At 68.7% G+C, this 57,671-nt stretch carries 48 protein-coding genes and 1 pseudogene (1 of these 49 running past the window's edge); 31 read left to right on the top strand and 18 right to left on the bottom strand.

Annotation, left to right across the window (positions count from 1 at the left end; translation table 11 throughout):
• Nucleotides 1-69: 69 nt before the first annotated feature.
• Nucleotides 70-360: pseudogene (locus RF637_RS07355) on the top strand (IS3 family transposase); the annotation flags it as partial.
• A 726-nt stretch (nucleotides 361-1,086) separates the two neighbouring features.
• Nucleotides 1,087-5,532, top strand: coding sequence for an AAA family ATPase (locus RF637_RS07360; protein WP_368844544.1), 4,446 nt, complete (start codon nucleotides 1,087-1,089; stop codon nucleotides 5,530-5,532).
• Here RF637_RS07360 and RF637_RS07365 read toward each other — a convergent pair.
• Nucleotides 5,509-6,659, bottom strand: a protein-coding gene (locus RF637_RS07365) for an IS3-like element ISPfr10 family transposase (RefSeq protein ID WP_097776160.1) whose coding sequence is annotated in 2 segments (ribosomal slippage) — nucleotides 5,509-6,389 and nucleotides 6,389-6,659 — 1,152 coding nt in all. Because the reading frame shifts where the segments join, the coding sequence is not laid out codon by codon here. The two genes, RF637_RS07360 and RF637_RS07365, sit on opposite strands and share 24 nt — an antisense overlap.
• Nucleotides 6,660-7,244: 585 nt before the next feature.
• A complete protein-coding gene (locus RF637_RS07370; RefSeq protein ID WP_081477487.1) occupies nucleotides 7,245-7,388 on the bottom strand; it encodes an MYXO-CTERM sorting domain-containing protein in 144 nt (47 codons plus the stop codon).
• A 695-nt stretch (nucleotides 7,389-8,083) separates the two neighbouring features.
• On the opposite strand from RF637_RS07370, the gene RF637_RS07375 reads away from it, so the two are divergent.
• On the top strand, nucleotides 8,084-8,788 hold the full coding sequence (locus tag RF637_RS07375) for a hypothetical protein (protein ID WP_270257521.1): 705 nt from the start codon (nucleotides 8,084-8,086) through the stop codon (nucleotides 8,786-8,788).
• A gap of 390 nt (nucleotides 8,789-9,178) precedes the next feature.
• Here the strand turns inward: RF637_RS07375 and RF637_RS07380 are convergent, their stop codons facing one another.
• Entirely contained in the window at nucleotides 9,179-9,946 is a 768-nt protein-coding gene (locus RF637_RS07380) for a hypothetical protein (RefSeq protein ID WP_270257519.1), read from the bottom strand.
• A 281-nt stretch (nucleotides 9,947-10,227) separates the two neighbouring features.
• On the opposite strand from RF637_RS07380, the gene RF637_RS07385 reads away from it, so the two are divergent.
• The 3 genes from RF637_RS07385 to RF637_RS07395 are packed head-to-tail and all read left to right on the top strand — an operon-like array spanning nucleotide 10,228 to nucleotide 11,873.
• Nucleotides 10,228-10,701: a hypothetical protein gene (locus tag RF637_RS07385; protein ID WP_270450863.1), complete on the top strand. Its 474-nt coding sequence runs from the start codon at nucleotides 10,228-10,230 to the stop codon at nucleotides 10,699-10,701.
• Between the two features lie 27 nt (nucleotides 10,702-10,728).
• The gene (locus tag RF637_RS07390; RefSeq protein WP_368844501.1) at nucleotides 10,729-11,001 is read left to right on the top strand and encodes a hypothetical protein; all 273 of its coding nucleotides are present in this window, start codon (nucleotides 10,729-10,731) and stop codon (nucleotides 10,999-11,001) included.
• Nucleotides 10,998-11,873, top strand: coding sequence for a MalY/PatB family protein (locus tag RF637_RS07395; protein WP_368844502.1), 876 nt, complete (start codon nucleotides 10,998-11,000; stop codon nucleotides 11,871-11,873). The genes RF637_RS07390 and RF637_RS07395 overlap by 4 nt, the downstream gene beginning before the upstream one ends.
• Nucleotides 11,874-11,967: 94 nt before the next feature.
• Here the strand turns inward: RF637_RS07395 and RF637_RS07400 are convergent, their stop codons facing one another.
• Genes RF637_RS07400 through RF637_RS07425 form a run of 6 tightly spaced genes read right to left on the bottom strand, consistent with a single transcriptional unit; the run spans nucleotide 11,968 to nucleotide 17,776 of the window.
• Nucleotides 11,968-12,345 carry a monovalent cation/H(+) antiporter subunit G gene (locus RF637_RS07400; protein ID WP_270240125.1) on the bottom strand — a complete coding sequence of 126 codons (378 nt, stop codon included), beginning with the start codon at nucleotides 12,343-12,345 and terminating at the stop codon, nucleotides 11,968-11,970.
• The gene (locus RF637_RS07405; RefSeq protein WP_035961140.1) at nucleotides 12,342-12,599 is read right to left on the bottom strand and encodes a monovalent cation/H+ antiporter complex subunit F; all 258 of its coding nucleotides are present in this window, start codon (nucleotides 12,597-12,599) and stop codon (nucleotides 12,342-12,344) included. Before RF637_RS07405 ends, RF637_RS07400 begins: the two co-directional genes overlap by 4 nt.
• Nucleotides 12,596-12,982: a Na+/H+ antiporter subunit E gene (locus RF637_RS07410; protein ID WP_270257513.1), complete on the bottom strand. Its 387-nt coding sequence runs from the start codon at nucleotides 12,980-12,982 to the stop codon at nucleotides 12,596-12,598. Before RF637_RS07410 ends, RF637_RS07405 begins: the two co-directional genes overlap by 4 nt.
• A complete protein-coding gene (locus RF637_RS07415) occupies nucleotides 12,979-14,502 on the bottom strand; it encodes a monovalent cation/H+ antiporter subunit D family protein (protein WP_368844503.1) in 1,524 nt (507 codons plus the stop codon). The genes RF637_RS07410 and RF637_RS07415 overlap by 4 nt, the downstream gene beginning before the upstream one ends.
• The gene (locus RF637_RS07420; protein WP_270450866.1) at nucleotides 14,499-14,828 is read right to left on the bottom strand and encodes a cation:proton antiporter subunit C; all 330 of its coding nucleotides are present in this window, start codon (nucleotides 14,826-14,828) and stop codon (nucleotides 14,499-14,501) included. Before RF637_RS07420 ends, RF637_RS07415 begins: the two co-directional genes overlap by 4 nt.
• Nucleotides 14,825-17,776, bottom strand: a complete 2,952-nt coding sequence (locus RF637_RS07425; RefSeq protein ID WP_368844504.1) for a DUF4040 family protein — start codon at nucleotides 17,774-17,776, stop codon at nucleotides 14,825-14,827. The genes RF637_RS07420 and RF637_RS07425 overlap by 4 nt, the downstream gene beginning before the upstream one ends.
• 347 nt (nucleotides 17,777-18,123) lie before the next feature.
• Between RF637_RS07425 and RF637_RS07430 the strand changes: the two genes are divergently transcribed.
• The gene (locus tag RF637_RS07430) at nucleotides 18,124-19,152 is read left to right on the top strand and encodes an LLM class flavin-dependent oxidoreductase (protein WP_098055229.1); all 1,029 of its coding nucleotides are present in this window, start codon (nucleotides 18,124-18,126) and stop codon (nucleotides 19,150-19,152) included.
• A 13-nt stretch (nucleotides 19,153-19,165) separates the two neighbouring features.
• On the top strand, nucleotides 19,166-20,170 hold the full coding sequence (locus tag RF637_RS07435) for a GTP-binding protein (RefSeq protein ID WP_368835187.1): 1,005 nt from the start codon (nucleotides 19,166-19,168) through the stop codon (nucleotides 20,168-20,170).
• An 8-nt stretch (nucleotides 20,171-20,178) separates the two neighbouring features.
• Here RF637_RS07435 and RF637_RS07440 read toward each other — a convergent pair whose 3' ends face one another.
• Nucleotides 20,179-20,868, bottom strand: coding sequence for a TrkA family potassium uptake protein (locus tag RF637_RS07440; RefSeq protein WP_368844505.1), 690 nt, complete (start codon nucleotides 20,866-20,868; stop codon nucleotides 20,179-20,181).
• A 67-nt stretch (nucleotides 20,869-20,935) separates the two neighbouring features.
• Nucleotides 20,936-22,375 carry a TrkH family potassium uptake protein gene (locus RF637_RS07445; protein ID WP_368844506.1) on the bottom strand — a complete coding sequence of 480 codons (1,440 nt, stop codon included), beginning with the start codon at nucleotides 22,373-22,375 and terminating at the stop codon, nucleotides 20,936-20,938.
• A 149-nt stretch (nucleotides 22,376-22,524) separates the two neighbouring features.
• Here RF637_RS07445 and gcvH point away from each other — a divergent pair, with 149 nt between their 5' ends.
• From gcvH to RF637_RS07470, 5 genes are all read left to right on the top strand, one after another.
• Complete coding sequence (gene gcvH / locus RF637_RS07450; RefSeq protein ID WP_064845761.1) at nucleotides 22,525-22,911, top strand: glycine cleavage system protein GcvH; 387 nt, start codon at nucleotides 22,525-22,527, stop codon at nucleotides 22,909-22,911.
• A 34-nt stretch (nucleotides 22,912-22,945) separates the two neighbouring features.
• Nucleotides 22,946-23,389 carry an FHA domain-containing protein gene (locus RF637_RS07455; protein ID WP_368835189.1) on the top strand — a complete coding sequence of 148 codons (444 nt, stop codon included), beginning with the start codon at nucleotides 22,946-22,948 and terminating at the stop codon, nucleotides 23,387-23,389.
• Nucleotides 23,390-23,397: 8 nt separating this feature from the next.
• Nucleotides 23,398-24,153 carry a MerR family transcriptional regulator gene (locus RF637_RS07460; RefSeq protein ID WP_064845759.1) on the top strand — a complete coding sequence of 252 codons (756 nt, stop codon included), beginning with the start codon at nucleotides 23,398-23,400 and terminating at the stop codon, nucleotides 24,151-24,153.
• Nucleotides 24,150-24,662, top strand: coding sequence for a bifunctional nuclease family protein (locus RF637_RS07465; RefSeq protein WP_144996895.1), 513 nt, complete (start codon nucleotides 24,150-24,152; stop codon nucleotides 24,660-24,662). The genes RF637_RS07460 and RF637_RS07465 overlap by 4 nt, the downstream gene beginning before the upstream one ends.
• Before the next feature lie 237 nt (nucleotides 24,663-24,899).
• Complete coding sequence (locus RF637_RS07470) at nucleotides 24,900-25,442, top strand: MerR family transcriptional regulator (RefSeq protein ID WP_064845778.1); 543 nt, start codon at nucleotides 24,900-24,902, stop codon at nucleotides 25,440-25,442.
• Nucleotides 25,443-25,477: 35 nt separating this feature from the next.
• Here the strand turns inward: RF637_RS07470 and RF637_RS07475 are convergent, their stop codons facing one another.
• The gene (locus RF637_RS07475; protein ID WP_085105896.1) at nucleotides 25,478-26,317 is read right to left on the bottom strand and encodes a ParA family protein; all 840 of its coding nucleotides are present in this window, start codon (nucleotides 26,315-26,317) and stop codon (nucleotides 25,478-25,480) included.
• 280 nt (nucleotides 26,318-26,597) lie between these two features.
• Here RF637_RS07475 and RF637_RS07480 point away from each other — a divergent pair, with 280 nt between their 5' ends.
• Together RF637_RS07480 and RF637_RS07485 are read left to right on the top strand one after the other, a co-directional pair.
• Nucleotides 26,598-30,047, top strand: coding sequence for a pyruvate carboxylase (locus RF637_RS07480; protein ID WP_368844507.1), 3,450 nt, complete (start codon nucleotides 26,598-26,600; stop codon nucleotides 30,045-30,047).
• Between the two features lie 59 nt (nucleotides 30,048-30,106).
• On the top strand, nucleotides 30,107-31,534 hold the full coding sequence (locus tag RF637_RS07485) for a mycothione reductase (RefSeq protein ID WP_368844508.1): 1,428 nt from the start codon (nucleotides 30,107-30,109) through the stop codon (nucleotides 31,532-31,534).
• Between the two features lie 70 nt (nucleotides 31,535-31,604).
• On the opposite strand, the gene RF637_RS07490 is transcribed toward RF637_RS07485, so the two are convergent.
• From RF637_RS07490 to RF637_RS07500, 3 genes are all read right to left on the bottom strand, one after another.
• Nucleotides 31,605-33,413, bottom strand: coding sequence for a long-chain fatty acid--CoA ligase (locus RF637_RS07490; RefSeq protein WP_167318604.1), 1,809 nt, complete (start codon nucleotides 33,411-33,413; stop codon nucleotides 31,605-31,607).
• A gap of 167 nt (nucleotides 33,414-33,580) precedes the next feature.
• On the bottom strand, nucleotides 33,581-33,994 hold the full coding sequence (locus tag RF637_RS07495) for a hypothetical protein (protein ID WP_368844509.1): 414 nt from the start codon (nucleotides 33,992-33,994) through the stop codon (nucleotides 33,581-33,583).
• Nucleotides 33,991-34,782, bottom strand: a complete 792-nt coding sequence (locus tag RF637_RS07500) for a carboxylesterase (protein WP_085105900.1) — start codon at nucleotides 34,780-34,782, stop codon at nucleotides 33,991-33,993. Before RF637_RS07500 ends, RF637_RS07495 begins: the two co-directional genes overlap by 4 nt.
• A gap of 151 nt (nucleotides 34,783-34,933) precedes the next feature.
• Here RF637_RS07500 and RF637_RS07505 point away from each other — a divergent pair, with 151 nt between their 5' ends.
• Both RF637_RS07505 and RF637_RS07510 read left to right on the top strand, forming a co-directional pair.
• Nucleotides 34,934-35,779 carry a lysophospholipid acyltransferase family protein gene (locus tag RF637_RS07505; protein WP_312796837.1) on the top strand — a complete coding sequence of 282 codons (846 nt, stop codon included), beginning with the start codon at nucleotides 34,934-34,936 and terminating at the stop codon, nucleotides 35,777-35,779.
• A 9-nt stretch (nucleotides 35,780-35,788) separates the two neighbouring features.
• Nucleotides 35,789-37,183, top strand: coding sequence for a class II 3-deoxy-7-phosphoheptulonate synthase (locus RF637_RS07510; RefSeq protein WP_064845750.1), 1,395 nt, complete (start codon nucleotides 35,789-35,791; stop codon nucleotides 37,181-37,183).
• A 151-nt stretch (nucleotides 37,184-37,334) separates the two neighbouring features.
• On the opposite strand, the gene RF637_RS07515 is transcribed toward RF637_RS07510, so the two are convergent.
• Nucleotides 37,335-39,263: a protein kinase gene (locus RF637_RS07515; protein ID WP_368844510.1), complete on the bottom strand. Its 1,929-nt coding sequence runs from the start codon at nucleotides 39,261-39,263 to the stop codon at nucleotides 37,335-37,337.
• A 4-nt stretch (nucleotides 39,264-39,267) separates the two neighbouring features.
• Nucleotides 39,268-40,389, bottom strand: a complete 1,122-nt coding sequence (locus RF637_RS07520) for a LysM peptidoglycan-binding domain-containing protein (RefSeq protein ID WP_144932345.1) — start codon at nucleotides 40,387-40,389, stop codon at nucleotides 39,268-39,270.
• A 142-nt stretch (nucleotides 40,390-40,531) separates the two neighbouring features.
• Here RF637_RS07520 and RF637_RS07525 point away from each other — a divergent pair, with 142 nt between their 5' ends.
• Nucleotides 40,532-40,918: an Rv2175c family DNA-binding protein gene (locus RF637_RS07525; protein ID WP_144932347.1), complete on the top strand. Its 387-nt coding sequence runs from the start codon at nucleotides 40,532-40,534 to the stop codon at nucleotides 40,916-40,918.
• 20 nt (nucleotides 40,919-40,938) lie between these two features.
• Here RF637_RS07525 and RF637_RS07530 read toward each other — a convergent pair whose 3' ends face one another.
• Nucleotides 40,939-42,048: a polyprenyl synthetase family protein gene (locus RF637_RS07530; protein ID WP_368844511.1), complete on the bottom strand. Its 1,110-nt coding sequence runs from the start codon at nucleotides 42,046-42,048 to the stop codon at nucleotides 40,939-40,941.
• A gap of 351 nt (nucleotides 42,049-42,399) precedes the next feature.
• Between RF637_RS07530 and dinB the strand changes: the two genes are divergently transcribed.
• From dinB to murC, 13 genes are all read left to right on the top strand, one after another.
• Nucleotides 42,400-43,638 carry a DNA polymerase IV gene (dinB, locus tag RF637_RS07535; RefSeq protein WP_035961203.1) on the top strand — a complete coding sequence of 413 codons (1,239 nt, stop codon included), beginning with the start codon at nucleotides 42,400-42,402 and terminating at the stop codon, nucleotides 43,636-43,638.
• Between the two features lie 53 nt (nucleotides 43,639-43,691).
• Nucleotides 43,692-44,093 carry a DUF3040 domain-containing protein gene (locus RF637_RS07540; RefSeq protein WP_368844512.1) on the top strand — a complete coding sequence of 134 codons (402 nt, stop codon included), beginning with the start codon at nucleotides 43,692-43,694 and terminating at the stop codon, nucleotides 44,091-44,093.
• Nucleotides 44,094-44,358: 265 nt separating this feature from the next.
• Nucleotides 44,359-44,790: a division/cell wall cluster transcriptional repressor MraZ gene (gene mraZ, locus RF637_RS07545; RefSeq protein WP_035961210.1), complete on the top strand. Its 432-nt coding sequence runs from the start codon at nucleotides 44,359-44,361 to the stop codon at nucleotides 44,788-44,790.
• A gap of 244 nt (nucleotides 44,791-45,034) precedes the next feature.
• On the top strand, nucleotides 45,035-46,018 hold the full coding sequence (gene rsmH, locus RF637_RS07550) for a 16S rRNA (cytosine(1402)-N(4))-methyltransferase RsmH (RefSeq protein ID WP_368844513.1): 984 nt from the start codon (nucleotides 45,035-45,037) through the stop codon (nucleotides 46,016-46,018).
• Nucleotides 46,015-46,635, top strand: coding sequence for a hypothetical protein (locus RF637_RS07555; RefSeq protein WP_064845742.1), 621 nt, complete (start codon nucleotides 46,015-46,017; stop codon nucleotides 46,633-46,635). Before rsmH ends, RF637_RS07555 begins: the two co-directional genes overlap by 4 nt.
• An 84-nt stretch (nucleotides 46,636-46,719) precedes the next feature.
• Nucleotides 46,720-48,573, top strand: coding sequence for a peptidoglycan D,D-transpeptidase FtsI family protein (locus RF637_RS07560; RefSeq protein WP_368835201.1), 1,854 nt, complete (start codon nucleotides 46,720-46,722; stop codon nucleotides 48,571-48,573).
• Between the two features lie 97 nt (nucleotides 48,574-48,670).
• Nucleotides 48,671-50,359: a UDP-N-acetylmuramoyl-L-alanyl-D-glutamate--2,6-diaminopimelate ligase gene (locus RF637_RS07565; protein WP_144932354.1), complete on the top strand. Its 1,689-nt coding sequence runs from the start codon at nucleotides 48,671-48,673 to the stop codon at nucleotides 50,357-50,359.
• Nucleotides 50,356-51,834 carry a UDP-N-acetylmuramoyl-tripeptide--D-alanyl-D-alanine ligase gene (gene murF / locus RF637_RS07570; protein ID WP_368844514.1) on the top strand — a complete coding sequence of 493 codons (1,479 nt, stop codon included), beginning with the start codon at nucleotides 50,356-50,358 and terminating at the stop codon, nucleotides 51,832-51,834. Before RF637_RS07565 ends, murF begins: the two co-directional genes overlap by 4 nt.
• Nucleotides 51,835-51,838: 4 nt before the next feature.
• The gene (gene mraY, locus RF637_RS07575) at nucleotides 51,839-52,972 is read left to right on the top strand and encodes a phospho-N-acetylmuramoyl-pentapeptide-transferase (protein WP_167318596.1); all 1,134 of its coding nucleotides are present in this window, start codon (nucleotides 51,839-51,841) and stop codon (nucleotides 52,970-52,972) included.
• 94 nt (nucleotides 52,973-53,066) lie between these two features.
• On the top strand, nucleotides 53,067-54,617 hold the full coding sequence (gene murD, locus RF637_RS07580) for a UDP-N-acetylmuramoyl-L-alanine--D-glutamate ligase (protein WP_167318595.1): 1,551 nt from the start codon (nucleotides 53,067-53,069) through the stop codon (nucleotides 54,615-54,617).
• Complete coding sequence (ftsW, locus tag RF637_RS07585; protein ID WP_144932362.1) at nucleotides 54,617-55,975, top strand: putative lipid II flippase FtsW; 1,359 nt, start codon at nucleotides 54,617-54,619, stop codon at nucleotides 55,973-55,975. The genes murD and ftsW overlap by 1 nt, the downstream gene beginning before the upstream one ends.
• Nucleotides 55,972-57,105, top strand: coding sequence for an undecaprenyldiphospho-muramoylpentapeptide beta-N-acetylglucosaminyltransferase (gene murG / locus RF637_RS07590; protein ID WP_052160655.1), 1,134 nt, complete (start codon nucleotides 55,972-55,974; stop codon nucleotides 57,103-57,105). The genes ftsW and murG overlap by 4 nt, the downstream gene beginning before the upstream one ends.
• 39 nt (nucleotides 57,106-57,144) lie before the next feature.
• Nucleotides 57,145-57,671 carry the start of a UDP-N-acetylmuramate--L-alanine ligase gene (murC, locus tag RF637_RS07595; RefSeq protein WP_035961239.1) on the top strand. The gene runs 880 nt beyond the window's last position, so 527 of the gene's 1,407 nt are visible here — the first part of the coding sequence; the start codon lies at nucleotides 57,145-57,147; the stop codon falls past the right edge of the window.

Here is a 57,671-nt window from a genome sequence, read left to right on the forward strand (position 1 = left end):
CCGAGGCACTGAACGAGCAGCTAAAGTCTCTCCAAGAAGCCGGTGTTGCAACGACCAGTTGAATCCGGTCAGTTCAGGTCACGGAAGTTCGTGCACGCTCTGAACCGTCATCACCTCGTGGGCTCGATGGGGAAAGTCGGCGCTGCTGGCGACAACGCCGCGATGGAGTCCTTCTTCTCGCTGCTGCAGAAGAACGTCCTGGACCGCAAGCGCTGGCGGACCCGAGAAGAGCTCCGAATCGCGATCATCACCTGGATCGAGCGGACCTACCACCGCCGTCGCCGACAGGCCCGCCTCGGTCGATTGACCCCTATCGAATACGAGACCATCATGAACCCGGCCGTGAGCCTCGCGGCCTGACACCCCAACTGTCACCTGTTCGTGCGGCAGCCCCCGACGGCTGCCCGCCCAATAGATAAGACCTTCTCTAGGTGGGTCACTGATACGCCGCGGATCGCCTCGATCATCAGCTGTCGTGTGCGATCTAGTCGCGCAGGCTCGGTTGGTGCGGACGAGGAGATCGCACGCCACCGGTCTCTTGGCGCGTGTCGCCCGAGAGCGATGGAGAGGATGCGAGAGAATGAGTGCGTGTCGGACGGACAGTAGGTGACCTGGTCACCGGTAGGGGGTTTTCACCAGGTGATGTCACCGAATCTCCTCGTGACTCTTTGTCACCACGGCAGAGGTTGGCGCTGCTGGTTCCGCACGGAGCACTGAGGTATGGCTAGGGCGAAGAGCGCTTCCACTCGAAGCGGTTCCACTGGGACAGAACGAGTACGCGCGTCACGTGACGGTGACCGATTCCACTACACCTGGGCTGCAGCCCGCCTGCTAAAGCTCCTGAGCCCCGCGACCGATCTCCAGCAGGTATCAATCGAGGGACTCGGCTCCGCTCCTTCGGAAGCCGAGCCAGACGGTGCTGAGGTCATAGACCTTGTTGAGTTCTATGGACCTCCAGACGAAGACTTCACGTCCCTGGAAGTGCGTCAGTTCAAGCACTCGACCCTGCACCCAAACGAGAATGTCACCCTTGGCGAGGTTCGCAAGATCCTCAGCAAGTTTGCTCAGCTCGATGACACATTGCGAATGCAGTACCCGCAGGCCACGATTCGCTTCTCAATAGTCACGAACAAGCCGATTTCCTCTGACGCTGTCAATGCTGTGCGCGACTTGGCTAGTGGTCAGCCGACTGCCGTGGGGTCGTCAGCCGCCAAGCTGACGAATGCAGCGAATCTCAGCGCCGATGATGCGGCGTCTCTATGCTCACGGCTCGACCTCCGAGGCCGTGAGCCCGGGGTTACCGTTCTCCGACGCGGGCTTGACCGAGAAGTCGGCGGACTCACCGCTGACACCGACCTCCGTGTGTCCGCGTCTCTTGTTGACCTTGTCGCCTCAAGAGCGAGCACCGAGTCCAGTGGCCCAATCCGGAAGGCAGATGTTCTCACTGCTTTCGGTTGTCGGGAGGACGAGCTTGCCCCGGCGCCGTGCCAGCTTGAGACTGCACCGTTCTTTGTGCGAGACGCATATGTAGAACTCGCGGATCGGGTTCTTGGATCTTCCGGTTCGATAGTCGTAACGGCCGAGGGCGGAGCCGGGAAGAGCACGTTCGCTCGGGCGCTACCGGACCTTTTACGAGGTCGAGCCGACGTCATCATCTACGATTGCTTCGGCAATGGGTCCTACCGCAGACCAGACCGTCCGCGGCACCGTCACCGCGACGGACTAGTTCAGCTTGCTACTGAAATCGCAGGAATAGGGCTTGGTCTCCCGATAGTTCACACCGGCAACCTCGCCCCCGAGGAGTACACCAAGGCTTTCGTTCGTCGCCTCGACGCTGCGAGCGAGATTCTCGTTCAGAGTGGAACTCGCCAGCTAGTGATAGTGGTGGACGCCGCCGATAACGCCGTGATGGCTGCGGAGGACAACGCGGAATCTAGAGCATTCGTGCGGGACTTGCTGAGGCTAGACGACGCTATTCCAACGAACGTTCACATCGTGTTGACTTGTCGACCAGAGCGTGCTCATCTTCTTGAAGCTCCTGCGGGTACGGTGACGTTCGAACTACCGGCCTTCGCACTAGAAGAGACGGCGAAGGTCGTTTCAACTTCACATCCATCGGCGACGACTCTGGACGTTGCAGAGATTCACGATCGAACCGCGGGTAATCCGCGAGTCGTGTCAACGGTGCTCTCTGAAACCAAAACGATTCAAGAGGCTCTCGGTCGACTCGCGGGGTTTACGGACAGCACTTCTCCGCTTGACGCTCTCATGCAAGAGCAAGTCACCAAGGCCTTCAACAACGCTGGTAGATCGCGATCAGAACTCGAACGTGCTGCCCAGCTCCTCACGTTATTGCGTCCGAGTGTTCCGTTGGGCGTGCTTGCGGAACTTGCCGGTACGCAGGCTGCTAACGTCCGCAGTTTCATATCCGATCTAGGTCGAGGCTTGATCCTGAGCGGGCAAAGCGTCCAGTTTCTCGACGAACCGACGGAAACGTACTTCCGCACCCGGCACCGTGCCACACCTGAGGTCGCGGCCCAAGTCGCGTCTCAGCTGCGCACGCTGAGCGGCTCCTCTGCTTACGCCGCGTCTTCTCTGCCGGAGGTTCTCTGGAGCGCAAATCTCCACGACGAACTGCTCGCCCTCGTTGCCACGGACGATGCCCTGCCCTCAACGAGTGACGTCGAGCGTACCCGGGTCGAGCACTTACGCGTGGAGTTCGGTCTTCGTGCAGCTGTCCAGCTACGACGTCCGGATTCGATTGTGCAGTTGGCCATGCGCGCTGGAGCGGGTCGCGCAGGGAAGGGGCGGCAGTTCACGATCATTAGAGACAACCCTGACCTGGCGGGTTCGCGGATGGACGCCCGGGTGCTTGGTGAGCTGATCGCGTCGCGAGAGCTCCCACAAAGTTGGCCGGGCTCTACGCTCGGTGCCGAGGCGGCGATGCTTGCTCATTCCACCGGAGGTACGAGCACAGCCAGGAGCCGGTCTCGGCAAGCAGCTTCCGCCATCGCTGCCTGGGTACGCTCGCCGAGAGAGCGGTACTCGCGCGACGAGAATGTCACCCCAGAACAAGTGGCACACATCGCACTTGCGATCCTTCGAACGGATGGACCTCCTGCGGCTGTCCGATACTTGTCGGGTTGGCGCCCAGCTCGATTCGTCCTCGAATCGAGCGCGGCGCTTACGCGGATGCTCATCTCATGTGCCCCAGAGGACGACGTTTCTGGCCTGATCGTGAGTTCCACCCATCCTGCGTTACTTCTTGGCGTCTTTGGCGAGATGCAGCGCGTTGGAATGACCGTAGATGCCAGTGTCGTTGGCGGCGCGTGGACGGCACTGGAACGATTCCGTGCTCGTCTCACTGCCGAAGAATACGATCACCGGAATGCGGAAGATACCGCGCTCCGGGGCGCTTCATGGCTTTGCGCACTTGCGGTGCGTCACTCGATTGCCGACGCAACAGTAGCCGCAGAACGACTTCGCGAATGCTTGCCGCCATCGCTACCTATTGGACTTGGCGACAGACACGGCTCAGGCCGATCGGGTCTTCTCCTAGCGGTCGCGTTGCGTGCCGAACTAATGGGTGAGGTACTCGATGTCGGGCACTACCGGCCCCTTCAAGTTCCAGCGAAGCGTGGAAAGTACGATCCCGCGAAGTCCAATGACGACGATCTCAATCGCTATCTGCGCCCCGCCATCAGCTGGCTCAGCTCTTGGACAAAATACGCTCGCGGTGACCTCGATCCGCAAGCCGCGGCAGCAGTGATCGCGAGTTACCCCAAACGCCAGTCACAAGATGACATCTGGTCAATGGCCCTCCGAATCGCCCGGCAGATCTTGCCCTTGCTCGGCTCTTCCTTCGAGGAAAAAGAGGTGACAGTCGCTTGCATTCAAGCGATTCAGACGATCTCTGCCAATGCTCCGATTGCCGGGGCGCTCGACCTGATCTCAGGGCTGCGAGGCGACGCCCGTTTCGCGTCGGCGGTCCTCGAACTCTCCAACGCGGCACGGCATGCCCTGACGAGTGCCGCTGAAACGGCCGACAGCAAGGCCGAAACGCTAGTGCGCATAGCTCGGGGAATGCACCGCTTTAGTGAGGCCGAAGCTGGAAGCTACTTCGACCACGCTGTGAAAGCTGCTAGCGGAGTGGGTGATGATGCGATTTATCGATGGGATGCAGTAGTTGCCCTCACGCGGGCAGCTGCTGGCATCGATCCCCTCGACGCATTCACCCTCGCTGAGCGCGTCGCTCGCCTCGGCGAGGCCGTGGAACCGATCGTGTATGACGGATTCAACCAACACCAGCTCGTCGCTGCACTCGCGCGGGTCTCGGGCACCAACGTTCTCCGAATTCTCGGGCAGTGGAGGGATCGCCGGTTCGGGGCGCTCGACTGGCAATTCAGGGGACTAGTTGAAGGGGATGGTGCCCTGCTTGCGGGACGGCCAGATCTCAGAATAGTTTTGGCGCCCTTCTCGACCAACTTTGGCCTGGACGCCGCGCTTCGTGAACTTGACGTATCCGGCGCCCTCAACGCAAAGGCCCTGTCTGCCGCAGATAATCTCGCAAACCGACTTGGACGCTCCCTCGATCCCGAGTTCAGGCAATCCCCACTTCCTGACCCCCTTCGTGCCAAGGACCCTGACGAGTTCAGGAGCACCACCTTGGATCTCACGCCAGACGAACAAGCAGAACGATCCGCTCAGATAGACGAATGCAAAGCGCAGATCGCGGCACTTGACCTCACTCGGACAAGCGACGTGAACGCGGCGGTTCGACTGCAGCAAGAGGCTCGTACGTACAGTGACAGTCTCTTCATCGCAGAAACTTTTTCGCGTCCAGAGCTTCAGTGGGGCCCGATCCTGGACGCCGCATTGGATTCTGATGCCCTCAGCGACTACGAGCTAGCCAAGCTCTTGAACGCGGCCCTAGCGCGTCCTCGAACGGCTCAGTCGTTCGTCGATTCGCTGAAGAATGCGGTCGGCACCTACGTTGATCGACACGGTGCCCGGTTGCTTCACCACAACTGGATGAGTTTTGACCTGCCTGCGGCGGCCGACCTCTTGGCGGTGCGCACGACCGATCTCCTCCAACGTGCCCTCGACCACCTGAATCTTGAGGAAGCGTTAACCGATGCCGACCATTGCTACATGCTCGCAGCTGGAGCTTCAGCAGTCCTCGACCCTTCCACGGCTGCGCGCGTGCTCGACGAAGCGCTCGCCGCCTTCGAGGAAGAACTCGGAATTAGTCCCAGGACAGCTTCCGGGCAGACGCCAGCAGACCCAATCGATACCGCAATAGCAAACTTCCTCTGGGCTGCACTTGGTGACCCGCGCTCAGCAGTTCGTTGGCAGGCTGCACACGCAGTGCGTACAGCTATCGAACTCGGCGTCAGCGACGTGATCATTGCGCTCGGCTCGGCAGTCACGCGGGGCGATGCAGCTGGGTACGCCGATGAACGATTCCTCTACTACCAGATGAGCGCAGCAGAGTGTGGGCCGCCCCCTTCATTCGGTCCGGTCGCTCTGTGAGTCGTCGGTTTCGATTTGATGGGTGCACTGCCGAGCGTACTCGGCCGGGGGTAGGTAGCCGAGCGATGAGTGCCGACGCTGATGGTTGTACTCGGTCTTCCAGTCGCCGATCACGACCTGGGCGTGCAGCAGTGAGTAGAAGCTGTTGATGTTGAGGCACTCGTCGCGGAGGCGGCTGTTGAACGATTCGACGTATCCGTTGTGCCAGGGCGAGCCGGGCGGGATGTAGAACAGGCCGGTGCGGGTACCCGCCCAGTCGGCCATCGCGTCGCTGATGAACTCGGGCCCGTTGTCGCTGCGGAGCACACCCGGTGCACCGCGGACGGCGACGAGCTCTTCGAGGTGGGCGGTGAGCCGGTCGGCGGTGATCGACCGCTCCACGAGCCCGCCGATGCACTCGCGGGTGTGCTCGTCGACGATGGAGCAGATCTTGATCGGGCAGCCCCGCTCGTCGGCGTCGAACTGGAAGTCCACCGCCCATACGAGGTTCGGTGCGACTGCCGCCGGGGCGTCGACGGTCGAGGATCCGACACGCTTGCGGCGTCGCCGCTGCGGGACGCGGAGGCCTTCGGCTCGCCAGAGGCGTTGGATCTTCTTGTGGTTGACCGCCCAGCCCTCACCCCGGGCGTCGTGATACGCCCGCCGGTACCCGTAGCGGGGATGCTTCTTCGCCCACGCGCGCAGCCAGTCTCGCAACGCGCGATCAGGGTCGGCGACCGTGTCGCCCTTGAGCGGGCGACGGTACGCGGACCTGCTCAGCCCGGCCAGACGGCACGCCATCCGCTCGCTCACCTGCAGTGTCCTGATCAGGTGCGAGACGGCGGCGCGGCGCCTGCCCGGGCCTAGAAGTTTCCCTCGGCCAGCTCCTTGAGCGCGGCCTTCTCCAGCTCCGCTTCGGCCAGCAACCGCTTGAGCGTGGCGTTCTGCTTCTCCAGTTCCCTGAGGCGCTTCGCGTCGTCGGCCTTCAGTCCGCCGTACTGGTTACGCCACCGGTAATACGTCTGCTCGGATATCCCAAGCTCCCGACACACCGCGGCGATGTCGCTGCCGTCGGCGAGCATCCTGTCGGCCTGCCCGAGCTTGCGGACGACCTGCTCCGGGGTGTGACGCTTCCTGCTGTTCGACATGATCTGACCAGTCTCCCTGCCCGCAACCACGGGCGACAGGACGACTCCCAGAACCACCGGACCTAAAAAACGGGGTCAGCCCAAGTGGTTCCTGGTCGCTGTCGAGCGAGTAGCACGCGACGACCCCTCTGCCGTCGACGCACTCATGTCCACAGTGATCGAACTAAGCGACCGCTATCCGGACCACGCCGCGATTCAACGACACTGCTCATCAGTTGCACTACTGACCACCACACCAATTGGCCGTTCTGTTGGGACAGACTGGAAGGCCAAGCTTGCAGAGCCGGTGACTCTCGAAAGCTGGCACCGCCCCACCCAGCCCGGTCCAATGATGAAGGGCGCACCACACGCTGAGCACCGATTCCATTCAGACTTCGACGAGTATGTCCTCGGAAAACTAACGAAGGCACTCGCCATCACACACCAAGAAGTGCTCGATGCGGCTAGCACGCTCATCCTCGACGAATGGGGATGGCGAGGCAAGGGCAAACGTCTAGAGGACCCGAGGCGGACCGCAGGTGTTTACGAGGACGGTGAAACCTACGGATACAAATGGGAGATTCCTAAAGCTGAGGATCTCGACTATTACCTGGAACGCCACGCGGCACTTACCACCGCCGGAAGACTCATGAGGACCGTTGCTCCGTACCGCGACCCCGACGCAGAACAGCCCGACGTCCTAGAATGGCTCGCCGACTTCGACGTCGCACGCCACGACGGGCGATGGATTACAGATCAGCGAAGCTCGATCCCTGGTTCATTGGCTACTGCCGGACCGCGAGGAAGTAGCCGGGTTCACGAATCCGAGTTTCTGACCGCCCTCAAACCTGCTGACGGATGGGTGACAGTCTGGCAATCGGCCGCTGCCACTGAGTACGACCGATCCCTGAGCATCGACATCGCATCGGCTCTGGTCACTCCCGAAGCCGCGGGCGCGCTTGTACGTGCGCTGCAAACTGCTGACGGTTACTGGAGCTTCCGAATCCCATCAGCTGACCTCGATGACGAAGACTTCCAGTTCTCCTCGCCTCCGTTCCAGCTTCAAGGTTGGGTGTCAACGCCGAATTCTGAAGGCGGCATCGACCGGCTGGACCCCCTCGCCACCGAACTCACGCCCGAGCTCCCACGCCCTTCCGAGGACATTGCGAAAATGCTCAGCATCACCTCCCGAGACGGCGGCCTCCGCTGGCAGAGCGAGGAGGCGGACGTCGTCTTGGCGTCTGAGACCTGGGCAGAGATTAGCGCCGGCCGTGAACCACACGGCCCATCAGGCCACCGGCTGCGGATCACGACCGAAGCGCTCGACCAGTTGCTGGGACGCCTCGATGCCGCGCTCATTGTGGAGGTACGCGTGAGGCGCGAAGATCGTAGCGCTCGCTATGCCGACGTCTCAGACAACGACAGTGAAGGAGGTGACGCCGATCATGGCAACGACTTCCGAGTCTTCTCCTACCAGCCAGGAACAGGATGGAACGACTTCAACGGCTGTGTTGGAACTAGGTAAGCTGCTGGCGGCTGAGCTGGAACAGACCGACACTCTCGGACGCTGGATAGCTCACTATCTTGCGGAGCGCCTGACCAGCCTTGAACAGAAGGCTGGATCTGAGAGATCTACCGCCGAGGCTGAGGTTGCCGACCTCATCCTCCGACTCTGGTCGCTTCGCCGTCAGCTTCCCGGCAGTCGGTTACCCCTCGCTGAAGTGGACGAGGTGGAGGCGGCAATCGCGAGGCTGACACCCGGACGAAGACCGTGGGCATATTTCGGCGCTTTCGCCGCTGATGCCGAGCCAAGCACAGAGGAGACCGAGACAAGCACCACTCTGAAAGCCGCACTGCTCATCGATCGACTCGCCGGCGATCTCGTCCATGGACTGATTGGCCGGGCGGCCGCACTTGCCGAGGAAGACGGCGCGGCTTGGACGAAGCAAGCGGAGAAGATCGGAGACGGGGCGCTGCGGACACTCCGTCGCATTCGCTTCGCCGACAACGGCAGCGAAGACGATGTCGAGAGTCCGGACTGGAACAGTGAGGTCACGAGGAGAGCAACAGCGCTGTCATCGGTGGTGTCGACCCTGGTCACCGCACTTGAAGCTGAGGGTTCGGAGCTTCCGGGTGAGAGCGGTGGCTGACCTTTCCGGCACCGGTCCTGCCAGCATTTGGTGGTTGCACACTGGAGGTCCGTTCTCGTCGACGAAGTGGACCAATCAAGTGACCAACAGCCTGCAAACCCTGCAATATGGGACGCGCGGAGCGCATCGCTGAAACAGGAATAGCCAGGTCAAGAAGGCTAAGAACCTGATCCTGGCACCTGGGGGTCAAGGGGTCGCAGGTTCAAATCCTGTCATCCCGACCGAGTGAACCGGCTCCGGCCAGGCAGAGATGCTTGGTCGGGGCCGGTTTTTTCGTGCGTAGTGAGGTTCACGGCCTCCACCCGAATTTCTAGTGGAGCTAAATCACTTTTCCGTGCCCGTGGCTGCTCTAACTCCACTAGGAATCACGCCCCGCCGCTCAAGGACCCCTCACGTCTCCCGCGTGAGCCGCACCCACCCGTCGGTCAGAGCGGCGCGCAGGCCCGCCTTGCGCGAGACCGCGGGCAGTGCGTGCGAAAGGCATGCCACGGCGTCGTATCCGGAGTGGTCCACGCCCGGCAGGACGTGCAGGTTCGTGTCGAAACCCGCGGCCTGGAACGCGGCGACGCCCTCCTCGGCGGCGCCCAGCGCGCTCCACTCGGGCGGGTTCGTGGCACCGTCCACGTCCTGATCGCCCACCCACCAGTGCATGGCCGTGTTGCCGATGCACGGCCGGGCCTTCTTCTTGGTGGCCACCGGCGCGTTCGCTCCGCCGCCACCGATGATCACCGCGCCGCCGTGCGTCATCCCGGGAATACCCCGGTCCAGCAGTTCGTAGGTGATGAACTCGGCGCCGCCGCTGTACCCCACGAGCCAGATGTTGCTCGCGTCCACCTGCGGGTTCCGCTCGACGATGTGCTCGTGCAGCGCCCGGAAGTACTTGCCGTTCGCCTTGCAGTCCTCCCACCACGTGTAGCCGTCGCCGGAGCCGTCCTCGTCCGGCGTGTTCACGGCCACGAACATGAGGTCCCGGGCCCGTGCTGCCACCGCGAGCCGGGCCAGATCGCCCTCGTCTGGCCAGTTGATGGACGTGTCGTCCAGGTCCCAGTAGTCCCCGTCGAAGTAGTACATGATCCCCGCGGTGCCCGAGTCCCACACGTGATACCACGAGCTCAGTCCGTTCGGCGCGGTGAAGTCCACGAAAGTTTCCGGTGCCACTGTCCCCCCCTGAGATGATCCGCCCCGATTCCCCCGGCACGGCGCGTACCCGTCCAGTATGCCGCGCACGCACGGCGGACGACGACGCCGCACCCCTCTGCTTTTATTGAGCTAAAGCGTGATTCGGTGCACCAAAGCTGCTTTTGCTGCACTAGAACATGGGGGTGGCAGGCGGGGCGGCGCAGGTCATCGGGTAAATATGCACGTCATGTACCCACTCGGGTGTGACCGTGCGGAGCTCGGCATGCTTAGGTGGGAGGACACGACGAGAGGGGTATCCCGTGACCAACGTCATCACCACGTACCTGCAGGACCACCACGCCGGATCGGCCGCGGGGGTGGATGTGTTCCGCCGCGTGGCCGAGGGCCACGGGGACCCGGAGGTGCGGGAACAGGTCGAGCGACTGGTCCCGGAGATCGCCCGCGATCAGACGTCCCTGGAGGACATCATGGCCATGGTCGGGGCCAAGCCGGCCCTGTACAAGGATCTTCCCGCGAAGGCGGGGGAGAAGCTCGCACGCCTCAAGCCGAACGAGCGGATCAAGGAACGTTCGCCGCTGTCGGACATCGAGGAACTCGAGGGCCTCGTGGCCGCCGTGCACGTCAAAGGCCTCGGGTGGCGGTTGCTCCTGGAAGTCCCGGACGAGCGGCTGGACAAGGACCTGTTGCAGAACCTCTACGAGCGCGCCCAGGATCAGGAGAAGACCCTGGAGTCGCTGCGCCTGGGCCAGGCCAAAAAGCTCACAGAGTCCTGAGTGCCGTTCGCTACCGGGAGGTGGGCCATGACGACCGCCGATGATATGCCCGCCCTGCGGCGTCGTACGAGCGCCAAGTGGCGCACGTATCCGCGGGACGTGTTGCCCATGTTCGTCGCGGAAATGGACTTCCCCACGCCGCCGGCCATCAAGGCGGCGCTGCAGAATGCGATCGAGAACAGCGACACCGGGTACGCCACCCCGACCGACCGCGGCGCCGCGGAGGCGTTCGCGGACTTCGCGGCGCAGCGGTGGGGTGGCGCCCGGATCCGGCGCGGATCACCTACACCACGGACGTGAGTGTGGTGATCGTGGAGTCGCTGCGCCGTCTCATGGCGCCCGGCGACGGCGTGATCATCACCCCGCCCGTCTACCCGCCGTTCTTCGACCTCGTGGTCGAGGCCGGCGGGCGGGTCGTGGAGGTCCCGCTGCTCGACGACGCCGCGAGCTACCGTCTGGATCTGCCCGGCATCGACGCCGCCCTGCGCGCGGGTGCCTGCGGCGTGCTGCTGTGCAATCCCCACAACCCCGTGGGGCTCGTACATTCCCGCGAGGAGCTCGAACGGCTCTCCGAGATCGTGGCCGAGCACGACGGATTCGTGGTCAGCGACGAGATCCACGCCCCGCTCACGCATCACGGGACCAAGTTCACGCCATACCTTTCGGTGTCCGATGCCGCGCGCGAGCACGGCGTGGCCGCGGAATCGGGGAGCAAGGCGTTCAACCTGGCCGGTTTGAAGACTGCCATGTTCGTGGTGGATTCCGAGCCCATGACGCGGTGGCTCGATCAGTTGCCGGACGAGGTGTCCTACCGCACCGGCAGCTTCGGCCTGCTCGCCACGCGGGAGGGTTTCCGTGACAGCCTCGACTGGCTGGACGAGACCATCACCGTGATCCAGGACAACACCGAGCTGCTCGAGCGGGAAGTCGCGGAGAAGCTACCGGGCGTCGTCGTCCGCCGGGGACGCGCGACCTACCTCGCGTGGCTCGACATGCGCGCCCTGGGCTGGGGCGACGATCCCGCGGCGTACGCGCTCGAACACACCGAGGTGGCCCTATCGAACGGGCCCAGGTTCGGCGACGCGGGTAAGGGCTTCGCCCGGATCAACCTCGCGTGCGCACCCGAGACCATCGTGGAGGCCGTGGACCGGCTCAGCCGGGCCGTCCGCTGATCCTGGAGGGCCGCCCTCAGTCCGGAAGCGCGAGCCCCACCCCACAAAGGGACCCGCGACCCGCACGTCTTCCCGCGAGCCGGGCGGGCGGGAGTCAGTCCGCGGCCGGCTTACGCGCGGGCTCCGGGTCCCTGTCCGAGGTGGGGGAGTCCGCGGCCAGCTCGTCGAACGCGTAACGCTCCAGGGGCGTCCCCGTGAGATAAGCGGCCCGCGCGATCGCCATGGTCCCCACCGCGGACGTGATCAGGTGGATCGTGATGATGAGCACGACCTTCACCACATTGGAGACGGACGGTTGCAGCAACAGCGCCCCCGTGACCACGAACACGATGCCCAACCCACCGGCGGTGCCCACGGCCGAGACCCGCATGTAGGCGTCCCGGAAGCGGGCCACCCCGAGGGCCGCGGTGGCGAACACGAGGGCCCCGGCCACGATCAGGACGTTGCCCAGGACGGTCAGGATCTCGGTCATCGCTTCCCCCTGGTCAGAGCGCGCGCCAGGGACAGCGCGCTGAGGAATCCCACGAGCGCCGCCACGAGCACGATGTCGAAGGTGTACTCGTTGGCCACCCGCACACCGAACAGTGCGATCAGGCCTACGAACCCGAACAGCAGCAGGTCACCCGCGACCGCGCGGTCCGCCTCCGTGGGCCCGCGCAGGATCCGGAAGGCCGCCGCGAGGCAGGCCACGGCGAGGATCACGATCCCCACGGTCACACCGATCATGACGTCCCTCCCGAGCGGCGCACCGCGCGCAGCAGTCGTGTCTCCAGTTCCCGGACCTCGTCCCGCACGCTGTCGGCATCGCCCGAGTACAGCGAGTGGACGTACAGCGTGCGGAGGTCTTCCGCATCCCGACGGCGCTGCGCCGCCACGGGTGCGTCGTGCATCCCCAGCGTGAGCGTTCCGGGGGTGAGCGTGATCAGCGCGGCCAGTAGCGTCACCTCCAGGTCCGAGCGGCAGCGGGTCCGCACGCGGGCCACACCGGGGGTCGAGTTCTGCCCCGGGGTCAGGTTGTCCCGCAGTACCGCAGTGCTCGAGGAGATGATCTGCCCGGCGTACCACACCAGGAATCCCAGGACCCGGACGGGCCAGGTGAGCCAACTCATGAGTCCATCACCGCTTTCACGTAGGTCGAGGTGTCCAGCAGGCCCTCCGCGGCGGTCGTGGACACACCCATGAGCACTTCCGCGCCCAGGCCCAGCGCGAGCGTCAGGCACGCGGTGACGACGGCGGGCCCCGCCAGGGCCGCGGAGATGCGTCGCCCGCTCGCGGTGGCCACGGCGCCGTCGCCCGCGGGTGCCGGGGACTCGGGTGCGGGCGTATCCGGGGAACCCCAGAACACGCCGTTCCAGATCTTGAGCATCGACAGCAGCGTGACGAGACTGACCGCGAGCATCACGATCACCGCGATGACGTGCCCGGTGTCGACCGCCGCGAGGATGAGCGAGAACTTGGCCACGAACCCGGAGAACGGCGGCAGCCCGGCCAGGGACAGTGCAGCCACGAAGAACGCGACCGCGATCACGGGTTCGCGCTTCGCCATCCCGGACAGCGCGCCGATCCTCCCGGTCCCGTAGCGCACCTCGATCGCGCCGGTGGACAGGAACAGGGAGGCTTTTACGATCATGTGGTGCAGCAGGTAGAAGATGCCCGCGGCGAGTCCGGCCAGGGTGAACAGGGCGATCCCCAGCAGGATGTACCCGATCTGGCTGATCATGTGGAACGCCAGGATCGAGCGTGTGGTCTTCTCACCCACGGCCCCCAGCACGCCCGCGACCATCGTGAGGCAGCACAGCGCCACGCCGATCCACAGCCAATGGGTGTCGCCGTCGAAGACCACGGCGTAGATCCGGTAGATCGCGTAGATGGCCACCTTGGTGTGCAGCCCGGAGAACAGTGCGGTGATCGCGGGGGACGTGGCCGGATAGGCGACCGCGAGCCACCCGTGGATGGGGACCACCGCGGCCTTGATCGCCAGGGCGAACAAGCACACGGCGGTCGAGATCGCCACGGTGCCGTCGGTGGCCGCACGGCCGGCGAGTTCGGCCATGTTCACGGTGCCCGCGGTGCCGTAGATGAAGCCCACACCCATGAGGAAGATCGTGGAGGTGAGCAGGTTCAGGGTCACGTACAGCCGCGCACCCATGACCTGCCGCTCGGTGCCCCGGTGCCGCGCCGCGAGGACGAACAGCCCGTAGGACGGCAGCAGCATGACCTCGATGAACACGAAGAGGTTGAACAGGTCCGCGGTCAGCAGCGCGCCGTTCACCCCCGCCGTGAGCACGAGCACGAGCGGGGCGAAGTACACGGTGGCCGCCCGGCCGGAGGCGTACGCGAACCACGAGCACACCAGGGTCAGCACCCCGGTGACCGTGAGCATGAGCGCGGCGAACATGTCCGCGACGAACGGGATGGAGATCCCCACGGGCCACTGCGCCACACCGTGGGCCACGGCCCCGCCGCCGCCGGCGAAATCGGTCACGAGCCACACGGCTCCGGCGATCGCGAGCAGCATGGTCGCGAGGAGACCCACGGCGTGCAGCACGCGGCGGTCGCCCACGATCAACAACACCGCGGACACGAGCAGGGGCAGCGCGACGAACAGGGGGAGGAGGGCGCCGCTCATGAGCGCACCTCCTCGGGGTCCGCCTCGGTGTCGTCCTCCTCGTCCCGGCCGGTCACGGCCAGCACGAGCATCACGATCGTGATGGAGAACGCGATCACGATCGCCGTGAGCACGAACGCCTGGGGCAGGGGGTCCGCCACGGTGGACAGGTCCTCGGGGGCGCCGAAGGGCTCGTGGCGCCGGGCGCTGCCGCCCGCGGCCATGAGCACCACGTTGCCCGCGTGGCCCAGGAGCACGAAGCCCAGGATCACGCGCAGCATCTCGCGCTGCATGAGCAGGTACACGGCACCGAACACGAGCAGTCCGGCGATCACGGCTGCGCTCATCGGGGGGTCACCTCTCCGGTCTCGTGGGTCGGGTGCGACGAACGGGTCGTCGCGGGATTCGCGGCGGCGCCTCTGCGGGCGGCACGACGGCGTTCGCCGGCCCCGGTGCTCGTGCCCGGGGACGCGCCGGAACCGGGCGGGTCGTCCGGTCCCGCGGCACCGGGTTCGGGTTCACGGGGCAGCACCTTGGTGGTGTCCGACGGCGGCCGCCCCAGCAGGTTGAACGCGGCCAGGATCACGCCGATCACCGCGAGGTACACGCCCACGTCGAACACGAGCGCGGTGGTGAGCTCGAACCCCAGGATGCTCGGGTGCAGGGGCCGCAGGAAGGACCCGTCCAGGTACCCCAGCAGGCCCGTGACGGTTCCCACGGCCACACCGGCCCCGATCAACCACAGGTACGGCAGGCGCACGCGGGCGCGTTCGTCGGACGGCGCGGCCAGGTAGCTCAGGGTGAAGCCGGCCCCGCCCACGAGCGCGGAGATGAAACCGCCGCCGGGTTCGTAGTGTCCGCGCAACAGCAGGATCACGGACATCGCCACGATCACGGGCCCGAGCAACCGAGCGGCGGTGCGCACGAACACGGTGTTGGTCTCCGGGTCGCTCACGGGCGATTGCTCGTCGATCGGGGCGGGGTCGTCCGCGGCGGGACGGCGCCCGTGCAGCAGGGCGGCGATCGTGAGCCCGGCGACCCCCAGCACGGTCAGCTCGCCCAGGGTGTCCAGGGCACGGAAGTCCACGAGGATCGTGTTGACCAGGTTGGACCCGCCCGTCTCGTCGTAGCCGTGGGTCAGGTAGTACTCGGACGCGGGGGATACCTCGCGCCGCCCGGTCAGCATCCACACGCCCGCGGTGGTCGCCAGCCCCGCGGCGCCGGCCACGAGCAGGGCGACCACGCGGCGTCGTGCGCCCGGGGAGGAGAAGCGCGCGGGCAACCGGCGCAGCAACAGGACCATGACGCACACCGTGAGGATCTCCACGAGCAGCTGGGTCATGGCCACGTCCGTGGCGCCCAGGTCGAAGAACCACACGGTGATCGAGAAGCCCACGACCCCGGTCACCACGATCGCGGAGATCAGGCTGCGCGCGTTCATCATGGCCACCACGCCGCACGCGATCAGCAGCGCGAGCAGCCAGTCGAAGGGCTCGCTCGCCGCGATCCGCACGGGCGGCAGTTCGCTCGTGCTCCACACGGCGAGCAGGGCGACGACGCTCAGGCACACCGCGGGGATGGCCAGGTGCCGCGCGGGGGCGGGGCTGTTCGTCCACGAGCCGACGACGCCGCCGAGCCGGATCATCCCCTCGCGCGCCCGGTCCACGCCGTCCAGGGCGGAGAACGGGAAGGTGCGGGGGGCCAGGACGGCGTGCACGCGGCGTCGGGCGAGGACCAGGACCGCGCCCGTGGCGAGCACCGCGAGGGAGACGAAGAGTTCGGGGACAAGGCCGTGCCACACCGCGAGGTGCTTCTCCACGGTGGACCCGGCGGCCGCGCTCGCGCCCGCGGAGGCGAGTCCGTCCAGCAGGAACGGCGCGAGACCGAGGACGAGCCCCGCGAGGGCACCCGCGGCGGGTGCGGCCCAGAACGTGGCCGGGGCCTCGCGCACCACCGTGCCGTTGCGGCCGCCGAGCGCGCCCAGCACGAGGCGCGCGGAGTACGCGACCGTGAAGACCGAGGCGAGGGCGGCCGTGGCGGTGAGCAACCACGGGGCCCACGCGGGACCGGGCGCCTCGAGGAAGGCCGCGAGCATGGACTCCTTGCTCACGAAACCGAGCAGCAGGGGGATCCCCGCCATGGACGCGGCGGCCAGCACCATGACCGTGGCGGTCACGGGCATCCGCGGGTTCATCCGGGCGAGTTCGCGCAGGTCGCGGGTGTGCGCGCTGTGGTCGATCACGCCCACGCCCATGAACAGCGCGGACTTGAACAGCGCGTGCGCGACCGTGTGCACCACGGCGGCGGAGAGCGCGGCGGTGGTGCCCACGCCGATCATCGCGGTCAGCAGACCCAGCTGGCTCATGGTCGAGTAGGCGAGCAGTTCCTTGAGGTCGTAACGGCGCAGCGCGGCCACGGCGCCGAACACCGCGGTGACGAGACCCGCCGTCACGAGCAGGACGGTCCACGCGGGAACCCCGGAGAAGACGGGGGAGAAACGCAACAGGAGGTAGATGCCGGCCTTGACCATGGCCGCGGCGTGCAGGTAGGCGGAGACCGGGGTGATCGCGACCATCGAGTCCGGCAACCACGCCTGGAACGGGAACTGCGCGGACTTGGTGAACGCGGCGACCGCCACGAGCACGGCCACGAGCGTGGTCAGCCCGGGCTGCGCACCCCACACGTCGTGCGTCAGCACGGTGCTGATCCGGGTCGTGCCGGTGGCCACGATCATGAGCGTGACCGCGGCGAGCAGCACGAGCCCGCCTGCCACGGTCACGAGCAGCGTGCGGATCGCGGGTTCCCGGGCCCCGTCACCCGAGCGCGCGATGAGCAGGAACGAGCACAGCGTGGTGGCCTCCCACGCGACGTAGAACACCACCAGGTCGTCGGCGAGCACGAGGGCCAGCATGGCCGCGGCGAAGCCCGTCATGAGCGTGTAGAACCCCGCATGCTTCCCGTGATCCGCGCGGTCGGTGCGCTCGAGATAGCGCGTCGCGTAGCACAGCACTGCGGCACCGATCACCAGGACCAGGAGGGTGAAGACCCGGGAGAGCCCGTCCAGGCGCAGGGCGAGCCCCACGTCCAGGGACGGGATCCACGGGACGGACTCGACCACCGCGGGGGTGGGCTGCACGGGGGAGTGCGCGGCGTCGTCGTAACCGAGGGCGATCAGCGCCGCGGCGCCGAGCAGGGGCACCGCGAGCAGCCACCCGACGTTGCGGCCGAGCGCGCGGGTCAACAGGGGGGCGAGCGCGCACGTGAGGAGTGCGCCCGCGAGGCAGGCAAGTAGCAAGGGTCCACCTAGGTCCGGGGTGACATGAGGTCAGAGCGGGCCGGAGGACGGCGTGGGCGCTCACGAGCGCCGGCAACGGCTCCGGGGTCAGTGGACGGAGGCCGATGGCGGTGCGCCGGCCTGGTTGGCGCCCCACGAGGACACCTGGCCGTTCGTACCCACGGATCGGACGAGCAGACTCGGAGACACGCTGCCGCGAGGGACGGCGTGCGGGCGCGCGGCGGTGGCGATCGGGAACGTGGGCATCGCGATCGAGCCTAGCAAGAGCCCGCGGGGTGGGGAAGCGACCGGCCACCCGCAGGGGCCGCCACCGGAATAGCTGACGTGTCCACAATGTTGTGCGTGGCATGGCCGTTGAACTGGGAATCGACACCTTCGGGGACGTCACGTGGGACGACGACGACCGCCCCGTCTCGCACGCGCAGACCGTCCGCAACGTGGTGGAGCAAGCGGTGCTCGCGGATCAGGTGGGGCTGCACTCGATCGGGATCGGGGAGCACCACCGGGACGACTTCGCGATCTCCGCCCCGGACGTCGTGCTCGCCGGGATCGCCACGCGCACCGAGCGGTTGCGCCTGGGCACGGCGGTGACGGTGCTCAGCTCGGACGACCCGGTGCGCGTCTACGAACGCTTCGCCACGCTGGACGCGCTGTCCCACGGGCGGGCTGAGGTCGTGCTGGGCCGCGGCTCGTTCACCGAGTCCTTTCCGCTGTTCGGATACGACCTGCAGGACTACGAGGCACTGTTCGAGGAGAAGCTCGCGCTGTTCGCGGCGCTGCGCACGAGTCAGCCGGTGACCTGGAAGGGCACGCTGACCCAGGACCTGCGGGACGTGAGCCTCTACCCGCCGCTCGAGAACGGACCGCTGCCCACGTGGATCGCGGTGGGTGGTTCCCCGCAGTCGGTTGTGCGGGCCGCGCACTACGACCTCCCGCTCATGCTCGCGATCATCGGCGGGCCCGTGGAGCGGTTCTCGCCGTTCAGCGACCTCTACCGCCGCGCGCTCGCCGAGTTCGGCCATTCCGACAACCCCGTGGCCTACCACTCCTACGGGTACGTCGCCGACACCGACGAGCAGGCCCGCGAGGAGTTCTTCCGCCCCTACACGATCTCCACCGAGCGCATCGGAGCCGAGCGCGGGTGGCCCGCACCCACCGAGGAGTCCTTCCTGGAGGAGGTGGAGCACGGGTCCATGGCTGTGGGATCTCCCGAGACCGTGGCCCGTAAGATCGCCGCGGGCGTGCGGGCCCTGGGTGCCTCGCGCTTCGACCTGAAGATCTCCACGGGCCCGCTGTCCCACGGAAAGCTCATGCGTAGCATCGAGCTCTACGGCACGCGTGTTGCGCCCCTCGTGCGGGACATGCTCGCGGACTGATAAGCATGGACCCATGCCGAGCTCGCTTCCCGTCCTGATCCTCACCGGCTACCTGGGTTCCGGCAAGACCACGGTGCTCAACCACTTCCTCGCGACCGGCGGCGCGCGAATCGGTGTGATCATCAACGACTTCGGGGACGTGAATGTCGATGCCGCGCTCGTGGCGGGGCACGTTGCCGAACCCGTATCGATCGCGGGCGGGTGCCTGTGCTGCATCGAGGACCCCCGCCAGCTCGACGACGCCCTGCGTGCGCTGTCCCGGCCCTCCCTCGAGCTCGACGCGGTCGTGATCGAGGGCTCCGGGATCGCCGAGCCCCCGGGGCTCATCCATATGGTCCTGGGCAGCGAGGTGCGCGACGTACGCTTCGGCGGGCTCGTCGAGGTGATCGCCGTGGCCCGCGTGGCGCTCGCGGAGGCCAGCGGCTGGGACCTCGCGCAGCACGTCAAGGCCGCAGCGGTCGTGCTGCTGACCACGACCGACCTCGCCGATCCCCGGGAGACCGCCGCGGTGCGCGAACGGATCGCGCACGCCAATCCGCATGCGCTCGTCATCGACGCGCCCCACGGGGCGGCCGATCCCCGGTTGTTCTTCGACGCCGCCGAGCACCCCGTACCCGAGGGCGGCCAGCTCGCGCTGTGGGAGTTCGGCCGGGCCCCCGACCACGACCACCACGTCCACCACCGCGCCACGGCCCTGGACGCGCCCTCGGTCGTGGACCCCGCGGCGTTCGCCGAGCTGCTCGAGGACCCGCCCGCGTCCGTCCACCGGATCAAGGCGATCGTGGACGTCGCCGCGGGCCGGGGGATCCGCCGGTTCGTGGCGCACTCCGTGGCGGGATACGTCTCGGTGGACCGGGTGTCACGGCCCTCCGACGAGCCCGCGCGGTCCCGGGTCGTGGCCATCGGCCTGGAGTGCGACGACGCCGCACTGCGCCGCCGCCTCGACGCCCTCGTGCGCCCCGACGGCGCTCCCGCGGCCACGGCCCGTGAGCTGCGCCGACTGACTCGGTTCCTATAGGAACACCCTCAGGTCAGGTTCGAGAAGTGCTCTACCTTGGCGGTGGGCCCAGTCACGAGGATCTGGTCGTCGTCGTAGAGCATGGTGCCGGGTTCGATGGGCTCCCACTGACCGCTCGGGCGGCACACGGCCACCACCGAGACCCCCAACCGACGCCGCACGTTGAGCAGGTCCATGGGTCGTTGCTGGATGGGTTCCGGCGGGGTGCACCGCACCAGGGCGTAGTCCGCGTCGATGGGCACGAAGTCCAGGATCCGGTGCTGGATCAGGTGCGCGGCACGCGTGCCCATGTCGCTCTCGGGATTGACCACGTGCTGCACGCCGATCTGGGTCAGGATCTCCGCGTGGGGCTCCGTGATGGCCTTGGCCCAGATCGCGGGGCACCCGAACTTCACGAGCCGGGACGCCGCGAGAATGCTCGCCTGGATGTCCGAACCGATGCCCACGACCGCGCGGTCGAACTCGTCCACGGACAGCTCCCGCAGCACGTCCTCGTCCGTGGCGTCCGCGCGCACCACGGACGTGAGCTTGCCGTTGAAGCGCTGGACCACCGTCTCGTCCATGTCCACGCCCAGCACGTCCGTGCCGTTGCGCATCAGTTCCGTGGCCAGGGCACCGCCGAAGCGGCCCAGCCCGATCACGACCACGGCGTTGGCCATGGCGTTGCGAGAAGACGCGGCGGGGTGGGATCCGAACATGGGGCTTCCTTCGTGGGTCGTGGTCGTCGAGCACCGGGTCCACGGGTGGCGCGGGCGGGGCCCGGGCTCATCCGATGAGCGGTCGTTCCTTGGGCAGCTCGTAATGGGGTGGGCGGCGGCCGAATGCGATGGCCGCGGCCACGGTGACCGGGCCGAGTCTGCCCGTGAACATCAGGGCGATCAACACCCACTGCGCGAACGGGGCGAGCGTGGGGGTGATCCCCGTGCTCAGTCCCACGGTCGCGAACGCGGAGACGGACTCGAACAGGACACGGTCCAGGCCCAGGCCGGTGTCCGTGAGCATGATGAGCATCGTGCCACCGATCACCGCCACGGTCGCGAGCACCACGACCGTGATGGCCTCGCGCTGGACGGAGCGGGAGAGCTGCTTGCCGAGCACGGGTACCGCGGCGCCACCCCGGATTTCGGTGAGGGCCACGAAGAACAGCACCCCGAACGTCGTGACCTTGAGACCACCGGCCGTGCCCGCGGGGCCGCCGCCGATGAACATCAGAATGTCCATCCCGAGCCACGACACCGGGTGCATGTGACCGATGTCGATGCTGTTGAAGCCCGCGGTGCGGGAGATCGTGGACTGGAAGAACGCGTTGAGCAGCTTGACCGCGGGCGGTTGGCCGCCCAGGGTGCCCGGGTTGTTCCACTCGAGCATCAGCAGGAACAGCGTGCCTCCCGCGAGCAGCACGGGGGTCGCGAGCAGCACGAGCCGGGTGTTCATGCTCCAGCGCCGGGGCACCCGGATGTGGCGGCGCAGTTCGTAGAGCACCGGGAAGCCTAGCCCGCCCAGGATCACGCACGCCGCGAGCGTGAGCAGGATCCAGGCGTCGCCCGCGAAGTCCATGACGTTGAGCGTGTACAGCGCGAATCCCGCGTTGTTGAACGCGGACACGGCGTGGAACCCCGCGTGGGCTAGGGCGGTGCCCGGCGGGTAGTGGTAGTGGCCCCAGAACCGCAGGAACAGGATGAGCGCCGCGATGCTCTCGATCACGGCGGTGGTCGCCACGATGCGTGCGACCACCTTGCGCGCTCCGCCGCGGGATTTCGTCTCCGCGTTGGCGAGCAACCGGGAGGACAGGCCGAATTTACGGGCCAGCAGGATCCCCAGCATGGTCGTGAACGTCATGACACCCAGGCCACCCACCTGGATCAGACAGATGATGACCACCTGACCGAATGGCGTCCAGTAGGTCGCGGTGTCCACCGTGACCAGGCCGGTCACGCACAACGCGGAAGTCGCGGTGAACGCCGCCGTGAGCACGTCCGTGCCCCCGGGAGCCGTGGTGGCTGGGGGCAGCATGAGTAGCGCGGTGCCCGTGAGCACCGCCATCAGGAAGGCCGTGACGATGATCCGCGCGGACCGGGCAGGGGTGAGCTCGTGCAGGTGCAGCGGATCGCGGCGTCGTCGGCTCAGGGGGACGGCGCGGGGGATCCTGGACCCGTGCGTGCGCGCGCGGAACGCGGCCTGGCGGAGGGCCTCGGTGATGGGCACGGGGTCAAAATACACCCGCCGGGGCGGTATCGGCTGAGCGCCGCGTGAGCGCGCCTGAACCTCGTAGGCCGTTCAGCTAATACCGGCGCGCTGCACACGCGCACGTGTGATGAACCCGACTGCGTGAGTCGTGCCCTAAACTGACCGACATGACCAACATTCCCGCGGAACTCGCGTACACCGAAGAACACGAGTGGGTCGAGGACCTCCACGAGGACAACACTTTCCGCGTGGGCATCACGGACCACGCACAGAACGAACTGGGCGAGGTCGTGTTCGTCCAGCTACCGGAGGTCGGGGACACTGTCTCCGCCGGGGACGTGGTGGGGGAGGTCGAGTCCACCAAGTCCGTGAGCGATCTCTTCGCGCCCGTCAGCGGCGAGATCGTGAGCGTCAACGACGACCTCGTGGACAACCCCGGCGCGCTCAACGAGTCCCCGTACGGATCCGGCTGGCTGTTCACCGTGCGCGTGGACTCCTCGGATGCCACCGGGCAGCTATTGGACGCCGATGCTTACCAGCAGTTGCTGGACTGAATACGCCAACTTCACGTGAGGTGAGGGAACCCTGATGTCGAACCATGAGAAACCCGGTACCCAGGCGGGTCCGGAGACCACATCCATCCAGATCGTGGGGGATGTGCTGGCCCATGCCGCTCACCACAAACTCTCCGAGAGTGAGCAGAACGCGGTGGCCTCTCTGCCCCCGGGCTCCGCGCTGCTGCTGGAGACGAACGGCGGGCTGACCGGTGCCCGGTTCCTGCTGGACCGGGACGAGATCGTCGCGGGTCGTCACCCGGCGTGCTCGGTGTTCCTGGACGACGTTACGGTGTCCCGCCGTCATGTGGAGTTCATCCGACGCAGCGGTACGTTCGAGGCAGTGGACCAGTCCTCCCTCAACGGCACCTACGTCAACGGTGACCGCGTCGCCACCAAGGTGCTGGAGAACGGCGACCAGGTCCAGATCGGCAAGTTCCGGTTTACGTACTACCACTCCGTGCAGAACGGTTCCTGACGCGCTCCATGCCTGATTCCGAACGACCGCAGATCCCGCGGGTGGGTATCGGAGCGTTACTGCGCCGATTGCAGCCGCAGTTCCCTGAACTGACCGCGTCCAAGGTGCGCTTCCTCGAGGACCAGGGACTCGTGCACCCGTTGCGGAGCGCCTCGGGGTACCGCAAGTACTCGCACGAGGACGTCGCCCGGTTGGAGACCGTGTTGACGCTGCAGCGTGAGCGCTACCTCCCGTTGCGGGTCATCCGTGACCGCTTGGACCGGGGCGAGGATCCCGCGCAGGACACCGAGCGGCAGGAACCAGGGACCGGACGCTCCGGGGACGGCGTCGACCCCGAACCCACTTCACCGGTTCCGGACGGCGGTCGGCGGTACACCCTGCGCGAGCTCGCGGCGCGGTCGGGCACGGACGTGCCGCTGCTGCGGGAACTGCTCAACCACGGCCTGCTCGTGGAACGGGTCGGCGCGTTCGACGGCCACGCACTTACCGTGGCCGTGGCGGCGGGCAAGCTCAACGGGTACGGGATCGAACCGCGGCACCTGCGGGTGCTGCGGGGCGCCTCGGAGCGCGTGATCGCCCTGGTCGAGGGCAGCATCTCACCGTTGCGCAACCGCAGGGACCCCGAGACGCGGCGGAGGGCCGTGCAGCGGGCTCGAGAGATCGCTTCGCTGTGCCTCACCGTGATGACCGCGCTTGTGACCTCGCAGGTGGAGGAGACGGTGCAACCGTTCGCCTCGCCGGACACGGACGGGAGCGCGCAATGAGCCCGAACGTGCGCATGGAGATCGCCGGGGTGCGCATGGACGTGCCCACGGGCCAGCCCGTGGTCGTGCTGCGCGAACTCCAGGGCGCCCGGCGTCTACCCATCTGGATGGGGACCAACGAAGCCACGTCCATCGTGTTCGCGCTGCAGGGCATCGAGCCCCCGCGCCCCCTTACACACGACCTCCTGTTGTCCGTGGTGGACCAGCTCGGGCGCAGCGTGCGGGACGTCGTGGTGCACACGGTGGAAAACACGGTGTTCCACGCGGCCATCTCCTTCGACGACGGCACCGTGGTGGACGCCCGCGCTTCGGACGCCCTCGCGATCGCCGCGCGCACGTCGTGCCCCATCTTGTGCGCCGCGGCCGTGCTGGACGAGGCCGGTCTGGTGCTCAGCCCGGACGGGGAGCTGCGGGAACAGACGGGGGACCAGCCGCAGGAGGCCGAGGCCCAGGTCCGGGAATTCCGGGATTTCCTGGACCACGTGGATCCGGACGATTTCCAGTCCTGATTCCACCCCGTCAGGGCCCCGTGCGGGTAGGCTGACGACACGGGCCCGCCCGTGGGCAATGTCTTTGACCCGCTCCACCCGTGGGTTTACCGTCGAGGAGGCATCAGCGCGCTGGTGCCCGTGTCCGGGGGATCGGACACCCCCACCCACGCACGAGGAGGACGCTTGAGCAATCCGGAGCTGCCGCTGGACGCGGCACGGCTGCGCGCATCTTCCCTCGCCGGCGGCACCCAGGAGATGTTGTTCACTGACAACCTGGGCGGCTACGACGAGACCGTGGGCTTCCGCGGTCCCACCGCGTGCAAGGCCGCGGGGATCACGTACCGCCAGCTGGACTACTGGGCGCGGACCGATCTCGTGGAACCCACCGTGCGCGGCGCCAAGGGCTCCGGGTCGCAGCGGCTCTACAGCTTCCGGGACATCCTGGTGCTCAAGGTCGTCAAGCGCCTGCTCGACACCGGTGTTTCCCTGCAGCAGATCCGCTCGGCGGTGGGCGCGCTGCGGCTGCGCAACATCGAGGACCTCACGCGGTTGACGCTCATGTCCGATGGCGCGAGCGTCTACGAATGCACGTCCCCCCACGAGGTCATCGACCTGGTCCAGGGCGGTCAGGGCGTGTTCGGGATCGCGGTGGGTCGGGTGTGGCGCGAGGTCGAGGGCACGCTGGCCTCCATGCCGGGCGAACACACGAGCCTGGACGGGGCCCCCGCCGCGGATCCGTTCCCGGAGGACGAGCTGTCCGCCCGGCGCGCGCGCCGTCGCAAGAAGAACGCGGGCTGACCCGCCACCGCACCCCGCCGCCGCGGGTTGCGGGATCAGCGCGTGAGGCCCGCCAGAATGGTGCCGAAGCGCTGCGCGAGATCCTGAGCCGGGGCACCCGGCCAGCGGTGGACGGGCCACGCGGCCCCCTGGATCTGCTGCATCACGGACAGGTCCGGCAGCACGGGATCCACCACGAGCGGTCCGAACAACTCCTGCAGTTCCCGCATGCGGTGACGCTGTTCGACCGAGTCGTCGCGCACGCGGTTGATCACCACCCCGGCCTCCGGGACGGCCCAGATCCGGGAAGTTTCGAACTGCGCGAGCGCCGTCATGGTGCGCTTGGTGCCCGCCACGGAGAACAGGGACGGCTCGGCCACGGAGAGCACCTTGTGGGACGCGGCCCACGCCATGCGGGTCAGCGCGCTCAGGGTGGGCGGGCAGTCGATCAGCACGAGCTCGTAGCGGGCCAGTCCCCGCAGCGCGGTCTCGAGACGCTTGAGGTCCTTGGTCCGGAACGCGGCGTGGTCAAGGTGCGACGACGCCGCGGAGCCTGGTGCCACGTCCAGCACGGCTCGTGCGCCGTCCCCGGTCGATGACCCGTCGGCAGGGGCGCCCGGGCCCGCGGGCACGGTGTGCGGGGTGATGGGATGTTTGGTCCACGAAGATGCCGTGGCCACGGAGGCCAGTGCACCCTTGCGGGGGCGGCGCAGCACGGTGCCCACCTCGTGCCCCGGGCGGGCGTGGACGCCGAGCGCCGTGGAGGCGTCGCCGTGGGGGTCCAGGTCCACCACGAGCGTGGGGACGTGTGCTTCGAGAGCGGCGGAGGCCAACCCCAGGACCACGGAGGACTTGCCCACCCCGCCCTTGAGGCTGCTGATGCTGACGATCTGCACGGATCACCCTTCTGTCACCTGAAATGGGGGCTGCCCACCAGCCTGTTCCATGCTAGTGGGTGGATCACCGCACGTCGCGAGCCGGGTAGGGCGGTGCCGCGCGGCGTCGTCGTCATGAGCTGTAGATGTCACCACGAGCGGCGGATGTTGTCTGGACCGGCACAGGGGACACGACATCCGGGCTACCCTGCCGAGGCGTGGCTCACGTAAGCTGTCCCGGTAGTCGTCTCCTCACCCAGTGCGCGGGCCCCACAGGGCGCCGCGTGCGGAAACGGTAGTCATGTTCTCCAAGATCCTGGTGGCCAACCGCGGCGAGATTGCCATTCGCGCGTTTCGAGCGGCGTACGAACTCGGCGCCAAGACCGTTGCCGTCTTCCCGTACGAGGACCGCAATTCGATCCACCGCCAGAAGTCGGACGAGGCCTACCACATCGGGGAGGAGGGTCACCCGGTCCGCGCGTACCTGGACGTGGCCGAGATTGTGCGCGTGGCCAAGGAGTCCGGGGCGGACGCCATCTACCCGGGCTACGGTTTCCTGTCCGAGAACCCGGACCTGGCGCGCGCGGCCGAGGCGGAGGGCATCACGTTCGTGGGTCCGCGCGCCGAGATCCTGGAACTCGCCGGGAACAAGGTCGAGGCGTTGCGGGCCGCGCGGCGCGCGGGCATCCCCACGCTCGAGTCCTCGGACCCCTCCTCGGACAAGGAGACGTTGATCGAGGCCGCGGAGAAGATCGGCTTCCCGGTGTTCGTCAAGGCGGTCGCCGGTGGCGGTGGCCGCGGGATGCGGCGCGTGGAGAAGCCCGAACAGTTGGCGGAAGCGCTCGACGCCGCGATGCGCGAGGCGGACACCGCGTTCGGTGACCCCACCGTGTTCATCGAGCAGGCCGTGTTGCGTCCGCGGCACATCGAGGTGCAGATCCTCGCGGACAATGAGGGCAACATCGTGCACCTGTTCGAACGGGACTGCTCATTGCAGCGCCGGCACCAGAAGGTCATCGAGATCGCCCCGGCACCGCACCTGGACGAGGAGATCCGTGACGCCCTGCACCGGGACGCGGTGAAGTTCGCCCGGGAGCTCGGCTACGTCAACGCGGGCACCGTGGAGTTCCTCGTGGACACCGCGGGGGAACGCGCGGGGCAGCACGTGTTCATCGAGATGAACCCCCGGATCCAGGTGGAGCACACCGTGACCGAGGAGATCACGGACGTGGACCTGGTCCAGTCCCAGTTGCGCATCGCCGCCGGTGAGAGCCTGGACGACCTGGGCATCTCGCAGGACGCGCTGCGCGTGCGCGGGGCCGCCCTGCAGTGCCGGATTACCACGGAGGATCCCGCCAACGACTTCCGCCCGGACGTGGGGAAGGTCTCGGCCTACCGTTCCGCCGGTGGCGCCGGTGTGCGCCTGGACGGCGGCACGCTCTACGCGGGCGCGGAGATCTCCCCGCACTTCGACTCGATGCTCGTGAAGCTCACGTGCCGCGGACGCGACTACACCACCGCGGTGCACCGCGCCCGCCGCGCGCTCGCCGAGTTTCGCATTCGTGGGATCGCTACCAACATCCAGTTCCTGCAGGCCGTGCTGCACAATCCGGACTTCCTGGCCGGGGACGTGGCCACGGACTTCATCGAGAACCACCCGGACCTGCTCAAGGGCAAGGGCTCGGCGGACCGCGGCACCCGCGCGCTGAACTACCTCGCGGAGGTGACGGTCAACAAGCCCCACGGCGAGCGCATCGACGGCATGGACCCGCGCGACAAGCTCCCGCACTACCCGGGGGACAAGCGGGACGAACCCTTCCGCAGCCCGTTCGACGGCCCGTCCTCCCACGAGGTGCCCTCCGGCTGGCGCCAGGTGCTCCAGGAGCAGGGGCCCGAGGGCTTCGCGCGTACCCTGCGGAACTACGAACCGCTCGCAGTGACGTCCACCACGTTCCGTGACGCCCACCAGTCCCTGCTGGCCACCCGTGTGCGCACCCGCGACCTGCTCGCGGCGGCACCCGCGTACGCGCACCTGCTGCCGGGGCTGCTCTCGGTCGAGGCCTGGGGCGGTGCCACGTACGACGTCGCGCTGCGCTTCCTGGGGGAGGACCCGTGGGAGCGGCTGCGGCTGCTGCGCGAGGCAATGCCGAACATCCCCATCCAGATGCTGCTGCGCGGGCGCAACACCGTGGGGTACACGCCGTACCCGGTGGAGGTGACCAACGCATTCGTCGCGGAGGCGGCCGAGACCGGCGTCGACATCTTCCGGATCTTCGACGCGCTCAACGACGTCGAGCAGATGCGCCCGGCCATCGAGGCGGTGCGGGCCACGGGCACCGCGGTGGCTGAGGTGACCCTGTGTTACACGGGCAACCTGCTCGACCCGCAGGAGAACGTCTACACGCTCGACTACTACCTGGACCTCGCTCAGCAGTGCGTGGACGCCGGCGCGCACATCCTGGCGATCAAGGACATGGCGGGGTTGCTGCGCCCGGAGGCCGCGCGGCGTCTCGTGGCGGCCCTGCGCGAGCGCTTCGACCTGCCGGTGCACCTGCACACCCACGACACCGCGGGCGGGCAGCTCGCCACGCTGCTCGCCGCTGCGGAGGCCGGGGTCGACGCCGTCGACGCCGCATCCGCGTCCATGGCCGGCACCACGTCCCAGGTCTCGGGCTCCGCGCTCGTGGCCGCGCTCGAGAACACGGACCGGGACACCGGACTTGATCTGGACACCGTGAGCGACATGGAGCCCTACTGGGAAGTGGTGCGCTCCATCTACAAGCCCTTCGAGTCCGGGCTGACCGGGCCCACCGGCCGCGTGTACCGCCACGAGATCCCGGGCGGGCAGCTCTCAAACCTGCGCCAGCAGGCCATCGCGCTGGGGCTCGGGGAGAAGTTCGAGGCGATCGAGGACATGTACCACGCCGCGGACCGGATGCTGGGGCACCTGGTCAAGGTCACGCCGTCGTCCAAGGTGGTGGGCGACCTCGCCCTGCAGCTCGTGGGCATGGACGTGGACCCCGCCGAGTTCGAGGCCGATCCCCGCAAGTTCGACATCCCGGACTCCGTGATCAACTTCCTCGCCGGCGAGCTCGGCACCCCGCCCGCGGGTTGGCCGGAACCGTTCCGCAGCAAAGCGCTGGAGGGACGCACCGTGCACCTGGCGGACGAGGAGCTCTCGGAGCAGGATGTCGAGGAGCTCGCCCAGCCGGGCGAGGTGCGCCGCGCGGCCCTGAACCGGCTGCTTTTCCCCGGCCCCACGCGCGACTACCAGAACTCGCGCACCAAGTACGGGGACATCTCCCTCCTGCACACCCGCGACTTCCTGTACGGGCTGAAACAGGACCACGAGCACGTCATCTCGCTCGGCAAGGGGGTGCGGCTGCTGGTCACCCTGCAGGCGATCTCCGAACCGGACGAGAAGGGGATGCGCACGGTCATGGTGACCCTCAATGGTCAGCTGCGCCTGCTCGAGATCCGCGACGAGTCGGTGAAGTCCCAGGCCGTGGAGACCGAGAAGGCGGACACCTCCAAGCCCGGGCACGTGGCGGCACCCTTCGCAGGTGCGGTCACGGTCACGGTCTCCGAGGGGGCAAAGGTCGCCGCGGGGGACTCAGTGGCCACGATCGAGGCCATGAAGATGGAGGCGTCCATCACTGCGCCGGTCTCGGGCACGGTCTCCCGCGCGGCACTTGCGGACACCGCGCACGTCAGCGGCGGGGACCTGGTGCTGGTGATCGACCCCGAGTGACGGATCCCGCCGCCCCGCCTGTCCTCGGACGCGCGGGGCGGCGGCCTAGGATGGGGCACATGCGTTCTTTCGACCTGATCATCGTGGGCTCCGGCTCCGGCAACTCCATCCTTACAGACGAGTACGCGGACCTCGACGTCGCCATCGTGGAACCCGGCCGGTTCGGGGGGACGTGTCTGAACGTGGGGTGCATCCCCACCAAGATGTACGCGTACCCGGCCACCGTGGGGGACCAAGCGCGGGACGCCATACGGCTGGGCCTGGACGCCGTGATCGAGGGTGTGGACTGGCCCGGCATGCGGGATCGCATCTTCGCCCGGATCGACGCGATCTCCAAGAACGGGCTGCAGTACCGCGAGTCGCTCGACAACGTCACGGTGATCCAGGAGTACGTGCACTTCGTGGAACCCAAGGTCCTCGAGACCGAGTCCGGGCAGCGGATCACCGCCGATGAGATCGTGCTGGCCAACGGTTCGCGGGTCAGCATCCCCGACGTGCTGGGTACCGACCTGCCCGGGGTGCACACCTCGGACACCGTGATGCGCCTGGACGAGTTCCCCCGAGACGTCATCGTGGTGGGCGGCGGGTACGTGGCCGCCGAGTTCTGCCACGTTTTCCGCGGACTGGGCGCCTCCGTGACCCAGCTCAACCGTTCGCAGCGCTTGTTGCGCGAACACGACGACACGATCGCCGAACGCTTCACGCGCGAGGCCGCCGAACAGTGGGACCTGCAACTCGGGTGGACGCTCTCCGGGATCGAGCGTGCCGAGGACGGCCGCCTGACGGTGTCGGCGCAGGCCTCCGACGGTTCCGCACAGCACTGGGACGGCACCGCCGACGTCGTCCTGCTGGCCACGGGGCGCGTCCCCAATGCGGACACGCTGTGCCCGGAAGCCGCCCACCTGGACGTCACCGGTGGCGGTCTGCTCGCCGTGGACGAGTACCAGCGTGTGCTCTCGGACGGGGAACCCGTGACCGGCGTGTGGGCCCTCGGGGACGTGTGCTCCCCGTACCAGCTCAAGCACGTGGCCAACGCCGAGGCCCGCACGGTCTCCCACAACGTGGTGCACCCGCAGGATCTGCGCGCGACCGATCACCGCTACGTGCCGTCCGCGGTGTTCACTGAACCGCAGATCGCGTCCGTGGGCATGACCGAGGTCCAGGCCCGCGAGTGGGCCGCCCGGAACGACGAGCGGATCACGATCAAGGAACAGGACTTCGGGGACGTGGCCTACGGCTGGGCCATGGAGGACCACGCCGGGATCTGCAAACTCATCGCGAACGCCCGCACCGGCGAGCTGCTGGGGGCACACCTCATCGGCCGCGATTCCTCCAACCTGATCCAGCCGCTCGTCCAGGGCATGTCCTTCGGGCTGCGGGCCCACGAAATGGCACGCGGCCAGTACTGGATCCACCCCGCGCTCGCGGAGGTGGTGGAGAACGCGCTACTGGGTCTGGACGTCCCCGGGCAGCGCACGGAGGACTAAACCGGGCCCCCGGAGCCCGGTATGCGAAGCGCAGTTCCTGGCCCGGGCACCCCACGGCGTCGGCGGGCTGTCAGCGCGCGTAGATGTCCTCGATCTCGCGCGCGAAGTCCTGGGCGACCTTGGCCCGCTTGAGCTTCATGGACGGAGTGAGGTGGCCGTCCTCGATCGTGAGGTCACGGTCCAGGATGCGGAAGGCCTTGATGCCCTCCGCGCGGGAGACCTTGGCGTTGGCGTGGTCCACGATCTTCTGGACGTGGTCGATGACGGCCTCCTCGCGTGCGGCCCGGTCGACGCTCATGTGCGGATCCAGCCCGAGTCCGGGCAGCACCTTGGGCAGCGTCTCGGGGTCCAGGGTGATCAGGGCGGCCACGAAGGGGCGGTCGTCCCCGACGACCATGATCTGCCCCACGGTCGCGGAGGCGCGGATGGGGTCCTCGAGTTGGTTGGGGATCACGTTCTTGCCGCCCGCGGTGACGATGATCTCCTTCTTGCGCCCCGTGACCGTGAGCAGACCCTCGTCGTCCAGGTGGCCCAGGTCCCCGGTGGCGAACCAACCGTCGAAGAACGCCTCGGCGGTCTTATCGGGCAGCCCGTGGTAGCCCTTGAACACGTTGGCGCCGCGCACGAGGATTTCCCCGTCCGCGGCGATCGCGACGTCGTTGCCGGGGATCGGGTGGCCCACCGTGCCGAGCCGGTTGAGGCTCGGGAAGTTCGCCGCGATGGGGGCGGTCGTCTCGGTGAGCCCGTAGCCCTCGACCACGTACACACCGATCCCGTTGAAGAAGTGCGCGAGGTAGTCGCCCAGACTTGCACCCCCGGAGACGGCATAGCGCACGTCCCCGCCCATGGCCTGGCGCAGCGTGGAGTACACGAGCTTGTCGTAGAGGCGGTGGCGGGCTTCGAGCAGCGGCGGCACGGGGCCCTTCACGGTGGCGCGTGACCACGCGACGGCGGTCGCGACGGCCCGTTCGAAGATCAGCTTCTTCACGGGCGAACCGGCCTGGGCCTTGAACCGCGCGCCCACCAGAATCTTCTCGAACACGCGGGGCACGGCCAGGATGAACGTGGGCTTGAACCGGGCGAGGTCCTCCATGAGGTGGGAGACATCCGGCGTGTGGGCCAGGGTGATCCCGGCGTCCAGGGACGTGACCTCCACGAACCGGGCGAACACGTGCGCGAGCGGCAGGAACATGAGGGTGCGGGACCCCCCGGCCATGACGGCACCGGCCACCGGGATGGTGTTCTGCGAGCACGACACGAAATTGCGGTGGGTCAGTTCGCAGCCCTTGGGCGCACCCGTGGTCCCCGAGGTGTAGATGAGGGTCGCGACGTCGTCCAGGGTCACGCCGTCGTAGGGCGTCTGCAGATCCGTGCGGTCCGCGCCGCCCGCGATCATGGCCTCCAGGGAGTTTTCGCTGGAGGCGGTGTCGAAGACGCAGATCCGCCGTGCGGCCGCGAACTCCGTGATCCCGGTGGCCCGCTGCACGCGTTCGGCCAGTTCGTCGGTCTCCACGAAGATCGCCACGGCCTGCGAATCAGACATGATGTGGGCGATCTGATCGGGGGAGGACGTGTCGTAGACGGGCACCGGCACTGCGCCGACCCACCACAGGGCGAAGTCCACGAGCGTCCACTCATAGCGCGTGCGGCTCAGCAGGCCCACGCGCTCGCCGGGGCGGATGCCCTTCGCGGCGATCCCGCGGGCGAGGGCCACGACCTCGTCACGGAACTGTCGCGCCGTGACGTCCCGCTCGCGCCCTTCTGCGAGCACGGTGTACAGCACCGTGTCGGGTTTCTGCTCGGCGCGTTCGGCAAGGATGTGGGCGATGCCGGGGTACGGCAGGGGATCGACGATGGCCGGGGCGCTGACGCGTCGCATGGAGGGGCACCTTCCTGATGGGAACGGCTCTCAGCCTACTGTGTGTCGCGCCTCACTCCCGGCATATACTGGACGTGTCCACCACATGACGGCGACCCCGGCAGGACTGTGGCGGAGACACCCGCGTCCGGGGAGCCGGACCCGCTGGAACGCGCCGCGCGGACGCGTCAGACGACGGCGCCGTCGTCGTCCTCGGGGGAGTCCTGCGGCAGCGCGCGGAAGACCAGGTACAGACCCGTGACCAGACCCACGAGGCCCAGCAGCCACATAACCGGGGGCAGGGGACCGGGCAACAGGGCGAGTCCGACCATGATCACGATGACCGCGAGCACGGTGCTCAGGGCGCGCAGCATGGCGGGGGAGATCCCGCTCGTAACGGGCCCGGGATCGGGCTCGTAGCGTTCGTCCTCCCGGGTGTCCCGCAGCTCGACGGGGATCTCCTCGGCCGATTGCTCGCGGGGCTCCCACGGGAAGTCCTCGGCCCACGGTTCGAGGTCCTCGTCGTCGCGGGGGACGTCGTCCCACGAGTTGCCGCGGATGATCCGCTCGAACGGGTCCTCCGGTGGTTGGCGTGAACTCACGAGGGGTCCTCGGGGAGGAACTGCTCGCCCCGGGACAACCGCTGGACCGCGTCCCGGGAGATCCGTTCGAGCAGTGGGGCATCGTGATCCAGGGTGGCCACGTGGTAGCTGTTCTGCAGATCGACCACGCGGACGTCCCCGGAACTGTGCTCGGCCACCAGGTCCGCGGAGTCCCCGGAGACGATGTGGTCCACCTCGGAACGGAACACCACGGTGGGCGCGGTGATCGCCGGGAGCATGCGCACGGTCCGGTGCATCAGCACGTTCAGCTGCGCGACGGCGGCGAGGGGCGTGCGGTCGTAGGTGGACTCCAGGACGTCCTCCTTCTTGACGTCGCCACCGATCCCGGGCAGGGACGCGACCACGGGACTCAGCAGGTGACTGAACCGCGCCATCCGGTTCACGAGGGACAGCGCGGGGTTCACGAGCAGCACCCCGGTGACCTCCCGCCGGGCCGCGGTGTGCAGGGCCAGCGCGCCGCCCATGGACAGCCCGCCCACGACCACGCGGTCGTGCTCGCGGCGCAACGCCCAGTACTGTTCGTCCACGGCGTCCCGCCAGGCCTGCCATGGTTGTTCGGCCAGTTCCTCCCACTGCGTCCCGTGCCCGGGCAGCAGGGGGACGCGCACGCCCGGGTGGGCTCCGGCGTCGTCGGTGGCCTCGTGGACGGCGTGCGCCCAATCCCGCACGGAGGCCGTGGTGGCCGTGAAGCCGTGCAGTAGGAGGACCCCCACGGAGGAGGAGCCGGGAAGGTGCAGGGGGCCGTGGAGTTGCTGATCGGAGAACATGGCGCCATTGTGCCAGCCGCCGCGAGAACTCGTGAGAGAATGTGGCGGAACAAAGGCACGGTGCCGCGTGTGCGCACCGGTGCACGGCCGGGTCACCGCGGGCATCCGGTGACTCCCGCGATGACGAAAGGGTTCCCCGCTCATGGTGTACATGTTCTTGAAGACCTACGTGGTGGGCCCCGTGGTCAATCTGGTGTGCCGACCCACCGTGGTGGGTCTGGAGAACGTCCCCGAGCACGGCCCCGCGATCCTCGCGAGCAACCACCTGTCCGTCCCGGACGCCGTCTTCATGCCCGTGGCCGTGCCGCGCCAGGTGTATTTCCTGGCCAAGTCCGAGTACTTCACGACCCCCGGGCTCAAGGGGCGCGTGATCGGCGCGTTCTTCAAAGCCATCAACCAGATCCCCATGGACCGCAGGGGTGGCAAGGCCAGCGCCAAATCGCTCAGTGCCGGTGGCCAGGCACTCGCCGAGGGCAAGCTGATCGGGATCTACCCGGAGGGTACGCGCTCCCCGGACGGTCGGCTCTACAAGGGGAAGATCGGTGTGGCCCGCCTCGCGCTGGAGACCGGGGCCCCCGTGATCCCCGTGGCGATGTTCGGCACGGACAAGATGCAGCCCCTGGGCTCACGGTTCCCGGATCCGCGCCGTGCCAAGGTCACCACGGTCTTCGGTGAGCCCATGGACTTCTCGGACCTGATGTCCCGGCGCGGGGACCACGCGACCATGCGCCGCGTGACGGACGAGATCATGGCCGCGATCCAGAAGATCTCTGGCCAGGAAATGGCAGACGTCTACGCTGCCGATCACAAGCGCGCGCTCGCCGAGGAGAAGACCGCAGCGCTCAAGAACCAGGCCCGCGACGTCGTCGAGGCCACCCGGGACAAGGGACGCGCGGTCACGGACGCCGTGTCCCAGCAGGCGAGCAACCTGGGCGCCAAGCTGCAGGGACGTTCACATGACGGAACGGACGAGCGCGGTCCCAAGGAATCCGCCTAGACTGTCCGAATGAGTTCCATAACGCTGCCTGAACAGATCCGAACCGTGTCGTCCCCCTCCCCGAGCGCGGCGAACTATCCCGGCCTGGACGAGTGGCGGGACAAGACGATCGGTCAGCACCCCCAGTGGGCGCAGCACCCCGACTTCGCGAGCAGCATGCAGGAGCTCAACGCCGTCCCGCCCCTCGTGTTCGCGGGGGAGGTCGACCGGCTGCGCGCGCGCCTGGCCCAGGTGGCCAACGGTGAGGCGTTCTTCCTGCAGGGCGGCGACTGCGCCGAGACGTTTGCCGGTGCCACCGCGGACAAGATCTCGGCCCGCGTGCGCACGCTGCTGCAGATGGCCGTGGTGCTCACGTACGGCGCGTCGCTGCCCGTGGTCAAGATGGGGCGCATGGCGGGGCAGTTCTCCAAGCCGCGTTCGTCCAACGACGAGACCCGCGACGGCGTGACCCTGCCCTCGTTCCGTGGGGAGATGGTCAACGGTTTCGACTTCACCGAGGAGTCCCGCGTTCACGATCCCAAGCGGATGGTGCGCGGTTACCACACGTCCGCGTCCACGCTGAACCTGATTCGCGCCTTCACCCAGGGCGGGTTCGCGGACCTGCGCCGCGTGCACGCGTGGAACATGGGCTTCGCGGCCAACCCGGCATACGCCCGCTACGAGTCCATGGCGCGCGAGATCGACCACGCGGTGAAGTTCATGGCCGCGTGCGGCTCCGACTTCGACGCTCTCAAGACCACCGAGTTCTTCGCGGGTCACGAGGCGCTGCTGCTTGACTACGAGCGTGCACTGACCCGCATCGACTCCCGCACGAACCTGCCGTACGGCACATCCGCGCACTTCCTGTGGATCGGGGAGCGCACGCGCGAACTCGACGGCGCGCACGTGGACCTACTCTCCCGGTTGCGCAATCCCATCGGCGTCAAGCTCGGCCCGTCCACCACGGGCGACGACGCCCTGCGGCTCATCGATGCCCTGGACCCCGAGCGCGAGCCGGGTCGCCTGACGTTCATCACCCGCATGGGTGCCAAGAACATCCGCGAGAAGCTGCCCCCGGTGATCCAGGCCGTGGAGGCGTCGGGTGCCAAGCCCGTGTGGGTCACGGACCCCATGCACGGCAACACGGTCTCGCTGCCCTCGGGGTACAAGACCCGCAACTTCGACGACGTCGTGGATGAGGTTCGCGGGTTCTTCGAGGTGCACCGCGCGCTGGGTACGTTCCCGGGCGGCATCCACGTGGAGATGACCGGTGACGACGTCGCGGAGTGCCTGGGCGGGTCCGACCCGGTCAACGAGTCCTCGTTCGCCGAACGTTACGAGACGCTGTGCGACCCCCGGTTGAACCACATGCAGTCCCTGGAGATCGCGTTCCTGGTCGCGGAGTACCTCTCCCAGCAGAACTGATCCATTGACATGCGATGACCCCGGCACCGTTGGTGCCGGGGTCATCTTTCGTGTGTGAGGCGTCCGTGTCGTCATCGCCTTCGGGGCGCGGGTGTCACGGCGTGGTCGTGACAGCACGGTCGCCACTCATGCGATCGTGTCCGCACGACCGTCACAACACGGTGAGGATCACCGTGTTCCCGTCCTCACGCTGGCGCACGACCCGGTTGAGGTGGGAACCAACGGGTGAGTTGATCTCCACCGTGTACCCCTGCTCCTCGAGGCTCTGCCGGGCGGAGTCCGCGTCCTGGCCCACCACGTTGGGCGGTGCACCCTGCGGGGTGTCCGCGGCGAGGGTCAGGGCCACGGTCGTGCCCTCGTCCACGCTCGTCCCCGCAGCAGGGGACTGCCCGAGCACGGTGTCCACGGCCTGCGCGGAGTACTCCCGCGAGATCTCGCCCACGCGCAGCCCGGCGCCGGTGATCGCGGCCCGGGCGTCGTCGCCCGCTGAACCGACCACGGTGGGAACGCTCACGCGGGCGGGACCCTCGGAGACCACCAGGTTGACCTGCTCGATACCGCGCACGGTGGTGGAGGCCCCGGGATCCGTGGCGATCACGATGCCCTGCGGGACCTCGGGGCTCGTGGTCGAGCGCACGCCCACGTTGCAGATGCCCGCGCTGTTGAGGGCGCGTTCCGCGGTTGCGGTGTCCTGACCCGCGACGGCAGGGACGGTCGCGGACGCCGTCCCGGGGGCCGAGCCGAGCCACCAGCCCAGGAATCCGGCCACCGAGAGCAGCAGCGCGAAGACCACGGCGCCCACGGCCAGATGCAGGGCAGGGGGCTGGGGGTTCAGCCGGACCCGGGGTGTGTCGCGGGAGCGGTGGGCGGTGGAGCCCACCTGGGTCATGGCGATGGTCCCGGTCGCGTCGGTCTCGAAGGCGGGCAGGATCGGCGCACCGGCCCCGCGCTCGCCGGGACGGCCCATTCCATGCGTGTGCTGAGTACCGAGCGGGGTGGTGGCGTTCTCCCCGGTGGGATCCGCTCCCGCATCGCCGAGGGCCTCCGTGGGTACTCCGCCGAGTGCCTGCGTCGGCGCCTCGGCGGCGTCGCCTCCCGCGGTGGGAACGGTGGCCGCGCCGGCAGCGGCGGACGCTCCCGCAGCGCCGGCCAGTGCCCCTCCGGCGACCGCCGCCGCAGCCGTCGAGGCGTGGGACCCGCCTCCCAGGACCACCGTGTCCGTGTCCCGCAGTGAGGGCGGGTCGATCTGCCCGGGCAGCGAGCGTCGGATGGCCAGCGCGAGGTCCAGCAGCGCCGCGGCGTCGGCGGGGCGCTGGGCAGCGTCGCGGGACGTCGCGCGCAGCACGAACTCGTCGAGCGCAGCGGGGACGCCCTGCGCGAGCCCACCGGGGGCGGGGACGTCCCGGCTCACGTGGGCGGTCGCGACCTGCAGGGCGGTACCGGTGTACGGGCGTGAGCCCGTGAGCATCTCGTACGCCATGATCCCCACGGCGTAGACGTCGCTGCGCTGGTCCACGGGGCCGTCCCCCACGAGCTCGGGGGCGGCGTAGCCCACCGTGCCCATGACCGTGGTGCTCGTGGTGTGCTCGTCCACGGCGCGGGTCAGTCCGAAGTCGGCCACCTTGACCTGCCCGCCCCGGGTCAGCAGGACGTTCTCGGGCTTCACGTCCCGGTGGACCAGGCCGATCCGGTGCGCCTGGGTGAGGCCGCGCAGCACGGGGATCAGCAGGTCGAGCGTGCGGCGCGGTGTCATGGGCGCCTCATGGGCCACGACGTCGCGCAGAGTGGGCCCGTCCACGTATTCCAGGACCAGGTAGAGCACGCCATCCGCGGTGTGACCCTGGTCCAGGACGGCCACCACGTTGGGGTGGTGCAGGCGCGCGGCGGACTTGGCCTCGCGCCGTGCCCTGGCCACGAAGGACGGATCGTCCGCGACGTGGGAGTGCATGATCTTCAGGGCCACGGGACGTTCGAGCCGTTCGTCGAGCCCCTCGTAGACCGTGGCCGTACCACCGCGGGCGATCAGGCGGCGGACCTGGTACCGGCCCTCCAGCAGGGATCCCACGCGGTGGTCGTTCATGCTGCTACTGGGCAAATTCTCGTTCCTGTGCGCTCACGGCTTTCACGTACGCCTTGGTGTCGGGGTACATACCGTACGTCTTCACGCCGTGCAGTCCCTGATAGTAGGCGCCGATCCCCGCGGCCCTGTTGGGGGCCTTGGCCTGCAGCTCCCGGATCAGCGCGACCCCCGCGGTGATGTTGTCCTGGGGGTCCAGCAGGTCCAGGTCCCGACCCACCATCGCGGACGCCCACTCACCGGCGGACGGGATCACCTGCATGGTGCCCACGGCGTCCGCGGGGGAGACTACCCCGTGGCGGAACCCGGATTCCTGCGAGGCGTGGGCGAGCGCGAGCGCCGGGTCCACCCCCAACTCCTGGGCGGTCGCTCGCACCATCTCGCGGATCTGCTCCGGGGCCGGCAGTTGGCGCTGCTGCAACTGGGCGTGGTGTCGGTTCGCGGACTCCACGACCTCGCGGGGGTACGTGCGGCCCGCGAACGTGTCACCCACGGCGGCCTTGTGCTTCGGGGCCGCGGCCGTGCCAGCGTCACGCACCGTCGCGGCGGGTTCGGACGACGACGCCGCTCGGGCGGGTCCCGCCGCCCCGCCCGGGATCGTGAGTCCCTGGCCCGGGCGCAACACGGAGGCAGCGGAGACCCCGTTGGCCCGCATGAGCTCGGCCACGCTCACGCCGTAGCGCTGCGCGAGGTCCCACAGGGTGTCACCGGCGGCCACGGTGTGGCGCCGGGAGCCGCCGCGGTCGGAGCCGGCCGGGTCTGCGTCGTCGGCGCGCGATGCGGCCGCGGAGGAGGAGGCGGGAGCGCGGTCCGATCCCGGGATCACGAGCCGCTGGCCGGGGCGGATCATGCCGTGGGCCGGGAGCTTGTTGACGCTCATCAGGTCCTGGACTCGCACCCCGTGGGCGGTCGCCAAGGACCACAGGGAGTCCCCGGGGGCCACGGTCGCGTGCGTGGACTGGGCATGCTGCGCCACGTGGACGTTCGGGGCGGGCGCCGGCGCGGCGTGCGCGGAACCCACGGTGCCCAGGGCGGTGAGGGCGGCCAGCGCGGCGGCGGAGCCCTGCGCGGCGCGGCGGGACCATGTGGAACGGGGGGACCGGCGGTCGTGGGGCGGGTCAACCGGCATGTTCGCGATTCCTACCTCTGGACGGGGGAACGGGGGAAGATCCGGCGGCACCCTCCGGTACAGCACGGTGCCCCCAGATTACCCGACCCCTGGTCGCGACCGGTGTGTGAGCCGGTCGGTGCGCCGTGGCACAGTAGGGTTCGTGAACTACTCAACCGATCTCTCCGCCCAGGAATTCGCCGAACTCGACTCGTTGGTGGGCGAGTGGACCTACCTTCCCGACATCGCCGAGGCCATGGACATCCAGATCACCCGGGTGCACCGGCTCGTGGACGACGGCGCCCTGCTCGAGGTGCGCCGACCCGAAGACCGCGTGCGTGTGGTCCCCGCCGAATTCATGGACGGCGACCGCCCCGTGGACTCCCTCAAGGGGACCGTGGCCGTCCTGCGGGATGCCGCCTACACGGACGCCCAGGCGATCCGCTGGCTGTTCACCGAGGACGAGACCCTGCCCGGGCGGCCCATCGACGCGCTGCGCCGTGGCCAGAAGACCGAGGTGCGCCGCAGGGCCCAGGCCCTGGGCTGGTGACACCCGCCCGCTGAGGCGGCCTACTTGGCGCGGCGCACGGCGGCGTCGGCGAGCGCCTGCAGTCCGGCCCGGGCGACGTCGTCGGTGCGCAAGCGCGCCAGCTGCGTGTCCGCGGTGCGCACGAGGGACGCGATGAGGTCCTCCGAGCGCGCGTGGGCGCCGCTGTCCCGCATGAGGTCCCGCGCGCGGTGCACCTCCTGCTCGGTGAGTTCCGCGCGGCCGAGCACCGATTCGAGCCACGCGATGTCCTCGGCCGAACTCGATGCCGCGCACAGTGCGATCAGCGCGGTGCGCTTGCCCTCGCGGATGTCGTCCCCGGCGGGCTTGCCCGTGGTCTCCGGGTCGCCGAAGACCCCCAGGACGTCATCGCGCAATTGGAAAGCCTCGCCGACCGGCAGCGCGAACGCGGAGCAGTCCGCGAGGAACGCGCGGTCCGCGCCGGCGAGTGCCGCGCCGATCTCCACGGGGTGCTCTACCGAGTACTTGGCGGACTTGTAGCGCAGCACGGTCATGGCACGCTCGAGTTGTTCCTCGGGGTCGCCCACGGCGGGAGCGACCTCCGCGTGGATGTCCAGGTACTGCCCGGCCATGACCTCGGTGCGCATCGTGGAGAAGATCTCCCGTGCGGTCGCGGCCGGGTCCGCGGCGACGCGCGCGGTGGCGTCGGCGAAGAGTTGTTCCGCGAAGGACAGGCTCATGTCCCCGGTGAGGACGGCCGCGCTGACCCCGAAGTGGGCGGCGTCCGCGGACCACCCGGCGTCTCGGTGCAGGGCCTCGAAAACGCGGTGCACACTGGGCTTGCCGCGGCGCGTGTCCGAGCGGTCCAGGATGTCGTCGTGGATCAGCGCCGCGGTCTGGAAAAGTTCGAGGGACGCCGCGGCGGCCACGGCGACGTGGTCCGCCACGGCCCCGCCAGCCGCGCGCCAGCCCCAGTAGCACAGCCGTGCGCGCAGGCGCTTGCCGCCGCGCGTGAGGTCCTCGATCGCGTCCACGAGCACGGTCGCGTGCGGGGAGATCCCGGTGACCCGTTCGCGTTCCCGCGCGAAGAACTCGGTGATCCGCTCGTCCAGGAGCGCGGAGAAGTCACGGTCCTGTTGCGTCGCGGTGACGGACGCGTCGGAAGGGGTCATGCCAGGGCACCTTTGATCGAGGGGATGCTGTCGGCCGCGCTGCGCGGTACCGCGGGTCGCGGCGGGCGTCACGGGCACGGGCTCCACGACGCCGGGCCGCCCCGCGGGCGCCCGACCAGCCTAACCGGACGCGGCGCCGCGGATGCGTAGCGGTGCCGCCCCGTCGAGCGGCCCGGGGCCGGACAAGTTCGTGGCGCCGTGGCCCGTGTGCGTGTCGGAGCCCCTTCCTAGGCTTACGAAAGACGAACCAGATCCTGCGCGGGTGGCATGTCCGTCATCAACGGGTCTCGATCCGGACGGGTTCCAGGAGTCGATGATTCCCGATGCCGGAGGGTCGTGGAAGGAGGCGCCATGGGAGGGCCGAGTCCGCAGCAACTGGCCGAGTACCGGCGCTGCGCCATCCTGCACGTGGACATGGACATGTTCTACGTGGGCGTGGAACTGCTCAACGCCCCCCAGTACCGCGGCCGCCCCGTGATCGTGGCCGGTTCCGGTCCGCGCTCGGTGGTGCTCTCCGCGTCCTACGAAGCCCGCCAGTACGGCGTGAACTCCGCCATGGCCGTGTCCCAGGCCCGCGCTCGCTGCCCCTCCGCGGTGGTGCTCGAACCGCATCGCGAGGCGTACACCCATTACTCACGGATCGTGATGGACATCTTCCGCTCGGTCACGGACCGCGTGGAGCAGCTGAGCGTGGACGAGGCGTTCGTGGACGTGTCCGGGGCGATCCGGCGCAGCGGACCGCCCGTCGAGATCGCCCGGACCCTGCGGCGCGTGATCCACGAACGCACGGGACTCACCGCCTCCGTGGGGGTCGCGGAGAACAAGACGGTCGCCAAGATCGCCTCCGCGTACTGCAAGCCGGACGGGCTGCTCGTGGTGACGCCCGAGCACACCCTCGCGTTCCTGGCACAGCTGCCGGTGGGCAAGTTGTGGGGGGTGGGCAAGCGCACCTCCGAGATCCTGCAGTCCGCCGGGCTGTCCACGGTCGGGGACATCGCCGCCACGCCGTTGCCCCGGTTGCACGCGCTCGTGGGCACCGCGTCCGGGACACATTTGAAACAATTGGCCACCGGCCACGACCCCCGTCCCGTGACGCCCGCGCGCGAGGAGAAGAGCATCGGGGCCGAACGGACGTTCCAGCGCGACGTCGCCGACAGTACGGCTCTGAAACGTGTGCTGCTGGGCCTGGCCCACGACACCGCGGTCCGGTTGCGCAGGCACGGACTGCGCGCCGGGCGCGTGGGACTCAAGCTGCGCTACGCCGATTTTTCGACCATCACCCGCTCCAGGACGCTGAGTCACCCCGTCACCGCGGCCCACGATCTCTACACCGAAGCGTGCGCGCTACTGGACGGTCTGGGCCCGCGAGCGCAGGCCGTGCGGCTCGTGGGCATCAGGGCGGAGAAGCTCACCGGGGCCGATCACGCGTTCCAGTTGAGCCTGGACGGACGGGAGGAGGAATGGGGTGCCGCGGAGGAAGCCATGGACCGCGTGCACCACCGATTCGGCCCCGGAATTGTGCGCCCAGCCAAACTCATGGAAACGACGATGCCAATCCGTCCCGCACGGGATATTCTGGACGGTACGTGAGGAAGGCAGCCGTACCGCCCCCGCCTCGCTCCCTCAACACCACAGGAGGAATCGTGCCTCTCTCCAAGCACGAACAACAGCTTCTCGCCCAGCTCGAGAAGCAGTTGCACGACGACGACCCCCGCTTCGCGTCGACCATGCACACCGAAGCGGTTCGGGGGCGCGGGTCCATGCGTAACGTCGTGCTGGGGGTCGTGATCGCCGTGGTTGGCCTGGGCGTCCTGCTCGCCGGGGTCGCCCTGCAACTGATCATCGTGGGCGTATTGGGCTTCATCGTGATGGCCGCCGGCGCGTACGTGGCCACCGTGCGGGGCCGGGCCACCCCGGGCAAGGGCGCCGCCAATCCCGGAAACCCCGGGAACGGGCCGTCCGGCCGCGGTCCCTCCGGTCCACGCAAGTCCTCCACTTTCCTCCAGAACCTCGAGGAGAAGTGGGACAAACGCAATCAGGGTTAGCGCTGAGCCTCCCCGCAGGCTGTCCAGCCCGTAAAACTTCCGAGAACTCCCCGGCACCGCGCCGGGGAGTTCTTTCATGTCCGGACCCATCGTCTCCGGCGTGCCCGCAGACCACGCCGGGAAAGGGATGTCGACGACGCCCCGGGGCAGCGCCGTCGTGGCGTGCCGTGGAGGGGATGCGCGTTGACGGGGGAGGGCAGTGGAGTAAAGTGGAGCGTGGTAGAGAAGCGAGGGTTGGGCTGGCCCTGATTCGAAGGCGGTGGCTGTGTTTCTCGGAACATACGAACCGCGTTTGGACGACAAGGCCAGGCTGATTCTCCCGGCCAAGTTCCGGGCCGAACTGGCGGACGGACTCGTGCTGACCCGAGGGCAGGAACGCTGCCTGTACGTGTTCAGCGCGCAGGAGTTCGCCAGGGTCCATGAACAGATGCGGGCGGCCCCGTTGTCGTCCAAGCAGGCCAGGGATTACATCCGCGTTTTTCTCTCCGGGGCATCGGACGAGGTCCCGGACAAGCAAGGTCGCATCACCATTCCGGCGTCCCTGCGCTCGTACGCGGGCCTGGACCGGGAACTGGCGGTGATCGGGGCGGGCAGCCGCGCCGAGATCTGGGATGCGGCCTCGTGGCAGCAGTACCTGGCGGAGAAGGAAGCGGCTTTCTCCGCCACGGAGGACGAGGTCATACCCGGGCTGTTCTGATCACCCGAGGACCACCGCGCGGGACCCCCGCCGGTGCCGTCCCCGGACATGAGATCTCCAGCCGCCCACGTCACCGTCCTGACTCGACTTCCCCCGAGTCAGGCCGGATTCGAGGGGCGAGCGGCGGATGGGGATCTGGTGTCCGGGCGCACCGTAGGATGCCCCCGGAGGACGTCGGTGCCGTGCGCACCGAGACCTGCGACCCGTAGTACCCGCACGATCCGCAACAGACCAGGAGCCCGGCATGGACCACGCCCCCGCCGAGCAACGACACATCCCCGTGATGCTGGAGCGCTGTCTGGACCTGCTCGCGCCGGCGTTGGACACCGAACACCCCGTGGTCGTGGACGCGACCCTGGGCATGGGCGGGCACACCCACGCCATGCTCGAACGCTTCCCGGGGTTGCGCGTGGTCGGGATCGACCGGGACCCCCAGGCCCTCGACCTCGCCGGGGAACGCCTTGCGCACTTCGGGGAGCGGTTCACGGGCATCCACACCACGTATGACCACATCGATCAGGCCGCCGCAACCGCCGGCGTGGACCGGGTGGACGGCATCCTGTTCGATCTCGGGGTGTCCTCACTGCAGCTGGACGAACGCGAGCGCGGCTTCGCGTACTCGTTCGACGCCCCCCTGGACATGCGCATGAACTCCCGGGCGGAACTGTCCGCGTACACCGTGGTCAACGAGTACTCGGAGGCCCAGCTCAAGGACATCATCTACCGCTGGGGCGAAGACCGCTTCGCGCCGCGGATCGCGCGCGCCATCGTGGCCGCCCGTACCGAGGCCCCGCTGCGCACGACCGCCCAGCTCGTGGACGTGGTCCGCTCCGCGGTCCCCGCCGCGGCCCAGCACAAGAAGGGCCACCCGGCCAAACAGACCTTCCAGGCGTTGCGGATCGAGGTCAACGAGGAACTCGACGTCCTGGAGCGTGCCGTGCCCGCCGCCGTGGAAACTGTCAGGGTGGGAGGGCGTGTCCTCGCCATGAGTTACCACTCCCTGGAGGACAGAATTGTCAAGCAGGAGTTCACTCGCGGTGCACGTTCCACGGCCCCCAGAGGTTTTCCCGTGGAACTGCCGGAACACCAGCCCACGCTGAAGGTTCTCACCCGCGGGGCGGAACGCGCCGGCGAGCAGGAGGTTTGGGACAACCCCCGGGCCGCCTCGGCCAGGTTGCGTGCCGTCGAGCGGCTCCGGGAGACCACGAGACCAGGGAGTGAGCGATGAGCAGTGCGACGTCGGCCTCGCACCCGTCATCGGGTGACCCCTCGGGCCGGGGGGCGGACGGGCGTAGGCCGCTCTCCGTGGTGCCGCGCCGCGCGGCCCGCCGCAGCCGGGTCTCCACCGTGGTGATGTGCACCCTCGCCCTGGCCGCAGCTCTCGTGGGCATCCTGTTGCTCAACATCCAGATCACCCAGGGGCAGTACCAGTTGACCGAGCTCACGGGTCAGCAGCGCGCTCTCTCCCAGGAGAACGAGGCGCTCACGCAGGACATCGAGGCCAATTCCGCGCCGCAGAACCTGGCCGCCCGCGCCAATGACCTGGGCATGGTCCCGGCCAAGGACGTGGGGAGCATCCAGCTCGGCACGGGTGCCGTCACGGCCCCGAGCGCCCCCGCGGAGAAGACGGACGCGCAGAACATCCTCGTGCCGCCCGCGCAGATGAAGGGTTCCGACGCCGCGGAGGCGAACCGGATCGCCGCCGAGGAACGCGCGGAGAAGCGCGCCAAGGAAGAAGCGGACAAGAAGACCGCCCAGCGTAAAGCGGCCCAGAAGGCCGACGAGTCCCGGGATCTCAACGGGGGCTCCATCCCCGCGCCGTCGCAGCGCGCGCCTGGCCAGTGAACGCGCCGGTCCGCGCCGCGGACCGGGAGTGGAACCCGTCGGAGGTGGCCCCACCACGCTGAAGTCCAGGAATTGAGGAAGACCGTGTCAGCATCGTCAGCGCGCAAGAACCGATTGTTCCGGCCCTATTCGCGCATGCACGTGGGCATCGCCTTCCTGCTGGTCCTGTTGCTTCTCGTGGTGGGCCGCCTGTTCTGGGTCCAGGGGCTGGACCCCGGGGGCCGGGCCGAGGCCGCGGCCGCCCAGCGCACGCTCGTGGAGTCCATCCCCGCGGTGCGCGGGGAGATCACCGACAGCCGTGGCACGGTGCTGGCCCGCACACTGCAGCGCTACGACATCACCGTGGACCAGAGCGCCGTCGCCGCCGTGACCGTGCCCCACAAGGACGGTTCCACCGAGACCGTGACCCCCACGCAGGCCGTGTACAAGATCGCGGACGCCCTGGGCATGAAGGACACGGACGTGAAGGCCGCGCTGGACGGGGACAAGAGCTTCAACTACGTAGCGCGGGGCGTAACCCCCGAGCAGTACAACGCCCTGCGGGAGTTGAACCTGCCGTACATCTACGGCCAGCCCACGTTCCAGCGCAGCTATCCGGACGGTTCCCTGGGCGGTTCCGTGGTCGGGTTCCTGGGCGGGGACAACCAGGCCCTCGGCGGGATCGAACAGACCCAGGACTCCCTGTTGCGCGGCACCGACGGCGAGCGCCGCTTCGAGATCTCCGGCGACGGCGTGCGCATCCCCGTGGCCCCGCAGGAACAGAAGGCCGCCGAGAACGGTTCGAACGTCAAGCTCTCGCTCGACAGCGACGTCCAGTTCTTCGCGGAGCAGGCCGTGCGCGAACGGGCCAAGCAGCTCAAGGCCGAATGGGGCACGGCCGTGGTCATGGACGTCAAGACCGGCAAGGTCCTGGCGCTCGCGGACACCTCCTCGGTGGACCCCAACGTCCCGGGCAAGGCCGACGCCGCCGACCTCGGTTCGCGCGCCGTGTCCCAGGCCGTGGAGCCCGGTTCCACGGAGAAGATCGCCACGGTGGCCGGCGCCCTGGACCGGGGGATCGTGTCCCCCACCACGGAGATCACGGTCCCGCCGTACCTGCAGATCGGTTCCGAGAAGATTACCGACGCGTTCGACCATGGCACCCAGAACCGCACGGTCGCGGGGATCATCGCGGACTCCATGAACACGGGCACCGTGATCATGGGTTCCAAGATGGACAAGCAGGCCCGCCACGACAACCTCGCGAACTTCGGGGTGGGTTCCGCCACGGGCATCGAACTGCCGGGGGAGTCCACGGGCATCCTGGCGCCCGCGGATCAGTGGGACCCGCGTCAGGAGTACACGGTGTTGTTCGGTCAGGGCGTGTCCCAGACCCCGTTGCGCACGGCGTCGATCTTCCAGGCGGTCGCGAACAAGGGCCGTCAGATCGAACCGCGCCTCGTGGACTCCGTGACCGCGCCGGACGGGACGGTCACGCACCCCGAACGTCCTGAACCCAAACAGGTGCTCTCCGAGTCCGCCGCGCAGCAGACGCTGGACATCATGGAGAACGTGGTCACGCAGGGCGGCGCCAAGGAAGCGGCCGTGCCGGGATACCGCGTGGGTGGTAAGACGGGTACGGCCGAGGCGCCGAGCGAGAGCGGCGGTTACGAGGGCTACACCACGTCCTTCGTGGGTGTGGCCCCCATGGAGGATCCTCAGTACCTCGTGGCGATCACCATGCAGCGCCCCCAGGGGGACGTGCGCACCCTGGGCGTGACGAGCACGTTCTCCACGATCATGTCCCAGGTGCTGCACCACTTCAACGTGGCGCCCTCCACCACCACGGGGCCCACGTTCGACATGCAGGTGCCGCAGAACGTGGACCGGGACGTGACACCCACGAACGCGCTCGAGCAAACGTGGCCGCAGCCGGGGAGGGACGAGTCCCAGGACTAAACTTCCCACACAGAAGCACATGGCGGCAGCAACGACCGGTGAGACACCGGCCCGGGTGGACGGGGTACGTCCACAGACAGGTTCGAAGAGGATTTCTATGGTGGCATCTGCCCAAGAAGGGACCGACGCGCAGAGTCTGCGTCCGTCCCGGCCCGTGGCCCACTCGCTCGAGGAGCTCGCGCGGCTCACGGGCGCGCGGGTGGTCCCCGCCCCCACGGGGACCACCGCTCCCGTCACGGGAGTGGTCCTGAACTCGCGGGAGGTGCAGCCGGGTGATCTCTACGCCGCGCTGCCCGGCGCCAAGGTCCACGGGGCGCGATTCGCCGCCGACGCCGCCGCGTCCGGTGCCGTGGCGATCCTCACCGATCCGGACGGCGCGCGGTCCGTGGTCGAGGCGGGCGTGGGCCTGCCGGTGCTCGTGAGCCCCGAACCCCGTTCATGGGTGGGTCCGGTGGCCCGCGCGGTCTACGATTCCCAACCGGCGGACGGCACCGGCCAGGAGCTCTTCGCGGTGACCGGCACCAACGGCAAGACCACCACGACCTACTTCATCACCTCGATCCTGCGCGCCCTGGGCCACATGACCGGGTTGATCGGCACCATCGAGATCCTCGCGGGGGACACACCCATCCCGTCACACATGACCACGCCAGAGGCTCCGCACGTGCATTCCCTGCTGGCCCTGACCCGTGAACGCGGGATCACCGCCACCGTCATGGAGGTCTCGTCCCACGCCCTCGAGTTCCACCGGGTGGACGGGGTGCACTACGACGTCGCTGGGTTCACCAATCTCACCCAGGACCACCTGGACCTGCACGGGTCCATGGCCGAGTATTTCGAGGCCAAGGCGCAGTTGTTCACGCGCGAGCGCACGAGCCGCGGCGTCGTCGTGCTGGGGGACGGGGACCCGTGGAGCGCCGCGATGGCGCAGCGGGCCCGCGAGAACCTGGGTGTGGAGAACGTCACGACCGTTGCCCTGCGCGGCTCGGACGGAACGCGTCAGGACGCGAGCGATGCGGAAGGCACCGCCCCCGTCGGGACCGGCGGGGCGGACGCCGCGGACTGGACCCTGCGCTCGCTGACCCGCCGGGGCATCGGTCACGCGTTCACGCTGCAGCACACGGACGGGCGCGCGCTGGACATGCACACAGGACTGCCCGGTGAGTTCAACGTGGCCAACGCGGCGCTGGCCGTGCTCATGGTCCTGGACTCCGGCGTGGCACTGGACACCCTGCAACGCGTCCTGGACGAGCACGACCCCCTGAGCGCGGGCGTGCCCGGACGCATGGAACTTGTGGGCACGCGGCCCACGTCCCTCGTGGACTTCGCGCACAACCCGGACGCGCTCGCGCGCGCGCTGCGCGCCGTGACCCCCGAGGACGGGTGCGGTCGCGTGATCGTGGTCTTCGGCGCCACCGGCGAGCGCGACACCACCAAGCGCCCCATCATGGGCCGGGTCGCGGCGGAGGAGGCGGACGTCGTGATCATCACGGACGACGATCCCCACGCCGAGGAACCCGCGCCCATCCGGGAGCAGGTCGCGCAGGGCGCTCGTGAGGCCGTCGCGAACCATGCTCGCGCCACGGACGTGCTGGTCATCGAACCGCGCGCGACCGCGATCCGCACCGCAGTGCGCATGGCCCACCCGGACGACGCCATCATCGTGGCGGGCCGCGGTCACGAGACCGCCATGGATTTCAACGGCGTGGTCGTGCACCTGGACGACCGCGAAGAGCTGCGGGACGCCCTGGCGGCGTTGCACGCGGACACGAAGGAGCAGCAATGATTGCCATGTCCGCCGCGCAGCTCGCGCGGGCCGTGAACGGTGAGCTCGCGGGGGTCCCGGACCCCGAGTCCGTGACCGTCACCTCCGTCACGACCGATTCCCGGGAAGTCACGGACGGTGCGTTGTTCGTCGCCAAGCCGGGCGAGACCACGGACGGGCACCGCTTCGTGCCGGCCGCCGCGGACTCCGGCGCGGTGCTGCACCTGACCGAACGCGCGGTGACCGACGACGCGGGGGCTCCGTACCCGTGCGTCGTCGTGGCGGACGTGGTGCTCGCGATGGGCGCGCTCGCGAGCCACGTGCTCGAGCAGTTGCGTGCCGCGCACCCGGTCACCGTGGTGGCCGTGACGGGTTCGGTGGGCAAGACGACCACCAAGGACCTGCTGCACGGGATCTTCGCCGCGCAGGGCCCCACGGTCGCGCCGCGCAACTCGTACAACGGCGAGGTGGGTGTCCCGCTCACGGTGTTCACGGCCACCGAGGACACCGAGTACTTCGTGATCGAGATGGGCGCCACGCACATCGGCAACATCCGCTACCTGTGCGACACCGTCCGCCCGGACGTGGGCGCCGTACTGTGCGTGGGTTCGGCCCACGCGGGCGAGTTCGGTGGCGTGGAGAACATCGCGCGCGCCAAGGGCGAGATGGTCGAGGGCCTCTCCGCGCCCGGCACCGCGGTGCTCAACGACGACGACGCCCGCGTGCGTGCCATGCGCGAGCGCACCGACGCGCGCATCATCTCCTTCGGGCAGGGACCCGACGCCCACGACCCGGCCAACGAGGACCCACGAGTGTGGGCCGAGGACGTGACCGTCGGTACCGACGGGTGCCCCGCCTTCACGCTGCACTTCCCGGACGGCTCCGCCCACCCGGTGCACTCGCAGCTGATCGGTGCGCACCATGTGACCAACCTGCTGGCCGCGGCCGCCGTGGCCTTCGGCGCCGGGGTCCCCGCGGCCGAGATCGCAGCGGGTCTGACGGGCCGCGGCCCTCGCTCGCGGTGGCGGATGGAACGCACGGAGCGCCCGGACGGCGTGACCGTGATCAACGACGCCTACAACGCTAACCCGCAGTCCATGCGGGCCGCCCTGCAGACCCTCGCCCAATTGGGCCGCGGGGACGAGGAGCACCCCGCGCGGCGCACGATCGCCGTGCTGGGTGGCATGTTCGAACTCGGTGACGAGTCCATCACCGCCCACGCGGACCTCGGGCAGTTGCTCGTGCGGTTGAACGTCTCGCATGTCGTGGCCGTGGGGGAGGTCGCCCGGCCGGTCTACACCGCTGCGACCCTGGAGGGCTCGTGGGGTGAGGAAGCGGCCTGGGTCCCGGACACCGAGCACGCCGAGCAGTACCTGAGTGACACGCTGCGCCCGGGGGACATCGTGTTGTTCAAGGCGTCCAACGCCGCGGGGTTGCAGCACCTGGGGGACCGGGTGGCCCAGGCCACCACCGACACGAACCACCAGGAGGGTTGAGCCCGTGATCCAATTGCTCGTGGCAGCGGGGCTCGGCCTCGTGTTCTCGATCTTCGGTACGCCCGCCCTGATCCGGGTGCTCGCCCGGCGCGGGTACGGCCAGTACATCCGGGACGACGGACCCACGTCTCACCAGACCAAGCGCGGCACCCCCACCATGGGTGGCGTGGCCATCCTGCTCTCGGTCGTGGCCGCCTATCTGGTGACCCACCTGATCAGCGTGATCGCGTGGCCTGAGAACGGTGGGATCACCCTCTCGGGCGTCCTGGCGCTCGGCCTGATGCTCGGCATGGGGCTGGTGGGGTTCCTGGACGACTTCAAGAAGATCTCCAAGAAACAGAACCTGGGGCTGACCGCGGCCGGGAAGATGGCCCTGCAGGGGGCCATCGGCATCGCGTTCGCCCTGCTCGTGTTGTTCTTCCCGGACGAGGCGGGCAACACTCCGGCCTCCACGGCGATCTCCTGGACCCGGGACACCGGCGTGGACCTCGCATTCGCCGGGCCGATCGTGGGGGCCATCCTGTTCGTGATCTGGGTGAATCTGATCGCCACCGGAACCACCAACGCCGTGAACCTCACGGACGGTCTGGACGGGCTCGCCACGGGCGCGTCCATCCTGGTGTTCAGCGGGTACATGCTCATCACACTGTGGCAGGCCGGGCACCTGTGCGAGAACGTGGCACAGGCGGCGTGCTACGAGGTTCGGGATCCCATGGACCTCTCGATCGTGGCCGCGGCCCTGGTGGGTGCGCTCATCGGGTTCCTGTGGTGGAACACGTCCCCGGCGAAGATCTTCATGGGGGACACGGGCTCGCTCGGCCTGGGCGGCGCGCTCGCGGCGTTCGCGGTGCTCTCCCGCACCGAACTGCTGCTGATCCTGATCGCCGGCCTGTTCGTGATCATCACCCTGTCCGTGATCCTGCAGGTGGGCTACTTCAAGCTCTCCCACGGCAAACGCATCTTCAAGATGGCCCCGTTGCAACACCACTTCGAGCTCAAGGGCTGGCAGGAGGTCACGATCGTGGTCCGATTCTGGATCATCGCCGGTCTGTTCGTGGCCGCCGCGCTCGGTGTGTTCTACGGTGACTGGTTGCTGCACAACGGCGGCGCGTTCCCCGGCGCGGAAGCGCTGCACTGACCGCGCGGCGCGCACCCCGCTCTCGGGTGGCGGAGCGCGCCGGTCACCCGCGAGACCACCCACGACCGACACGAGGATGAGGCACAGACCAGACATGATGCACGCGAGCAACGACAACCCCGTCCTGGACAACCCCCGCCTCGCGGAGCTGACCAGCTGGGACGCGCCCTGGTCCGGTCTGCGCGCCGTGGTCGCCGGGATCGGGGTCTCGGGTTTCGCCGCGGCGGACACCCTGATCGAACTCGGTGCGCTCGTCACCGTCCTGGACTCCCGGGACACCGAACGCAACCGGCAGAGCGCGGACACCCTGAAGATCGTGGGCGCGAGCGACGTCGTCCTGGGGCCGGACGCCATGACGAGCGTCCCGGACGTGGCCGGGGCCCGCCCGGACGTCGTGATCACGTCCCCGGGCTTCCCACCCACCCACCCGCTGCTCGCCGCGGCGCGCGAGGAGGGCATCCAGATCTGGGGTGACGTGGAGCTCGCGTGGCGCGTGAACCGCCGCGCGGGGCGCAAGACCCCCGAATGGGTGTGCATCACGGGCACGAACGGCAAGACGACGACCGTGGGCATGACCGCCTCCATCCTGCAGGCCGCCGGGCTCAAGGCCGTGGCCGTGGGCAACGTGGGCACGCCCATCCTGGACGCACTGCGCGATCCCGTGGAGTACGACGTCCTGGCTGTGGAATTGTCCAGCTTCCAACTGCACTGGACGCACTCCGTCTCGCCCCTGGCCTCCGTGGTGCTCAACGTGGCCCAGGACCACGTGGACTGGCACGGCAATTTCGAGAACTACCGCGCGGACAAGTCCCGTGTATACGAGAACACGCGGGTCGCGTGCGTGTACAACGCCGAACAGGACGGCGCGGAGGAACTCGTAGAGGAAGCGGACGTGCTCGAGGGCTGCCGCGCGGTGGGCTTCACCACGCAGACCCCGGGGCTGTCCATGGTGGGCGTGGTGGACGACCTGCTCGTGGACCGCGCGTTCGTCGCAGAGCGCGCCACGACCGCCGCCGAGATCGGATCGATCGAGGACACCGGCTCCATCCCCACGCGCCACATCGTGGCCAACGCGCTCGCCGCCGCGGCGCTCGCGCGCGCCGCCGGGGTGAGCCCCGAGGCCGTACGGGACGGACTGCGCGCCCACCGCCCCGGTGAACACAGGATCCAGCTCGTGGCCGAATCGGACGGGGTGCGCTGGATTAATGACTCCAAGGCCACCAACCCGCACGCCGCGCAGGCGTCCCTGTCCGCGTTCGACTCCGTGGTCTGGATCGCCGGCGGGCTCTCCAAGGGCGTCACGTACGACACCCTCGTGGAGCGCAACGCGGGCCGGCTGCGCGCGGTCGTCGTGATCGGCACGGACGACGCCGCCCTGTTGGACGCGCTCTCCCGCCTGGCCCCGGACGTGCCCGTCCTCGCGGCGACCCCGGGCCAGGGCGGCACCGCACCGGACGACTCCGGCATCGACCCGACCGACGGGCACGCCGTGATGCGCCGGGCCGTGCGGTTGGCCCGTGAACACGCCGAGCCCAAAGACACCGTGCTGATGGCACCGGCGGCCGCGTCCATGGACCAGTTCGCCGACTACGCGGACCGCGGCAACGCGTTCATGCACGTCGTGCACGAAGAATTGGGGTTCTGATGGCCACCCGCACCCCCGAACGTCCCCGGGCAGCCGAGCCCGCGGAGCCGGGCACCCGATCGATCGCCCTGAGCACCAGGATGCGCGGCTGGTGGCACCAGCTCACCGACGGCCCGCTCTTCCACTCCTACTACGCCCTGGCCGGGTGCGTGGTGTTGCTCACCGGCATCGGCGTGATGATGGTGCTCTCCGCGTCCGCGGTGGAATCGATCTCCGACAGTCGCTCGGCGTACGCCCTGTTCGCGCGCCAGGCGCTGTTCGGGGTCGTGGGGTTGATCGCGATGTTCGCGCTGTCGATGGTGCCACCCCACTTCTACACGCGGATCGCGTGGGTGCTATGGGGTCTCAGCGTGCTCGTGTCCCTGCTCGTGTTCACACCCCTGGGGCGGGAGGTCAACGGCAACCGCAACTGGCTCGTGCTGGGCGGTCAGTCGTTCCAGCCCTCGGAGTTCGCCAAGCTCGCGCTGTGTATCTGGCTCGCGGCGATGTTCGCGCGCCAGGGAGATGCGGTCGCGCAGCACTGGAAGCCGGCCCTGTGGCCCTCCGTCGTGGGATTCCTGGTCCCCACCCTCCTCACGCTGGCCGGCGGGGACGCCGGTACGGCCATCGTGTTCTGCCTCATCTACGCCGCGGCACTGTGGTTCGCGCGCGCACCCCTGAAGATCTTCCTCGTGGGCGCGGCCGGCCTCGTCCTGGGCGGGTTGTTCCTCGTGATCACTGCGCCGCACCGTCTGGACCGGATCACCGGGTGGCTGTTCGGGGAGTGCGGCGCCACGGACGCGTGCTGGCAGGCACAGCAAGGACTCAACGCCCTGGCCACCGGCGGCTGGTGGGGCGTGGGGCTCGGCCAGTCCCGGCTCAAATACAACTACGTGCCCGAGGCCCACAACGATTACATCTTCTCGATCATCGGCGAGGAACTCGGCCTCGTGGGTACCGTGATCATCCTGGCGCTGTTCATCGTGATGGTCGTGGCCATGGCCCGGATCCTGTTGCGCACCCGCAGCACGTTCGTGCGGATCACCACCGCGTGCGTGGCCACGTGGCTCGTGGGCCAGGCCTTCGTGAACCTGGGCATGGTCACCGGCCTGCTCCCGGTGATCGGTATCCCGCTGCCCTTCATCAGCTACGGTGGATCCGCGCTGCTGATGACCATGGCGGCCGTGGGCGTGGTCATGTCCTTCGCCCGGGTCCCGCGCTCGGTGCGTGTGGGTCCCGGACGGTCCGGGGCGGCATCGGGCACCCAGATCCTGGACGACCAGGAGGCCTACGAGCGCGGGCTGGCCACGCAACCGGAACGCCCCCGGACGTCGTGGGCGCAGCGCGTGACCCAGCGGTTCGGAAAGGGACGAGAATGACAACCACGCACGACATCGACCACCAGCAAAAGCGGGCCGGATCCGCCCGCGTGGTGCTCGCCGGTGGCGGCACCGCGGGGCACATCAGCCCCCTGCTGGCCATCGCCGACGCCGTGCAGCAGTTGCGCGCGGACGCCACGGTGTGCGCCGTGGGCACTGCCTCCGGCATGGAGACGCGGCTCGTCCCGCAGGCCGGTGTACCCCTCGAACTGATCGACCGCGTGCCCCTGCCCCGCAAGCCGTCCCTGGACCTCGCGCGCCTGCCGCGTCGGCTGTCCGCCGCGGTGCGCCAGGCCGGCCGGATCTTGGACGCGCAACAGGCCACGGTGGTCGTGGGCGTGGGCGGGTACGTGTGCACGCCCGTGTACCTCGCGGCCGCGAGGCGTCGGATCCCCGTGGTGATCCACGAGGCCAACGCCAAGCCCGGGATGGCGAACCGGGTGGGCGCCCGGTTCGCGTCCGTCGTGGCGACCGCCTTCCCGGACACCCCGCTGCGTGGTGCGCGCACCGTGGGCATGCCCATGCGGCGTGAGATCGCCACGCTGGACCGGACCGCGGAACGCGCGCAGGCCCGCGCGGCGCTTGGGCTGGACCCGGACCTGCCCACCGTGGTGGTCACGGGTGGTTCCTCCGGTGCCCAGTCCCTGAACCGGACCGTGGCCGCGATTGCGGGGGAGGTCGCGCGGCACGGGTACCAGCTGCTGCACGTGACGGGGCGCGCCAAGGAAGTGCGCACCCCGGACGGCGAGCTGCTGCGCGCGCCGAACTACGTCCAGACCGAGTACGTGGACGGGATGGAGAAGGTCTACGCGGCCGCGGACCTGCTCGTGGCCCGCGCAGGCGCGGCCACGGTGTGCGAGGTCGCCGCCGTGGGTCTGCCCGCCGTTTTCGTGCCCCTGCCCATCGGTAACGGTGAGCAGGCACTCAATGCCCGCTCCATCGTAGCCGCGGGTGGTGCCGAGATCGTGCGGGACGCCGAGTTCACCGCCGCGTTCTACCGCGAGACCGTGGTCCCGCTCGTGACCGACGCTCCCCGGCTCGATCGCATGGCCCAGGCCTCTGCCGCCCACGGTGTCCGCGACGCCGCGCAGGTGATGGCCCGGCTCACCCTCGACCACGCCCGCCGCTGAAAACCTTCCCCCCCCCCCCCCACGTCCCCAGGAGAACCAGTGAACACCCAGCAACCCCTCGATCCCCACGGCCTGGGCCGCGTGCACTTCATCGGCATGGGCGGGGCGGGCATGTCCGCGGTCGCGCGGTTGCTGCTCGCGCGCGGTGTGGCGGTGAGCGGTTCGGACGCGAAGGACTCGGCCGGGTTGCGGCAGCTCGAGGCGCTGGGAGCCACGGTGTTCGTGGGGCAGTCCGCGGCCCACGTGGCCGACGCCGCGACGGTGGTCGTCTCCACGGCAATCAAGGAGACGAACCTGGAACTGGCCGCAGCACGTGCCGCGGGTGCGCGGATCCTGCACCGCTCGCAGGCACTCGCTGCGGCGATGCACGGCAGGAACGTGATCGCGGTCGCGGGGACGCACGGGAAGACGACCACGAGTTCGATGGCCGCCGTGGCCCTGCAGGCGGCGGGCATGGACCCGTCCTGGGCCGTGGGCGCCCACGTCCCGGATCTCGGCGCCAATGCGGGCTTCGGTTCCGGCGACTGGTTCGTGGCTGAGGCCGACGAGTCGGACGGCTCCTTCCT

Source organism: Kocuria sp. CPCC 204721 (assembly GCF_040980945.1).
GTDB classification, from domain to species: Bacteria; Actinomycetota; Actinomycetes; order Actinomycetales; family Micrococcaceae; genus Kocuria; species Kocuria marina.

Coding starts and splice junctions, on each gene's coding strand:
- rsmH (WP_368844513.1), top strand. CDS start 45,035: ATGGACCACGCCCCCGCCGAGCAACGACACATCCCCGTGATGCTGGAG.
- RF637_RS07440 (WP_368844505.1), bottom strand. CDS start 20,868: ATGTTCGGATCCCACCCCGCCGCGTCTTCTCGCAACGCCATGGCCAAC.
- RF637_RS07430 (WP_098055229.1), top strand. CDS start 18,124: ATGGCCGTTGAACTGGGAATCGACACCTTCGGGGACGTCACGTGGGAC.
- RF637_RS07460 (WP_064845759.1), top strand. CDS start 23,398: ATGCCTGATTCCGAACGACCGCAGATCCCGCGGGTGGGTATCGGAGCG.
- RF637_RS07390 (WP_368844501.1), top strand. CDS start 10,729: ATGACGACCGCCGATGATATGCCCGCCCTGCGGCGTCGTACGAGCGCC.
- dinB (WP_035961203.1), top strand. CDS start 42,400: ATGGGAGGGCCGAGTCCGCAGCAACTGGCCGAGTACCGGCGCTGCGCC.
- RF637_RS07520 (WP_144932345.1), bottom strand. CDS start 40,389: ATGCCGGTTGACCCGCCCCACGACCGCCGGTCCCCCCGTTCCACATGG.
- gcvH (WP_064845761.1), top strand. CDS start 22,525: ATGACCAACATTCCCGCGGAACTCGCGTACACCGAAGAACACGAGTGG.
- murF (WP_368844514.1), top strand. CDS start 50,356: ATGATTGCCATGTCCGCCGCGCAGCTCGCGCGGGCCGTGAACGGTGAG.
- RF637_RS07510 (WP_064845750.1), top strand. CDS start 35,789: ATGAGTTCCATAACGCTGCCTGAACAGATCCGAACCGTGTCGTCCCCC.
- RF637_RS07470 (WP_064845778.1), top strand. CDS start 24,900: ATGTTGTTCACTGACAACCTGGGCGGCTACGACGAGACCGTGGGCTTC.
- RF637_RS07400 (WP_270240125.1), bottom strand. CDS start 12,345: ATGACCGAGATCCTGACCGTCCTGGGCAACGTCCTGATCGTGGCCGGG.
- murD (WP_167318595.1), top strand. CDS start 53,067: ATGATGCACGCGAGCAACGACAACCCCGTCCTGGACAACCCCCGCCTC.
- RF637_RS07420 (WP_270450866.1), bottom strand. CDS start 14,828: ATGAGCGCAGCCGTGATCGCCGGACTGCTCGTGTTCGGTGCCGTGTAC.
- RF637_RS07485 (WP_368844508.1), top strand. CDS start 30,107: ATGCGTTCTTTCGACCTGATCATCGTGGGCTCCGGCTCCGGCAACTCC.
- RF637_RS07410 (WP_270257513.1), bottom strand. CDS start 12,982: ATGAGTTGGCTCACCTGGCCCGTCCGGGTCCTGGGATTCCTGGTGTGG.
- RF637_RS07500 (WP_085105900.1), bottom strand. CDS start 34,782: ATGTTCTCCGATCAGCAACTCCACGGCCCCCTGCACCTTCCCGGCTCC.
- RF637_RS07505 (WP_312796837.1), top strand. CDS start 34,934: ATGTTCTTGAAGACCTACGTGGTGGGCCCCGTGGTCAATCTGGTGTGC.
- RF637_RS07480 (WP_368844507.1), top strand. CDS start 26,598: ATGTTCTCCAAGATCCTGGTGGCCAACCGCGGCGAGATTGCCATTCGC.
- RF637_RS07435 (WP_368835187.1), top strand. CDS start 19,166: ATGCCGAGCTCGCTTCCCGTCCTGATCCTCACCGGCTACCTGGGTTCC.
- RF637_RS07360 (WP_368844544.1), top strand. CDS start 1,087: ATGCAGTACCCGCAGGCCACGATTCGCTTCTCAATAGTCACGAACAAG.
- murG (WP_052160655.1), top strand. CDS start 55,972: ATGACAACCACGCACGACATCGACCACCAGCAAAAGCGGGCCGGATCC.
- ftsW (WP_144932362.1), top strand. CDS start 54,617: ATGGCCACCCGCACCCCCGAACGTCCCCGGGCAGCCGAGCCCGCGGAG.
- RF637_RS07375 (WP_270257521.1), top strand. CDS start 8,084: ATGGCAACGACTTCCGAGTCTTCTCCTACCAGCCAGGAACAGGATGGA.
- RF637_RS07555 (WP_064845742.1), top strand. CDS start 46,015: ATGAGCAGTGCGACGTCGGCCTCGCACCCGTCATCGGGTGACCCCTCG.
- RF637_RS07455 (WP_368835189.1), top strand. CDS start 22,946: ATGTCGAACCATGAGAAACCCGGTACCCAGGCGGGTCCGGAGACCACA.
- RF637_RS07565 (WP_144932354.1), top strand. CDS start 48,671: ATGGTGGCATCTGCCCAAGAAGGGACCGACGCGCAGAGTCTGCGTCCG.
- RF637_RS07465 (WP_144996895.1), top strand. CDS start 24,150: ATGAGCCCGAACGTGCGCATGGAGATCGCCGGGGTGCGCATGGACGTG.
- RF637_RS07415 (WP_368844503.1), bottom strand. CDS start 14,502: ATGAGCGGCGCCCTCCTCCCCCTGTTCGTCGCGCTGCCCCTGCTCGTG.
- RF637_RS07405 (WP_035961140.1), bottom strand. CDS start 12,599: ATGATCGGTGTGACCGTGGGGATCGTGATCCTCGCCGTGGCCTGCCTC.
- RF637_RS07515 (WP_368844510.1), bottom strand. CDS start 39,263: ATGAACGACCACCGCGTGGGATCCCTGCTGGAGGGCCGGTACCAGGTC.
- RF637_RS07490 (WP_167318604.1), bottom strand. CDS start 33,413: ATGCGACGCGTCAGCGCCCCGGCCATCGTCGATCCCCTGCCGTACCCC.
- RF637_RS07530 (WP_368844511.1), bottom strand. CDS start 42,048: ATGACCCCTTCCGACGCGTCCGTCACCGCGACGCAACAGGACCGTGAC.